Source organism: Nocardia sp. NPDC004415, assembly GCF_053602435.1.
Map to the genome: position 1 here is coordinate 55,720 of NZ_JBSGDP010000010.1, position 57,671 is coordinate 113,390.

Genomic DNA, 57,671 nt, shown 5'->3' on the forward strand with positions numbered 1-57,671 from the left:
GGTAGTCCGGCAGCAGGATGGTCGCGTCCTTGTTGACGTACTTGCTCAGGTGCGCGGCGTCGAAGTGGTCGCGGTGCAGGTGCGACACGTAGAGGTAGTCGACATCGCCGAGCGACTCCCAGTCGAGCTGCGAGTTGTCCGGGAACGGGAACCACGAGGCGAAATACGCGGGATTGACCCATGGATCGCACAGGATCGTCCCGGCCGTGGTTCGGATATGGAAGCCTGCGTGTCCGACGCTGGTGATCTGCACGAGCTGTTTCCTCCTACCAGTACCAGCCAACCAGGGTAGTGGCTAAATCGTTACGTCACCGATGCAGTAGCCCTCGGCGGTCGGAACGAGGGTGAATGTCCGATTTCTCGTCTCCCCCGTCGCGGTGGTCACGGGAACGTGAACCGCCAGGTAGTCGCCACGAACCTGCTCGGATCGTAGCTCTTCGGCGGCGTAGGAGGTGACATTGCCTACTTTGCCCGAGTCGCCTGTCAAGGGGGGTGCTGTGGGGTTGCCGGTGCCCGTGGGGTCCCAGGTCGCGGGATCGGCCTTGCAGGTCAGCGGGTGAGATGCTTCGATGTCGGCCGGATCGAGCGGTTTGCCGGTGGCGCGCGCGAGGTAGCGGCGCACGGTGTGGCGGGCGTCGGCGTCGTCGTAACCGGGCTCGACGCCCGCGGCGAACACCCGCCCGCAGGCGTAACCCGAGGCTACGGACTCACGGTCCACGGTCACCGTGGTGGTGCCCGACTGCCAGGTCACCGTGTCGGCGGTGGCGGTGCCGGGGTTGCTCAGGGCGGTCAGCACGCTCTGCGGGTCGGCGTACATCTCGGCGACGGTGCGCGGCGGGATCGTCCAGCACTTGGTCTGGAGTTCGGCGACGGTGCCGGTGCGCAGGTCGGCGGCCCAGCGGCGCACGGCGGTGACGGCCTCCGGCTCACCGGCGACCGCCCCGACCTGCGGCGCGTCGGCAGGCAGCGGTGCGGTGGTGGTGCCGTTCGGGGCCGGTTCCCCCGGCGCGATCGGCGCGGGGGCCGGTGCGGTGGTCGTCGTCGTGGTCTCGTCCTGGACCGGATCGCCTGGGATACCGGACACCGAATCGCATCCGGCGACCAGCGCCGCGGTGACGGTCAGCCCCGCGACCAGCGCGAAGGCGCGACGGGGGCGGGCCGGGACGGGCAGTTGAGCGCGTTGCACTGCGACGTTCCTCATTCCTAGGTCGTGGCACCCGCGTACCGAGCACGGGCGGTGACTGTCGGGGCGAGCGAACTCGCCGGGGGTAGGCCGGTGTGCGCGAACCGAATTCGGCACCCGAGGCATCGCCGCGATCCTACGGGGAGTTCCGGCGGCGGCGGCGACCTGCCGCGAGCGGCGATCGGCGACTACGCTAGCGGACTTGTGGAACCCGTCTACCGGTCGATCATCGGCCTGGCCCGAACCGTCTTCTTCCTCGAAGGTCTGAAGTTCACTGTCGAGGGCGCGGAGAACATCCCCGCGTCCGGCGGTGCCGTGGTGGCGATCAACCACACCGGCTACATGGACTTCACCTACGCGGGACTGCCCGCGCGCACACCTGGTCGCTACATCAGGTTCATGGCCAAGAAGGAGGTGTTCGACAACAGCATCTCCGGCCCGATCATGCGCGCCCTCAAGCACATCCCCGTCGACCGCACCGCCGGTGCCGACTCCTACGAATCGGCCGTGCAGTACCTGCGCGACGGCGAACTCGTCGGCGTGTATCCCGAAGCCACCATCAGCCGCAGCTTCGAGATCAAGGAATTCAAGTCCGGCGCGGCCCGGATGGCCCTGGAAGCCGACGTGCCAATCATCCCGATCGTCATCTGGGGCGCCCAGCGGGTGTGGACCAAGGGCTTCCCCAAGCGCCTCGGCCGCACCAACACCCCCATCTCCATCGCCGTCGGCGCCCCCATCCACCCCTACGAACCCGCCGCCGACCTCACCACCGAACTCCGCACCACCATGCAGTCCCTGCTCGCCCACCTGCAGGAGTCCTACGTCCACGAACCCGGCGCCTACTGGGTCCCCCGCCGCCTCGGCGGCACCGCCCCCACCCTCGAGGAAGCCACCGCCCTCGACAACGCCGAAGCCGCCGAACGCCAGGCCCGCAAGGCCGCGAAGAACCCCGACGCCTGATCCCACGCACTCAGTTCATGGTCAGCACCCAAGAGCCGTTGCAGCCTCGACGGGTGTTGAGGTTGGCGTCGTAGACCCAGTTGAAGACGATCGGAGGGTTGGTGCGGACGTTCCAGCGGCCCGAGGGGGACTTCACCACCTTTCCGCTGCGGGTGAGGACGCCGACGTCGTCGTGGCGGAAGGTCCAGGAACCCTTGCTGGTGGGGTAGTTGAGGCGCAGCCGGACGGTGTCGGAGCGGTGGTTCTGGACGACGAGGCAGGAGCCGGGGTTGGCGACGTCGATCGCGTAGTCGGCGAAGTCGCCGTCCTCCACGTTCTCGCCGCTGTCGGTGAATTCCACCGGATCGGTGAAATCGGCGTGGGCCGGGCCGGTGCCCAGGATGGTTACCGTGGTCACAGCGATCGCCGCCGCGATCGTTGTCAGAGTCTTCATGCGATTGCCTTCCGTGGTGGCCGGCAGGGGTCGCCGGACTGGGAAAACTCTGTGCCACAGACGTTTCCGCCTTCTTGTCGCAGGTTTAAGGCGCGGCTGGCGGACGCCGGATCTCACCGTCGGGCCGATCCGGTTGTGCGCACGGATTTCGTGTTTCCGGGGGGCACACGCTAATGTTTCTTCTCGCACGGCGAAGCCCCCGGCGATCCCGGACAGGACCTCGCGGTGCATGCGGATGTAGCGCAGCTGGTAGCGCATCACCTTGCCAAGGTGAGGGTCGCGAGTTCGAATCTCGTCATCCGCTCAGCGAGAAAAGCCCGGTCGACATCATGTCGCCGGGCTTTTCTGCTGTCCGATCGGCGGCAGGAACTGGCCGATCAGGGTGCGGCGCCACCAGACGCCTTCGCCGAACAGCTCGGCGGGGGAGCTGAAGTGGTACTCGTAGAGGCGGGCGCGCAGGTAGGTGGGCGGGGTGTCGGGGAACGGGCAGTGGCGCAGCAGGCGCAGGGTGTCGGGGTCGTTGCGCAGCAGGCGCCGGGCCAGCGGCAGCGCCCAGGAGCGCGCGTAGGACGGCGACAGCGCGGCGAACCACATCAGCCAGTCCAGCCGCAGGTGGTAGGGCGCCCACTGGCGGGGGCGGCGCTTCGGGTCGCCCGGTTTGCCCTTGAACTCGTATTCGCGCCAGACCGTGTCGGCGGTGAGGTGGGTGTCGGCGGTGCCCTCGAAGACGATCTCGTGTCGCACGCGGGTGATGTCACCGAAGGCGCCATAGGTGTTGACCAGGTGCAACGGCTCGAATGAGGCGTTCATGGCCTGCCGTGGCGAGAGCAGATTGACCAGCGGCCGGTAGCTGAGCACCAGGACCAGCGCGAGATAGGCGAACACCGCGACGGTGAACCAGGTGGGCGTGGCCGGGGCCGTTGAATGGGGTCCGGCGGCCACGGCGGTGCAGGCCAGTAGCAGCGTCACCCAGTTCAGCCAGGAGAAATTGCCCGACAGCACCAGCCACAGCTGTGTCACGACGATGATGCCCGCCGCCACGCTCGCGACCGGCTGCGGCGCGAACAGCCCGAACGGCACCACGAGCTGGGCCACGTGATTGGCCGCGGCCTCCACCCGGTGCAGCGGGCGGGGCAGATGGTGGAAGAACCAGCTCAGCGGGCCGGGCATCGGCTGGGTCTCGTGGTGGTAGTACAGGCAGGTCAGCTTGCGCCAGCACGGGTCGCCGCGCAGTTTGATCAGCCCGGCACCGAACTCCACCCGGAACAGCAGCCAGCGCGCGGCCAGCAGCACCAGCAGTGGTGGCGCCACGCTGTCATTGCCCAGGAAGATCGCCAGGAAACCGGCCTCGAGCAGCAGCGATTCCCAGCCGAACGCGTACCAGAGCTGGCCCACGTTCACGATCGACAGATACAGCGCCCACAGCGCGAACCACAGCAGCATCGATGCCCACAGCGGCACCAGATCCGCCAGCCCCAGCGCGACAGCCACCGCCAGCGCCGCCCCCGTCCAGGCGACGACGGCGAAGAAGCGATCGGAATAGTGCAGCTGGAAAAGACTCGGTGACCGCCGGAACGGGGTGCGCGCCAGATAGCGCGGGATCGGCAGCATGCCGCGCTCGCCGAGCAGCGCGCGGAACTGCCACGCCGCACCGACGAAGGCGACGACGTAGATCACCGCCAGGCCGCGCTGGAAGATCAGCCTGCCCAGCCAGTATTCGGATGCCGCGAACCACTCCATGACGGTGCTCCCTCGGCCTCCCTGACGGGCTACCCGATGCTCGCCCCGCGAAACGTCAGGACAGGTCGAGGCCCTTTCCGTCGGTCAGGGCGGCGCGCAGTTCCGGTTCGGTCCAATGGGTCGCGATCCCGGGCAGGACCGCCAGGTACCGGACGATCCGTTCGGTGTCCCAGCCGTGCGCGGCGCGCAGCCCGTCGGCGATCATGGCGAGATAGCGCGCGCTGGGACGTTGCGGCACAACGGTTTCCGGATGCCACGGCGCGGTGAAGGTGAGCACGGGAATCTCCTCGACGGTGCCCGCGTGCAGCACGGTCTCGTACCGGCCGGGCCCGAGCCGCACCGTGCCGTCGGCCAGCACCGGCGCCGGGTCGAAATCGGTGCCGGGCCGCCGGTACATCTCCTGGGCGAGCAGGTCGCCGAACTGGCCGACGGTGAGCAGGTAGCCGCGCGCCGCGACCCCGGTCGGCCAGCCCGTGGCGGGCCGGTCGGTGTAGAAGGCGACGCCCCCGGTCCAGACCGGGCTCTGCCAGGCGAAATACAGGCTCCCCGGCAGGGTGAGCGGGGCGATGGCCGCCGGTGGGGTGCGGTCGCGGAACCCTGGATAGTGGTGCGCGGTGGCCGGTGGGGTGCCGCCGAGGCGGTAGTAGTCGAACCGCGCGGTATGCGTGTTCGAGCCATACGCGGCGTACCAGACGTAGCGGGTCACTGCCTCACCTCCGGGCGCGGTGAATGCGTTCGTCACTCGATTCTCCGTCGAGCGACCGAGCAGTGCTACCGGCGGGGACGTAACGACGAACCCCCTTGTTCGCGATTCCACTGTGAGTCGGGATCTCAACCAGCGGAGATGATTTCATGCGAGCAACGATCATGATGGCGGCTGTGGTGGCACTGACCGGGGTGCTCGCCGCCTGCGGTCCCGAGCAGGGTTCGAGCGCGCCGAGCACCGTCGCCCAGCCCTCCGGCGCTCCGGGCACCGCCCAGCCGTCCAGCGCACCGGATTCAGGCTCACCCGGCTCCGCGACATCGGACAGCCCGGACCCGACGGTCGTACCGCCGGACAGCCCCGCGCCTGTCGACAGCCGCTTCACCCCCGTCGACGCGGGCAAGTATCGGCTCGACGACAGCTACTTCTTCCAGTCGCCCACCGGGAACATCAAGTGCGGCATCCTCGCCTACGCCCCCAACGGCGTCGGCTGCCAGCTCGCCCAGACGAACCACATCACGCCCAAGCTGCCGAACTGCACCGACGCCCCCAACCGCAAGGTCGCCGCGCACCTGTACGCGGGCAAGTCGGAACTGCTGTGCACCAGCCAGGGCATCTTCGTCGGCATCCCACAGGACGGCTCGGCAGCAGGCGGCGTGGTCCTGAACTACGGCGAATCCCTCACGGTCGACGGCTACACCTGCGCCTCGTCCTCCCAGGGCGTCCGCTGCACTGCCGGTGACCACGGATTCGCGATCTCGGTCGACGACCAACACACCTTCTGACGCCAAGGAAACGAATTCGCGGCACGGGCGGCCGAGGCTCCGGATCCGGAGCCGTACCGGTTGACAATCGGTGAGCATCGCGAGTCCATCAGCGGATTCCTCGGCATGATCGACCCCGAGACCGGCTACATCGAATGAATCGGCCCGCGTAGATGCGCCGGTTGAGGGGCAGCGGGTGACCGGCTGCCCCTCAACGTGTGGAACCTAGTGTGCCGTCGACTTGAAGCGGCGTAGGCGCAGGCTGTTGCTCACCACGAAGACCGAGCTGAACGCCATGGCGGCGCCGGCCAGCATCGGGTTGAGCAGGCCCGCCATGGCCAGGGGGATGGCGGCCACGTTGTAGGCGAAGGCCCAGAACAGATTGCCCTTGATGGTGGCCAGGGTGCGCCGCGACAGGCGGATGGCGTCGGCGGCGGCGCGCAGGTCGCCGCGGACCAGGGTGAGGTCGCTGGCCTCGATGGCGACGTCGGTGCCGGTGCCCATGGACAGGCCCAGGTCGGCCTGGGCCAGGGCGGCCGCGTCGTTGACGCCGTCACCGACCATGGCCACGACCTTGCCCTCAGCCTGTAGGCGCTTGACCGTGTCGACCTTGTCCTGCGGCAGCACCTCGGCGATCACCTCGTCGATGCCGACCTCGGCGCCGATGGTGCGGGCCGCGCGGGCATTGTCGCCGGTGAGGAGGATCGGGGTCAGGCCGAGCTCGCGGAACTGGGCGATGGCCTGCGCCGAGGTCGGTTTCACCGCGTCGGCGACGACGAGCACGCCGCGTGCCTTGCCGTCCCAGCCGATCGCGACCGCGGTGCGGCCCGCCGATTCGGCCTCCGCCATGGCGGCGGTGAGGGTGTCGTCGAGCGGCTGCGACCAGTCGGCCAGCAGCCGGGCCCGGCCGACGACCACCGCGTGCCCGTCCACCACACCCTGCACACCCAGGCCCTCGATATTGGCGAAGCCCTCGACGGCGGGCAGCGTGCCCACCTCGTCCTGCGCGCCCTTGGCGATCGCCTGCGCGATCGGGTGCTCCGACGAATGTTCCAGCGCCCCGGCCAGTTCCAGCACCCGCTCGCGCTGTTCGCCCACCGCGGGCAGCACGTCGAGCAGGGTCATCTTGCCGGTGGTGACGGTGCCGGTCTTGTCCAGCACGATGGTGTCGACCTCGCGGGTCGATTCCAGCACCTCGGGCCCCTTGATCAGGATGCCCAGTTGCGCGCCGCGCCCGGTGCCGACCATGAGCGCGGTCGGGGTGGCCAGGCCGAGGGCGCACGGGCAGGCGATGATGAGCACCGCGACGCCCGCGGTGAACGCGGCCGCCACGGAACCGCCGGTGCCCAGCCAGAAGCCGAGCGTGGCCACGGCCAGCGCGATGACGATCGGCACGAAGATCCCGGAGATCTTGTCGGCCAGCCGCTGTGCCTTGGCCTTGCCGGTCTGCGCGTCCTCGACCAGTTGCGCCATCTGCGCGAGCTGGGTGTCGGCGCCGATCCTGGTGGCGCGCACCACGAGCCGTCCGCCGACGTTCACCGTGGCACCGGTGACGGCATCGTCGACGCCGACCTCCACCGGCACCGACTCACCGGTCAGCATGGACGCGTCGACCGCCGAACTGCCCTCGGTGACCACACCGTCGGTGGCGATCTTCTCGCCCGGACGCACCACGAACTCGTCACCGACGGCCAACTGCTCCACCGGAATCCGCGTCTCCACGCCGCCGCGCAGCACCGCCACCTCCTTGGCGCCGAGCTCCAGCAGCGCCCGCAGCGCCGCCCCGGCCCGCCGCTTGGACCGGGCCTCGAAGTAGCGCCCGGCCAGGATGAACGTGGTGACGCCCGCGGCCGCTTCCAGGTAGATGCTGCCGGTGCCGTCCATCCGCGCGATGGTGAATTCGAACGGGTGGGTCATGCCGGGTGTGCCCGCGGTGCCCCAGAACAGCGCGTACAGCGACCAGCCGAACGCGGCGAGAGTGCCCATCGACACCAGCGTGTCCATGGTGGCGGTGCCGTGCTTCAGGTTGGTCCACGCCGCGCGGTGGAACGGCAGCGCGCCCCACACCACCACCGGCGCGGCCAGCGTCAGCGACAGCCACTGCCAGTTGGTGAACTGCAGGGCCGGGATCATCGCCATGGCGATCACCGGGACGGTGAGCACCAGCGAGACCAGCAGGCGGGTGCGCAGGGAGGCGGTCGGGTCGGGTTCGGTGACGTCGTCGGTGGGCTCGGCCTGCTTCGGCGCGGGCAGTGCCGCGGTGTAACCGGCCTGCTCGACGGTGGCGATCAGGTCGTCGGGGGAGACCTCGCCGGTGAAGTCGACGCGCGCCTTCTCGGTGGCGTAGTTGACCGTGGCGGTGACCCCGTCGAGCTTGTTGAGCTTCTTCTCGATCCGGTTGGCGCAGGAAGCGCAGGTCATGCCACCGATCACCAGTTCTACCTGGCCGGTGCCCGGTGGGTGTGTCACGGCGGTCATGGGGTGCTCCGATCGTTTCCTGATATCGATTCTTGCTGAACGATTGCTCGGGGGTGGTGCGGGGTCAGTGGCCGTGGCCGGGGGTGCCGTGGTCGTCGGGTGCGCTGGTCGGCGCGGTGTCCGGCTGGGCGACCCGCACGGTGAACTCGGCCGTGCGCACCACGCCCTCGTGCTGGAAGTCCAGGAACAGGCGGTAGTCGCCCGCGCTGGGCGCGTTCACCACGAAGTCGATGCCGGGACCGGCGGGGGTGACCCCGTCACCGGGCGCGCCCTCGGGATGAACGTGCAGGTAGGCCAGGTCGGCCGCGCGCAGCGCGACCAGGTGACCGTAGGCGCCGAGGTAGGGCTGCAGGTCGGTGACCGGCTTGCCGTCGCGGCTGACCGAGAGGGTGACCTTCGAGGCCGCGCCGGGGGCGACGGTGCCGTCGAGCGTCACCGTGTAGTCGCCCACCTGCGCGGTGGTGGCGGGGGCGGGCAGCGGCTTCACGTCGTAGTTGCCGGAGACCCGCAGATCCGCGCCCAGGGTCAGGTTCTGCCCGCCCGCCGGGGTGAAGTCGGCGAAGACGCGGTAGTCACCGGCCCGGCTCAGGTTCAGCGGGACCGACCAGGTTCCGGTCTGGTCGAGCACGGGATGTACATGCTGGAATCCGGCCATGTCGCGGCGGACCACGATGAGGTGCAGGTCCTTGTCGTGGCTGGTCTGGTAGCGGGTGACCGGGGCGCCGGTGGCGTCGAGGATGCGGAAAGCGGTCGGCGCCTTGGCCGCGGTCGTGGTGTCGGGCTGGTTCAGGGCCAGCGTGTAGCCCTGATCGGTGACGAGCAGGCCGCCCGGGATCTCGCCCTCGGTGGCCGAGGCGGCGTGCTCGTCGTGCCCGGCCGGTTCGGACGGTTCCGGCCCGATCAGGGAACCGGCGGCCAGCGCGATCCCGAAGACCGCAGCGAGACCGAGCGCGAATCCGGCGAACTTGGCTGGTGCGTTCATCGGGATGCTCCGTTCCGGTTCAGTCGGCGAGTTGGAAACCGGCCGCGGTGACGGCCTCGGTCAGGGCGGTGCGCTCGGGTGCGGTGCCCTCGATGGCCACCGCGCCGGTGGCCAGGTCGACCGCGACACCGGTGACACCCGGCAGGGCGCCGACCTTGTCGCGCACCTTGGTGGTGCAGCAACCGCAGGTCATGCCCGTGACGGTGACAGTGGTGGTGCTCATGTTCGTCTCCTCGCGTGTGCTGTCGATCATTACCATACCCCCCTAGGGTACTTTGTCAATTACCGGTGCCGGAGGGGGTACGCAGGGTGGCGGCGGCGATGCCCGCGCCGGCCAGGGCGAGCACGCCCGCGCCGAGGAAGGCGGCCGAATAGCCGTCGGTCAGTGCCGTGACATCGCCCAGTTCGCCCGCTCCGTAGCCGGCCGCCAGCGCCGTCATCGCGGCCAGGCCGAGCGCGGAGCCCACCTGGTAGCTGACGTTGACGATGCCCGAGGCCAGCCCGCCCTCCTCCGGACGCGCCGCCGAGATCGCGGTGCCGAGCGAGGGGATGAAGGCCAGCGACATGCCACCCGCGGCGACCAGCGAGGCGGGCAGGACATCGACCCAGAAGTTTCCGGTCGGCCGGACCAGTGACATGACGCCCAGGCCGAGGCCGAGCACGATCAAGCCGGTGACGATCATCGGCTTGGCGCCGAACCGCTGCATGGCCCTCGGCGCCAGCACCACCATGCCGAGCATGATCAGCGTGGTCATCGGCAGCAGCGCCGCGCCCGAGGGGAACGCGCTGTAGCCGAGCACCTGCTGCAGGTACAGATTGAGGAAGAACCACATCGGCACCCAGGCGGCGGCCAGCGCGAACTGCGCGAAGTTGGCGGCGGCGAGGTTCGGTGCGCGGAAGATGCCCAGCCGCATCAGGGGTTCGGCGCGGCGCGATTGCAGCACGACGAATCCGGCCAGCAGCGCGCCCGCCACGGCCAGCACGCCGAGGGTCTGCCCCGAGGCCCACCCGGCCTCCGGCGCCTGCACGATCGCATACACCGCGGCGGCCAAACCTGCTGTCACAGTGATGGAACCGGCGATATCGATGGACCCCTTACGGGCGGGGGCGGCGGGCATGAGCAGTGGCACCGCGATCAGCGCGAGCACGGCGATCGGCACATTGATGTAGAAAACCCAAGGCCAGCTGAGGTATTCGGTGATCACGCCACCGAGGAACACGCCGGCGGTACCGCCCGCGGGTGCGGCGGCGCCGTACACGGCCAGGGCCTTGGTGAGCTCACCGGGCGATCCGCCGAACAGCATCATGAGCAAGGTCAGCGCCGAGGGTGCGATGAGCGCGGCGCCCGCGCCTTGAATCGCGCGGCCCGCCAGCTCGATTCCCACCGAGCCCGCCGCCCCCGCCAGCACCGAGCCCGCGGCCAGCACCAGCCACCCGGCCCCGAACACCCGCCGGGCACCGAGCAGATCGGACAACCGGCCGCCGAGCAGCAGCAATCCGCCGAAGGCGACGACATAGGCGTTGAACACCCATGTCAGCGACTCGGGCGTGAAGCCGAGCTCGTCGCGCATCCGCGGCAGCGCGATCCCGATGATCGAGGTGTCCATGATGACCATGAACTGTGCGGCGGCGATCGCCGCCAGCGCCCACCACCTGCGGGTGGATTTCACTTGTGTGGTCACGACTTTCGTCCTTTCGAGCGATCGAGCGCGTCGCGGCTCGTGCTCGATACCATACCCCCCTAAGGTATCTATCCGTCAAGCATCGAATTCCCCTTGTCGGTGCCGCTCCGTAGGATCGGCGCTCAGGTGACGCGCAGAGGGAGGCGGGTTGTGGGGGAGTTCTTCGAGACGTTCGTGGTGACACCACTGCGAACGGGGTGGGGGTATGCCGATCGGCACTTCCAGCCACGTGGGCTGCTGGTCGGGCGCGACGAGGTGGTCGATCAGCTGGCGGCGACCAGGACCTGGGTCGGTCTGGGGATCAATGTCGCGGTGGGGATGAATATCGCGCAGTTCTCGTTCGCGGACATGTTCGGCGACGCGGTGATGCGAACGGCGCTGGCGGCCTTGCTGATCGGGCCGATCTGCGCGCTCGTCATGGGGGTTCTGCTGCTGGTCACCTACGCTGACCTGCGCCGATCGACCGCGCGGGACCTGGTACAGCCGCTGGCCGCGATGGGCACGTTCGCGGCCGTGCTAGGCGGTCTGGCGCTCACGCCGACCGTGTTCGGGTGGCTGGCGGAGATCTCGCGGGGGTCCACGGCGGTGAAGGTGGTGCTCACGCTGATGGCGTTGGTGGGGGTGCCGCTGGGCGCGCTGTTCGTGTCGGCGTATCTGGTGCGCGGCGGATTCCTCATCGCGACGTACGCCTTCCGCGCCTCCGACGGTCACCCGCTGCTCGGTCCGATCGCGATCACGCTGACCACCTGGGCGGTGGTGGTTGTCGAGCTCGGGGACGCGAACAGTGGCTTACCGCAAGGGATTCGGCTGGTACTCGTGTTGGGCGGTGCCGTGACCGCGACGGCGCTCGCCGTGACGGAGGGGTATCGGCTGCACCGCCTGCACGGGTTCACGCTGCGCTCGGGCAGCAGGCCCTGGTTCGCCGGCGCGCGGTGAACCAGGGCGACTGTCTCAGCTCGCGTGCAGGTGGCGGGCGGTGGGGGAGGTGGGCACGGACGCCGGGTCGGGGGCGGTGCCGAGCAGGCGGTCGGCGGTGTTGGTGGTGGTGACCGTGAACCAGTAGTGCTCGTTCTTGTAGTGGTGGTGGCGGTGATTGCGCCAGACCGCCCGGTAGGCAGCGTGTTTCGGCTTGTAGTCGGTGTGGATGAGGTAGTGGGTCCACTCGTAGAGGATGCCCAGGACGGTGACCGTGAGCAGGAAGGTCAGGCCCAGTTCGAGGCGGGGGAAGGCGAGCAGGGCGATCGCCGCCAGGGCGACGATGGTGAGGGTGAGGGACTTGGGCGGGATGAAGATCAGAGGCACGTCACGCGGGTCGGTGTGATGGGCGCGGTGTTTGCGGGCCAGCTCGCTGTCGAGGGTGAGCGGGCCCAGATGCCTGGGGCGCCAGTGCAGCACGGTGACATGGATGACCCACTCGACCAGCGGGAACGCGGCCAGGACCAGCAGCGGGACGAGAGCGTCGGTGAGCTGCCAGTCACCCAGGGCGAGTCGGGCGCCGAGCACGACCACCAGGCTGGTGGCGATCATCCAGGGGGAGGGGTGGCGCAGGAACTCGCGGGCCGCGTCCCGCAGCGACAGGCTGCGCCGGATCGGGCGTGTGGCGGGGGTGGTTTCGTGCGACGACATTGTCGGACGGTTACTCGTCATGATGTTTCCTCGGGTGGATCATGCCCCGTCGAGGGCATGGATGAGGGCGGTGGTCGCCGGTCCGAGCAGCGCTCGGGCGGAATCGGCGGCCCGTTCCGGCTCGCCCGCGCTGATCGCGGCGGCCAGGTCTCGATAGGCGTCCCCATTGCCCACCTCGGCGGACATGATCGGCGCCAGGGCGGCGAGCGCGGGCTCGTAGGCCGCGCGCAGCATGGAGTACATGAGCCGGAAGGCGATCGAGTCGGCGAGATCGAGCACGTGATCCCAGAATTCGAGGGCGATCCGCTGCTGGGCGAGTGCATCCGTCTCGGCAGCGAGCGCTTCCGCTGAGTCGTGCAGCAGGACGAGCTCGCCGTCGACTCGCGCCGCGTCGTCGCGCCGCGCCGAGGCGGGCGCCGATCCGGCGGTGGGTGACGCGGGCGCGGTGTCGTGGGCCCGGCGGACTCGGGTGGCGGCGAGTTCGGCGATCTTGGGTCCGTTGTGCAGGCGCGCTTCCAGAATGCTGCGGGCGACGGTGGGGTCGATGGTGTCGCCGCGCAGGAGCAGGCGGGGCAGTACCTCCAGGCCGGCGCTGCGCCGATAGTCGAGCACGGTGGTGGCCTCGCCCTGTCGCACCGAGACCAGTCCGGCCGCGGCGAGCCGTTGCAGCGCCTCGCGCACCGCGGGCCGGGAAACCCCCAGCGCCTCGGCCAGCTGCCGCTCGCTCGGCAGCGTGCTCCCCGCCGCCAGCTCCCCACCCAGCACCTCCCCGGCGATCTGCTCGAACACATCGCCGGAAACCGATCGCTTCACCACGGGAGTCCATGCCACTCCCTGATGATCCACCTCTACAGGTAAGAGGTCAAGTGGTCAGACCAGTTGATCAGCTGGGGTCGGACCCGCGGACGGCGGAGAGCCAGGTGAACGTGGCCGCGGCGACGGTGGTGGCGCCGACGAACCCGCCGATGCCGTCGTGCACGACATAGACCCAGAGCAGGCCCATGACGGGCGCGCCGACGGCGGACTGGGTATCGAGGAGGAGCCGGCGGCCGATGCCGAAGACCGGCGGGTCGGCGGGCCGCGAGGGGTTGTCGACGAGCTTGCCGGGCGGCTCGGTGGTGCGGACCCGGCCGGAAGGGTAGAAACGCTCGTCGCCGGAGGTGATCGCGGTGCCGGTGAGTTCGAGGTCGGTGGGGGTGAGCGTGCTCAGCGCGGGCGCGTAGAACACCGGCTGCCACACCATCCGGTCACCACTGGTGATCTCCAGCCACGATCGGCTCACCAGCCGATGCTGCTGGCGCACCCGCCTGCCCCGCACCGCCCCCGCCGCCACCAGCCCGGTCGGCAGCACTCCCAGCGCCAGCCCCAGCTGATAGGCCGTGAACACCAGAATCGCCACGGCCACCACGGCGAGCGCGCTGAGCTGATCGAGATCGGCGAACGGCACCCAGGCGGCCACCACCACCAGGGCCCCGCTCGTCACCAGCAGCGGATAACTCAGCGCGCCCACCGCGTTCACTTCAGGAAGCCGACCTTGGTGTAATCGGCCGACGCTAGCCCGAACGCGCCGTAGTTGGCGAGGTTCTCGCGCGCCGCGTAGGTGCCCGACGCCTGGAACAGCGGCAGCGAATAGCCCTCGGCGAAGATCATCTGATCGGCCTGGTTGGCCAGCTCGATCGCCTTTTCCGGGTCGAGTTCGGACATGGTGCGATCGATCAGCGCGTTGAGTTCGGGCGAACCGATGCGGGCCTTGTTGCCCTGCAGGTTGTTCGGGTCATAGGCGTAGATCTGCGGCAGTGCGGTCAGCGGCAGTACGCTACCGCCCCAGCTGAACTGGGCCAGCTCGAAATTGCCCGGATCGATCACGTCCTTGAAAAGCCCCGTGCCGGGCACGGTCTGGATGTTCAGCTTCACCCCGACCGCGGCCAGATTCTGCTGCACGATCTGCGCGGTCTGCACCCAGCCGTCCTGCTGGTACATCACATCGCGCAGTTCCAGTCTGCGCCCGTCCTTCTCGCGGACATCGCCGTTGAGCTTCCAGCCCAGGTCGTCGAGCATCTTCGCCGCGGCGTCGGGGTCGAAGGAGATGGGTGCCGAATTGTCCTGGTAGCCCTTCTGTCCCAGCACGAAGATGTGGTTGTTGAGCGTCTTCGGATCGTCGACCACACCGTTCTGCGCGGCGTTGACGATGCCCTGCCGGTCGATCGCCTTGGAGATGGCGATGCGCAGTTGCGGGTCCTCCAGCAGCGAACCGGGCGCGCCGTTGAACGTGATGTGCGACCAGCTCGGCTCCGGCGTGCGCCGCAGCACCACCCCGGGCGCCTGCTTGGCGGCGGTCACGTTCTCGATGCCGGACATGTAGGCGATGTCGAGTTCGTTGTTCTGGATGGCGGGCAGCCAGGCCGAACTGTCGAGCACGCTGTAGGTGATGGTGTCGAGTTTCGGCGTGGCACCCCACCAGGAGGGGTTGCGGCTCAAGGTGATCCGGCTCTGCGTCCGGTCGATGCCGCTGACCTGGAACGGACCGGCGCTCACCGCAAGCCCGGACCGATCGCGATCGTTGAACGCGGCCGCCGACTCGGTGGTCGCCTTGGGATACAGCGGGCTGAACTGCCCCTGCCACTCGGCATAGGGCTGGGCGAAGGTGACGATCGCCTGCCGGTCGTCGACCCCGCGCTCCACCTTCTCCACCCGCTCGAACCCACTGGTCGACGACACCAGGAAGGCCGGGTCGCGGCCGCTCAGCGCGGCGGCCTGCGAGCGCAGATCCTCCCAGGTGATCGGCGTCCCGTCCGACCACACCGCCTTCGGATTGATCGTGTAGGTCACCTGCTGCGGTTCGGTGCCGGTGAGCTGGATATCGGTGAAGTAGTCGTGATTGATGGCCAGCTCACCGGCCGCGTTGCTGGTGTAGGGCGAGGGCAGCACCGGCTCGATCACATCGCCGGTGCTGTCCGTCCCGCCGTCGATCTGCAGGTAGTTGAACGTCTCCGGGAACGAACTGAGCACCAGCCGCAGATTCCCGCCGTCACGCAGATCGGCCACATCGTGCGGATTGATGTCGTTGGTACTGCCGATCGTCGCGCTGCCGGGGGTGACATCGCTGTCCGTGGAACACCCCGACAGAATCAAGCCGATCGCCACGCACGGAATGGCGAACCTGGTGCCGAGCGAGCGAATTCGCATGGTTGGTCCTTCCTGTCCGCGCGTGGCGGAGCTACTACTTGATGAAGCCGATCTTGGTGTAGTCGGCCGAGCTGAGCCCGAAGGCGCCGAAGTTGGCCAGGTTCTCGCGCGCACCGACCGCGCCGGCGGACTGCACGATCGGCAGCGAGAAGCCGGACTCGAAGATGATCGTGTCGGCCTTGTTGGCCAGTTCGAGCGCCTTCTCCGGGTCGAGTTCGGCGACGATCTCCTTGATCAGGGCGTTGAGCTCGGGTGAGCCGATGCGGCCGAAGTTGCTCAGCTTGTTGGCCGGATCGTAGGCGTAGATCTGCGGCAGCGCGCCCAGCGGGAAAATGCTCTTGGACCAGGCGAATTGGGCGATATCGAAATTGCCGGGATCGATCACGCCGGTGAAGAAGTTGGAGCCGTTGGGCTCGATGAGCAGCTTCACGCCGATCGCGGCCAGATTCTGCTGGACGATCGTGGCGATGCGGACCTGCGTCTCGTTCTGGGGAATCGCGTCACGGATCTCGAGTACCCGGCCGTCCTTCTTCCGGAACTCGCCGTCGAGTTTCCAGCCGAGCTCGTCGAGCATCCGGCCCGCGGCCGCCGGGTCGAACGACACCGACTGCGCGTTGTCCTGGTAGCCGGTCTGGCCGACGAGGAACAGGTGGTTGTTCAGCGGCTTGGGCTCGGTGACCAGGCCGTTCTGCACGGCGGTGGCGATGGCCTGGCGGTCGATGCCCTTGGAGACCGCGATGCGCAGCTTCGGGTCGGCCATGATCGAACCGGGCGCGCCGTTGAAGGTGATGTGGGTGAAGCTGTTGGCCGGGGCGCGCCGGACCTGCACGCCGGGGGTGTTCAAGGCGATCTTGATGTCATCGACCGTGCTCAACGGCTCGACCGCGTCGAGTTCGTTGTTCTGCAGGGCGCTGAGCTGGGCGGACGCGTCGAGAATGCTGTAGGTGACATTGTCGAGCTTGGGGGTCTCACCCCACCATTTCGGGTTGCGGCTCAGGGTGATCCGCTGTTCGGGCCGGTTGATATCGGTGATCATGAACGGCCCCGCCGACAGCGGCATGTCGTTGCGGTAGAGATCCTCGAAGGCTTGCGGCGTCTGGTTGACCTGCTTCGGGTACAGCGGATTGAACAGGCCCTTCCACTCCGCGTAGTGCTCGGCGAAGGTGACGATCGCCTGCCGGTCGTCGACTCCGCGCTCGACCGTCCCGACGCTGCTGTACGCCTGCGTGGCCCGCACCTTGTAGGCCACGTCGCGACCGTTCAGCGCGTCGACCTGCGCGCGCAGGTCTTCCCAGGTGATCGGCGAGCCGTCGGACCACACCGCCTTCGGGTTGATCGTGTAGACGATCCGCTGCGGGTCGGTGCCGGTGAGCTCGATGGAGGTGTAGTAGTTGTTGTCCACCGCGAGGTTGCCCGCCGCGTCGGAGTTCAGGGTGCCCGGCAGCGTCCAGCCGACCACCTCGCTGACATAACCGTCGGCGTCGATGTGCGAGCTGTTGAACGTCGGGGGGAAGTTCGGGATGGCCAGGCGCAGATTGCCGCCCTCGGCGACCTCGTCGCGCTCTTTGGGATTGATATCGCTGGTCGCCCCGATATCACTGGGCGCGGTGTCGATCGTCGGGTCGGTGCCACAGCCACCCAGGGCCAGCGTCAGCGCGAGAAGGGGTATCGCGGCGCGGCGTAGGCGCCTGCCGGGGGTTGCGGTGGTCATTTCATGAATCCGATCTTCGTATAGTCGTACGACGCCAACCCGGGGGAACCCATGTTGGCGAGGGTGGCGCGGGCGCCGTAACTGCCGTCGGACTGGAACAGCGGCAGGGAGTGACCCTCCTCGAAGACCGCGCGGTCGACCTGGTTGGCCAGGTCGATCGATTTCGCGGGGTCGAGTTCGGTGAGGGTGCGTTCGATGAGGGCGTTGAGTTCGGGGGAGCCGATGCGGCCGTAGTTGCCCTGCAGGTCGTCGGGGTCGTAGTAGTAGATCTGGCGCAGGCTCGACAGGGGGAACGGGTCGCCCTGGAAGGTGAATTGGGTGGCGTCGAAATCGCCGGGCTGGATGACGTCGGTGAAATAGCCCGCGGCGGGCTTGGTGTCGATGGTCAGGCCGACGCCGATGGCGGCCAGGTTCTGCTGGATGATCTGGGCGATCTGCACCCAGGTGGGGTCGTTGTACATGACATCGCGGATGACGAGCTTGCGGCCGTCCTTCTCGCGGAGGTCACCGTTGCGGACCCAGCCGAGGGCGTCGAGTTCGCGGGCGGCGGCTTCGGGGTCGAAGCCGAGGCTGTTGTCCCGGTAGCCCTCCTGGCCCTGCAGGAAGACGTGGTTGTTCAGCGGTACGGGGTTCTCCACCAGGCCGTTCTGCATGGCGGTGACGATGCCCTGACGGTCGATCGCCTTCGAGATGGCCACGCGCACACCGGGATCGGCGAGGATGGAGCCGGGGGAGCCGTTGAAGGTGATGTGGCGCCAGCGGTTGCCGGGGGCGCGGCGCACCTGCAGGCCCTCGGTGCCACGCACCGATTTCACGTCGTCGATGGTGGACAGCAGGGCCAGGTCGAGTTCGTTGTTCTGCAGGGCCTGCACCCAGGCGGAGCGGTCGAGCACGCTGTAGGTGATGGTGTCGAGCTTCGGTGTGGCGCCCCACCAGGAGGGGTTGCGGCCCAGGGTGATCCGGCCCTGCGCGCGGTCGGTCGCGGTGACGGCGAACGGGCCGGCGGTGACCTGGATGGCGTCGACGAGGCTGGTGTTGAACGCCTCGGGCGTGCCGGTGACCGACTTGGGGTACAGCATGCTGTTGCCCGCGAACTGGCCGCGCCAGTCGGCGAACGGGGTGGTGAAGGTGAGGATCGCCTGGCGGTCGTCGACCCCGCGCTCGACCTTGTCGACGAACTCGAAGCCGTTGGTGATGGCGATCAGGTAGCGCTTGTCGCGCCCGCTCATGGCGTTGGCCTGGGAGGCGATGTCTTCCCAGCTGATCGGCGAGCCGTCGGACCAGACCGCCTTCGGGTTGATCGTGTAGGTCACCCGCATGGGGTCGGTGCTGGTGAGCTCGATATCGGTGAAGTAGTCGGTGTTCACGCTGAGCTTGCCCGCGGCGTCGATGTCGTAGGAGCGGGGCATGAGCGGGCGCAGGATGTCGGCGATCTCGGCCTCGTTGCCGTCGTTGGACAGCGTGTTCCAGTTGGCCGGATAGGAGGTGGTGGCCAGGCGCAGGTTGCCGCCCTCGCGCAGTTCCGCCACCCCGCGCGGGTTGACGTCACTGGTGGTGCCGATCGTGGCGGTGAGCCCCTCGGCGGACTCGTCGGCGCCCCCGCAGGCCGCCACGATCATGCCCGCGGCCACCACCACGGCGGCACAGCGCAACCGTGCGCCGCGTCCTGCGTGCATGCGACGGGTTCTCATGGCGCCTCCTGGGGAGATCGGCGTGGCTGGCTCAGGTGCTGACCACGGGTTCCGGTACGGCCGCGATCAGCGAGCGGGTGTACTCGTGCCGAGGATTCGCGAAGATCTCCTCGGCCGGGCCGGATTCGACGATTTTGCCGCGCAGCATCACCGCGATGTCGTGGGCCAGATTGCGCACCACCGACAGGTCGTGGGAGACGAACAGGTAGGACAGCCCGCGCTCGGCCTGCAGGTCACGCAGCAGATTCAGCACACCGGCCTGGATGGAGACGTCCAGCGAGGAGACCGGTTCGTCGAGCACGAGCAACTGCGGGTCCAGTGCGAGCGCGCGGGCGATGCTGATGCGCTGTTTCTGGCCGCCGGAGAAATCGGAGGGGTAGCGGTCGGCGTGTTCGGGACGCAGCCCGACCTGGCGCAGCAGTTCCGGCACCCGCTGGTCGACCTCCGCGCGCGAGCGACCGTCGATGCGCAGCGGCTCGGCCAGCACGTCGAAGATCGGCAGGCGCGGGTCGAGCGAGGAGCTGGGGTCCTGGAAGACGATCTGCATCTTGCGCCGGATCTCGCGCACGCGTGCCTTGGTGAGTGTGGCGACCTCGTTGCCGAGCACCTCGATGCTGCCCGACTGCGGCGCCGCCAGGTCCATGATCTGCGACAACGTGGTCGACTTGCCGGAACCGGACTCGCCGACCAGCGCCAGCGTGCGGCCCGCGCGCACCTCGAAACTGATGCCGTCCACGGCGCGGACCTCGCCGGTGCGGCGGCGCAGCAGCACCCCGGAGGTGAGCGGGAAGGTCTTCACCAGATCGGTGACCCGCAGCACCACCTCGGTCTCGGTGCGGTCGGGTGCGGCCGGTGCGGGGATCTCCTTGCGGTAGGCCGCGAACAGCTCGGTGGTGCCCACCTCGGCGGTGCGGATGCAGGCGACCGCGTGGCCGGGGGCCACCTTCTCCAGCGGCGGTTCGGCGGCGACGCAGTCGTCGACGCAGATCGGGCAGCGCGGCGCGAACGAGCAGCCGGGCGGCAGCGCGTGCATGGCGGGCGGGGTACCGAGGATGGGGATGAGCGGGGTGCGCGGCGGGCCGTCCATGCGCGGGATCGAGCCGAGCAGGCCCACGGTGTAGGGCATCCTCGGCGCGCGGAACAGCTCGTCGACCGGGGCGGTCTCCACCACCTTGCCCGCGTACATCACCGCCACCCGGTCGGCAACGGTGGCCGCGATGCCCATGTCGTGGGTGATCATGATGACCCCGGCGCCGGTGATGTCACGCGCCTTGCGCAGCAGCGCCAGGATCTGGGCCTGCACGGTGACGTCGAGCGCGGTGGTCGGCTCGTCGCAGATGATCAGCGCCGGATCGTTGGCGATGGCCATGGCGATCACCACGCGCTGGCGCATGCCGCCGGAGAACTCGTGCGGGAAGGAGCGCGCGCGCAGCCGCGCATCGGGGATGCCGACCAGGTCGAGCAGCTCGATCGCGCGCTCACCAGCCTGTTTGCGGGTCATCTCGCCGTGCGCGAGCAGCGCCTCGGCCACCTGATCGCCCACCCGGTAGACCGGGGTGAGCGCGGAGAGCGGGTCCTGGAAGACCATGCTGATCGCGGACCCGCGCAGCTTCGACATCTGCTTGTCGCCCAGGCCGAGCAGCTCGCGCCCGCGCAACCGGATCGACCCCTGGACGCGGGCCTGCTCGGGCAGCAGCCCGATCACCGCCAGCGACGACACCGATTTGCCCGAGCCGGACTCGCCCACGATCGCGAGGACCTCACCGTCGGCGACGGTGTAGTTCACCCCGCGCACGGCCTCCACGCGGCCTTCCTCACCGGGGAAGGACACCCGCAGATCGGTCACCTCGAGCAGGGGCGCGGTCGACGTACTCATCGCTTCTCGGCTTTCTTCAGCTCGACCCTGGCCTGGTCCTTGCGCTCGTCCTTGTCCTTGCGCCACTTGCGCGCGCCCCGGGCGCCGGGATCGAACGCGTCACGCAGACCGTCGCCGACGAGGTTGGCGCACAGCACGATCGTGATCAGCAGACCACCGGCGAACAGGAACAGCCACGGGTAGGTGATCGCCGACTTGGTGCCCGCTGCGATCAGCGAACCCAGCGACACATCCGGCGGCTGCACACCGAAACCGAGGAAGCTCAGGCCGGTTTCGGCGCCGATCGCCGCGCCGACGGCGAGGGTGGTGTCGATGATCAGGATCGAGGCGATGTTGGGGACGATGTGGCTGAGGATGATCGTGTGCGTCGGCGCGCCCATATACCGTGCGGCGCGGACGAATTCGCGGTCGCGCAGGCTCAGCGTGAGACCGCGCACGATGCGCGCGGCGATCATCCAGCCGAACACGCTCAGCAGCACGATCAGGATCAGGATCGAGCCGGAACCCTTGGTGCGCGGGGCGAACAGCGCGATGATGATGAAGCTGGGCACCACCAGCAGCAGGTCGACGAACCACATGATGGCCCGGTCGGTCCAGCCGCCGAGCAGGCCCGCCACCGCACCGGCCGTGGCGGCGATGACGCTGGAGAACAGCGCCACGCAGAAGCCGATGATCAGCGATTTCTGCAGCCCGCGCAGGGTCTGGGCCAGCACGTCCTGGCCGATCTGGGTGGTGCCGAAGGGATGTTCGAGGCTGGGTGGTTTCAGCAGCGCGGTGTAGTCCATCTGCTGGTAGTCCCACGGCAGCAGCGGCGGCAGCGCGAAGCTGGCCACGAACAACACCACCAGGATCACCGCGCCCGCCACGGCGGGCTTGTTGCGCAGGAACCGGCGCCAGACGAGTTTGCGGCGCCCCGCCGCGGCATTCTCCGGCGCGCCGACAGCGATCAGTTCGGTTTCGGTCACGACACACGCACCCTGGGGTCGAGCAGAGCGAGGACGATATCGGAGAGCAGGCCCGAGACCAGCACCACCAGGCCCGCGAAGGCCGTCACCGTGACCACCACGTAGAGGTCCTGGGCGTTGATCGAGTCGACCAGCCATTCGCCGACGCCGTGCCAGCCGAAGATCTTCTCCACGAAGGTGGCGCCGGTGATCAGCCCGCCCAGGCTGTAGGCGAACAGGGTGGCCATCGGGATGAGCGCGGTGCGCAGGCCGTGTTTGTACAGCGCGCGATTGCGGGTCAGACCCTTGGCGCGGGCGGTGCGGATGAAATCGCTCTGCAGCACGTCGAGCATGGCGTTGCGCTGGTAGCGGCTGTATCCGGCCATGCCGTAGAGGGCCAGCGCCAGCGTCGGCAGCACGAGATGCTGTGCGCGGTCGACGAATTGGTTCCACAGGCCGTTGATCTGGGTGGCCGAGGTCTCGCCGGTGTAGAGGAAGAACTGGGTTCCGGTGGCCGTGTTGAACTGCAGCGCACCGTATTTCAGCAGTGTCGCGAGCAGGAAGACCGGGGTGGAGATGATCAGCAGGGAGAGCACCGTCGAGAAATAATCGCTGAACTTGTATTGCCGGATGGCGCCCGCCGCGCCGATCAGCACCCCGAGCACGGTGCCGATCACCGAACCCAGGATCAGCAGCCGCAGACTCACCGCGACCCGCCTGCCCAGCTCCTCGCTCACCGGCTGCCCGGCCAGCGTGGTCCCGAAATCCCCTTGCACCACGCCGCCGAGCCAGGTGAGATAGCGCTGGGGGATCGGCTCGTCCAGATGCAGCTGCTCGGCCTTGGCGTCGATCACCGACTGCGGCGGCCGCGGATTGCGCTGCTCGAGGCTGTCGAGCGGGTTGAAGGTGAGTGACGCGAGGCTGAACGTCAGGAACGAGGCCAGCAACAGGAGCACGACGTAGTTCAGCGCGCGCCGCAACAGGAAGCCGGTCATCAGTCCCCTCTGGATCGGGTATTCAGGCCATGATCATAAGGACAACTACGCAATCGCCGCGTGGCGACGTGCGGCAGGATGGAACGGATGACGCCCCTGCACCCGAAACCGAAGCTGGTGGCCACCGACGTCGACGGCACCCTGATCGATGCCGCCGACAAGGTCTCGCCGCGCACGAAAGCCGCCGTCGGCGCGCTCGTTTCCGACGGCACCACCTTCGTGCTGGCCACCGGCAGGCCGCCGCGCTGGATCGATCCGGTGGTCGCCGAACTCGGGTACGCCCCGCTCGCGGTCTGCGGCAACGGGGCCGTCATCTACGACAGCGCCACCGACCGCGTGCTCTCCTCGCACACCCTCGACGTGGCGACCCTGGCCTGGCTGGCCGACCTCGCCGAACGCGCGCTACCCGGGTGCGGGCTGGCCACCGAGCGGGTCGGGGCCAGCGCGCACGACGCGGTGACCCCGCAGTTCGTCAGCTCCCCGACCTACGAGCACGCTTGGCTCAACCCCGACGACACGGTGGTCTCGCACGCCGAGGTGATCGACACGCCCGCCATCAAGATGCTGGTCCGGCTCAGCTCGGCGCGGTCCTCGGACATGCGCGCCGCCCTCGCGCCGCTGGTCGGCGACCGCGCCGAGATCACCTACTCCACCGAGCACGGGCTGATCGAACTCTCGGTGCCCGGGGTGACCAAGGCGTCCGGGCTGGCCGAGGTCGCGCGGCGGATCGGGGTGGACGAGCACGGCATCGTCGCCTTCGGGGACATGCCCAACGACGTGCCGATGCTGACCATGGCCGGGCACGGCGTCGCCATGGGCAACGCGCACCCCGAGGCGCGGGCCGCCGCCGACGAGGTCACCGGCAGCAATGTCGACCACGGTGTCGCGATGGTGCTCGAACGCTGGTGGTCCTGAACGCGTAACGGCCGGTGCCCTCGCTCGCGAGAGGCACCGGCCGTTCTTCGCCGTGGCCGGGTGTCAGCCGGTCGTGGCGGGTTCCGGGGCTACCGGGGGTTGTTCCGGTGCCGGTTCGGGTTCGCCGGTGCTCGCCTGCGGCTCGGCCGGGACCTGCGGGGCGGCCGGGTCGGTGTTCGGCTGCGGTTCGGCGGGGGCAGGCGCGACCGGGGAGGTCGTCGTCGGCGGGACCACCGAGGCGGGCGGTTGCGGCTTGGCGCCGTTCATCTCGGACTTGTAGGTCTCGTCGTAGGTCTTCCAGAAGGTGGTGACGATGCCGGTGAGCTCGTTGAGCACCAGCGAACCGTTCTGGAAATCGGTGCGCAGACCATCGGGGACCAGGTAGGAACTGCCGGTCGGCAGGCCGAGCACGCCGGAGTCGGCGCCCAGGCTCAGGTAGCGGTCCAGGATCGCGCCGACCACCTCGAAGACCTGGCCGTTCTCGCCGGAGTAGACGAAACCGTTGGCGAACTTCGCGTACTGCCTGCCCTGCGAACCCGCGAGCAGATCCGAGGTCGGTGCGCCCAGCGGACCGTTCACACCGCCCCTGGACACCCAGTGCTGGGCGATCGCGTTGGTCGAGGACAGGCCGAGCAGCTTGTCGACCAGCCTGCCGAGTTCGGCCATATTGCCCTGCGGGGCGGCCTGCACCTGCTGGTCGGGCTCGGGGGCGCGGGCCTCCTGGCTCGGCGGGCGATACGGCGTCGCGGGCGAGCTGTAGGTGGTGTTGCCCGCCGCGATCGCGCGGATGCGATCCATCAGCGCGTAGGCCGCGTCGCCGGGGCAGTCGGTGTTGCCGACATCGCGGTGCGCGAACACCACCGGCAGATCGACCTCCTCACCCAGGGCATACGGGGTGAACTCGGTGCCCTCGGAGTACATGGTGGTGTAGCCCTTGGGGTTGAGCCCGGCCAGCTTGGCCCGCCAGCCGATGAACCGGCCGATCGCGGTGATCGACTCGTTGCTCGGCGACTCGCTCTCGTAGTTGCCCATCAGCGCGACACCGGCGGTGTTCTCGTTGAAGCCGCCCGCGTGCGCGCCCTGCACGTCGCGATCCAGGCCACCGTAGCGGCCCTCGAAGATCTGGCCGTACTGGTCGACCAGGGCGTTGTAGCCGATGTCGCACCAGCCGAGGGTTTCGGCGTGGTAGGCGTAGATCGCGCGGACGATGCCCGCCGACTCGGCGCGGCTGTAGTCGTTGCGGCCCGCGGTGTGGTGCACGGTCAGCCCGCCCAGACCGTCGTCGTAGGTGGGTTCCTGGCAGCGGATCGACTCGTCGGCACCCCACTGCGCGCGGGTGATCACCTTGGGTCCACCGTTGGGCAGCGCGGCGGCGACATCGTTGAGCGCGGCGTCGATGGCGGCGCGCCCCGGGTTGATCAGCACGGCCTTGAGCGCGGCCTCGGTGAGGTGCGCGGGGTCGTGGTCCGGGCCCGCGGTGGGCTTGCGGGTCACCAGCATCTGCACCGCGGTGGTCTCGCCGACGTAGATCGGCTCGGTGCCGGTCGGGGCGTCGGCGGGGGTCTGATCGGTGGCCCTGGTGTCGATCGGATCGGCGTTGTACCAGGGGCCCCAGTTCCCGTCCTGCTGCCTGGCGCGCAGCTTGGTGGTGGTGTTCGCCAGGTCGCGCGCGGTGACGGCGACCATGCTGAACGGGGTGTCCTGGGTGATCTCCTTGACCTGCGCGCCGACCTCGTCGACCAGCTCCGGACCGACCGCACCCGGCGAGAGGGCCGGGGTGTCGGGGGTGGTGCCGGGTTCCAGGTTCGCCGGGTCGGCGATGAACTTCATGCCGGACGGGCGGTGCTGGGAGACGGGGTTGCTCGCGGGGCCGCCCGCGCCGGGCTCTGACTGCGGTGCGCCGGGTGCTGACGGTGCGTCGGCGGCCGGGCTCTGCGAGGTCGAGGTCGTCGCCGGGGCCTGCGCGGCGGCAGGTGGCTGCGCGTTGGGCGCGGCCTCGGGTGCGGCTGCCGGGGGTGCCGGGGCCGGGGCCGGGGCGGGCGGGGGCGGGGCTATCGGGGCCGTCGGGACCGCGGTGCTCGGCACCGGGGGACGGGCATTGGGTGCGGCCTCGGGGGCGGGCGCCTGCGTGGTGGGGGTCGGCTGCGCCTTGCTCGGGATCGGCGGCAGCGGGATCTCGGTCGGCAGCGCCACGCCCGGCGGGACCGGCAATCCCGGCGGGACCGGGATCGAGGTGGGCAGCGGGAGCATCTGCAGGTCGGAGAGGTGGAGATCGGGCAGGTCGAGGCCGGTCAGCTCGCGCAGCGGGACGGTGATGTCCTGGGCGGAGGTCAGCGCGACCTCGGCGAGCTGGGCCGGGACGGCGGTGACCTCGGCATCGTTCGCACTGCGGTAGTCGGTCGAATCGCTCAGTGCGAACGCGCCGATCGGTGCGGCGACCGCGAGCGTGGTGACTACCGGGAGCACATAGGAACGTTTCGGCTTTCGGTATCGCACGTGCGACTCCAATCAGGGTCGAACCTTGCCTGTGGCGGCTGGCGCCTGGTGTTCCGCTGGCATGTGATGCTTGCTTCCTATCGCCTCACACACCACACTAGTTAACATACGTCACACATCTAAACCTCAACTTGAGGATTATGTGATTGCTCGAATGTAGCCCTCGGATCCCGCTCGGCGACGACGACATGCCGACGCGAGCTCCGCCGGTCGAACCCCGAAACCGTGGGAGCGCACTATGAGAGCGGATACCTTCATCAACCGGAATACCCGTGGAACCCGGCGCCGCAGCGTGCCGGTACTGCGGACCGTGCCCCTCCCGCTGCTGGCCGGCGGGACCGCGCTGGCGCTGGCCGGGGCGATGGGACTGTGGCAGATCCTGCCCGGGGAGGTTACGCCGACTGTCGGCGCTGGTCACGGGCGAGGTATGAGTCAGGTCGGCGCGTTCGAGAATGCGCAAGAGGGGTGGACGGCCGAGGAGATCCTCGCGCACTACTACCCGGGCGCCGAACTCGGACAGATCGGGCAGACCACCATCGGCGTCCGGCTGCAGGCCCAGGACGACGCCACCCTCGACACCTACGCCGCCGCGGGCGCGCAGGTCGCCGGCCGCACCATCGGCCCCGGCGAGGCCGCCCACCTCACCCCGCTGCCCGACGGCGGCGCGAATGTGGTGGTGACCGCGGGCTGCGACGGCGAAGTGCTCTGGCAGGCCGCCACCGACGACCCGTTCGTCTACCCGGTGCACGCCGGTGTCGGCAGGCCCGCCGAGGAACACCTGACGCTGTGCAACGGCACCGGCTATCGCGGCGCGCTCGGCGTGGCGCTCGAGGACGGGGCGTACCGCACGGTGAACCAGGTCGACCTCGACGACTACCTCGCGGGCCTGCTACCGGCGGAGATGCAGGCCAACTGGGCCGATCAGGGCGCCTTCGAGGCGCTGCGCGCCCAGGCCGTGGCCGCCCGCTCCTACGCCCTCGCCGAGGACCGCTACGCCTACGCGCAGACCTGCGACACCACCGACTGCCAGGTCTATCCCGGCACGGTCCTCGAGGACGCGCGCACCACCGAGGCCGTCGCCGCCACCACCGGCACGGTGCTGCTCCGCGACGGACTCATCCTCCGCTCGGAGTACTCGGCAGCCCCCGACGGCGGCCGACCCGCCGACATCCAGACCTTCGAAGTGGGCCCGGCGCCCGACGATCTCATCGAGACCGCGCCGATCCCCCCGGCCCCGGTCGACCCGACGCTGCCGTCGTCACCGTCGACGCCGACGCTGCCCGATCCGACCGTCGAGGCGCTGGCCGGTGAGAGTGTCATCGACACCGCATACCGGCGCATCGGCGGGCCAGACAGTGCCGTCGGCGCACCCATCGGCCCGGAAATGCTGCTGCCCCAACGGGCGGGCACGTATCGGATGTACACGAACGGCGTCATCATCGCGACGCCCACCCTCGGCGCCCAGGTGGTCGACTTCTCGACCCTGCTCGCCCTGGTCCCGGACGCGGGTGACCAGCTGCCGTCGTCGGGTTCGGGTCAGCGCCCACGGCTGACCATGCCGGAAGGTGCTGTGCCCAACGGCGCGTCGCCGGGGAACTCGCCGGGTGCGTTGGCGCCCGAGGGTGGGGCTACGCCTGAGCCCGGTGAGCTCGGGCCGGGTGCGACGGGGCCGGGTGCGGTGCAACCCGACCAGTCGGCGCCGCGTGGAGTCGCGCCCGCCGAGACCGCACCGGGCGACGTGCCACCTGCCGAGACCGCACCGGGTGATGTGCCGCCCGCCGATGGCGGCCCCGAGGTGGTCGCGCCGGAGGGCAGCGCCCCCGGCGAAGTCGTGCCGGAGACCGGCGCGCCGGAAGGTGTCTTCTGAGTGCAGTCCCCTCCAGTGCGGGTCCTCGACGCGGTATGCGCCGCTGACGGGCGAGGGTCGGTCGGATCGACCGGTGCGATCAGTCGAGGGACGTGTCGTCCAGGCCGATTGACAGCGTGCGGAGCAGACCGGCGAGCTGGTCGCGCGCCTCGGGATCGAGCGCGGCCAGCAGGCGTTCCTCGTTGGCGAAGTGCAGGGGCAGCAGACGGTCGACGAGGGCGCGGCCTTCGTCGGTGAGCTGCACGTAGACCGCCCGGCGGTCCTCCGCACACGGGTTGCGCCGGACCAGGTTCTTGGCCTCCAAGCGGTCGATGCGATTGGTGATCGCTCCCGAGGTGACCATGGCGGCGCGGTTGAGGGCGCCCGCGGTGAGCCCCTTGTCGCCGCCGGAGCGGCGCAGCGTGGCCAGCACGTCGAACTCCCAGAACTCCAGGCCGTGACCAGCGAAGAAGCGCTTGAGTTCCTGATCGAGGATGCGCGAGAGCCGGGTGATCCGGCCGATCACGGCCATCGGTGCGGTATCCACATCGGGCCGTTCGACATCCCAGTGCGCGGTGATCAGATCGATGGCGTCCCGCATCGCAATTACCTCTCCATTGAATATCTCAACATTCATCTACTTGACGCTGAGCTAGTTCGGCGAGTAGATATTTCAACGTTGAGATTATCAATCAGGAGTGAACATGACGACCGCACCCCGCTCCACCGGTACCGCGAGCACCCTCGCGCTCACCGCCCTCACCCCCATCGTGTGGGGCTCCACCTATGCCGTCACCACCGAATTCCTCCCGCCGGACCGGCCGCTGTTCACCGCCCTGCTGCGTGCCCTGCCCGCCGGCCTCGTCCTGCTCGCGCTGACCAGAGTGCTCCCGCGCGGCCGCTGGCTCGGTCGCGTGGCGATCCTCGGCACGCTCAATATCGGCGTGTTCTTCCCGCTGCTGTTCCTGGCGGCCTATCGCCTGCCCGGCGGCGTGGCGGGCGTGCTCACCGCGGTGGCGCCGATGTTCGCGCTCGGATTCGCGGCGGTCCTGCTGGCCGAGGTGCCGACGCGCCGCAAGGTGATCGCGGGGCTGATCGGCGTGTTCGGCGTGGCGCTCGTCGTCCTGCGCGGCAATGCCGAACTCGACATGCTCGGCGTGCTGGCCGGACTGGCGGGCGCGGGCGCCATGGCGGCGGGCACCGTGCTGACCCAGAGGTGGGGTCGTCCCGAGGGTGTCGGCCCGCTGGCGATGACCGGCTGGCAGCTCACCGCCGGTGGCCTGTTCATCCTGCCGCTGGCGGTGCTCGTCGAGGGCGCCCCGCCCGCCATCGACGCGCAGGCGGCCGGTGGCTACCTCTACATCGGCGTGATCGGCACCGCGCTGGCCTACTGGCTGTGGTTCCGCGGGATCTCGCGGGTGTCGGCGACCTCGGTGGCCTTCCTCGGGCTGCTCAGCCCGGTCTCGGCCGCCGTGATCGGCTGGATCGCGCTGGGGCAGGCGCTCACCGCGGTGCAGATCCTCGGGCTGGGGATCGCGCTGGTGGGCACGGTGCTCGGCCAGATCCCGGCGAAAACCGCTGCACCCGGCACTGTTTCACGTGAATCGGACACCGTTCGGCCCGAACCGCCTGCCGCGCCGAAGGTTCCGGCGCTCGCCGGGCGCTGAGACGTCGTCAGCCGCGCATCGCCTGCATCAACTGGTCCTCGGTGAGGGCCGGAACCGGCAGGGGGTGCGCGGCTTTCGCGCGCAGGCCGTCCAGGATGAGGGCCAGATTGCGGCGCCACAGGTCGGGGGCGACGTGTCCGGTCGCGGCGACCACGCTGGTGTGCGACCAGGTGATGAAGGCGATGTCCTCCAGGGTCCAGTCCGCGCGCAGGGCGCCCGCCTCCTGCGCACGGGTGACGATCCGGCGCATCAGCGCGTGGCCGTGTTCGCGGGCGCGGGCCAGCGCCTCGCTCGGCGGGTGGCGCAGGGCGAGTTCGCCGAGCACACGATCACCGGCCTGCAGTGCGCAGATGCCCTCGACGAGCACCGTGAACGATTCCCAGGGGTCGGCGATCTCTAGTGCCTGTTCGGCGATGCGGGTGCCCGCCTCGACGCGGTCGGCTACGGCGGCGGCGATGAGATCGTCGCGGGTGGGGAAGCGGTTGTAGAGGGTGCCGATGGCGACGCCGGCGCGGGCGGCGATGTCCTTGAGCGGGGCGTCGAGGCCGCGTTCGTCGAAGAGTTCGCGCGCGGCGGTGACCAGCGCGTCGCGGTTGCGCTGGGCGTCGCTGCGCAACGGCTTGTCCTCGGGCATTCGCCGATCCTACAAATCAGCGCCGCGATTTATCTTGAGCATAGGTTCAACTCAGTGCTACCTTGCGGATAACTTGAACCAACACTCAACTTAGTGAGGTAGTCATGAGCACGCTCGCGATCTTCGGATACGGACCCGGTCTCGGCGCCGGAACAGCACGGGAGTTCGGGCGCGACGGTTATCGGGTCGCGGTGATCGGCCGGGACGCGGTGGCGGGGGCCGAGCGCGCGGCCGCCCTGCGCGCCGAGGGCATCGAGGCCGAGCCGTTCACGGCCGATATCACCGAGCCCGCGCAGCTCAGCGAGGTCGTCGCGCGAGTGCAGGACAAGCTGGGGCCGATCGATGTCGCTGTACACGCGGCGGCGGCGCACATGTCGGTGCGCAGCGAGTCGACCCGTGCCGTCGACCGGGCCGCGCTGGAGCTGCCGCTGGCGCTCAAGGTGTACTCCTCGATCCAGCTCAGCCGGGAACTGCTGCCCGGGATGATCGAGCGTGGCAGCGGCGCGCTGCTGTACTCCTCCGGCGCCTCCGAACGTCATCTGCAGCCCTACCTGGCCAATGTCGGCGTGGCGTTGGGCGCGCAGCGGGCGTTCGTGCGGCAGCTGGCCGCCGAGGTCGAGGGCACCGGGGTGTATGTCGGGTTGCTCGCGATCGGCGCGCTGATCCAGGACAGTGCCGCGCAGCGCGAGGTCGACGCCCATCCCGAGCTGATCCCCGAGGGCCTGGTGCTGCCGCGCATCGGCAATGCCGAACTCGGCGCCCGGTACCGGCGGATGGTCACCGAACGCGACGCGGTGGAGGTCGAGATCGGGTTCTGAGAATCGGGGTTGACCTTGACGTAGCGTCAACTTGCAGACTGGTCTCACCGACGGGAAAGGAGCTGGTCATGGCGGGTGAATGGGCCATCCAGGACCTCGCGAAAGCCGCGGGCACCACCAGCCGCACGCTGCGCCACTACGGGCAGCTCGGCCTGCTGGAACCGAGCCGGATCGGCGCCAACGGCTACCGCTACTACGACCAGAACTCCCTGGTTCGCCTGCAGCGCATCCTGCTGCTGCGCGAACTCGGCCTCGGCCTGCCGGTGATCGCCGAGGTCCTCGCCGGTGAACAGGACACCGCCGACGCGCTGCGCACCCACCTGGAACTGCTTCGGCAGCAACAGGACCGGATCGCGCGGCAGATCGACTCGGTGTCGACCACGTTGCACAAGACAGAAAGAGGTGAACCCCTCATGGCCGCAGAGGTTTTCGACGGCTTCGACCACACTCGGTACAAGGACGAGGTGATCGAGCGCTGGGGCAAGGACGCCTACGACAGCGGCGACCGCTGGTGGAGCGCGCTGACCGAAGCCGACCGCGCGTCCTTCCTGCAGACCCAGCGCGACATCGCCGCCGACTTCGGAAAGGCCGCCGCCGCAGCCCTTCCCGTCGACAGCGACACCGTCCAGTCCATCGTCACCCGCCACGTCGCCTGGCTCGGCACAGGCACCCAGGGCCGCCCGGTCACCGACGAATACCTGCTCGGCCTCGGCGAGATGTACGTAGCCGACCCGCGTTTCCGCAAGAACTACGATGTCCACGGCGAAGGCACGGCCGACTACATCCTGGAAGCCTTCCGCGCCTACGTCGCGGGGAAGTCGTCCGAGTGAACCGGCGATAAGCTCACCCAGCGGGGAGTATCCGCCCGCATTCGAAGGGGGAGCATGGTGCTGCTCGGGATCGGCGGGGCGCTGCTGCTGCGCAGGCAGGCCGCCGGTCTGACGATGGTGATCATCGGCGCCGGGCTCGCCTTCTTCGCCTGGGTCGGCATCGCGGTAGCCAGCGGCGGCAATGGCCTGATCGCGATCGCGGTGATGGCCGCGCTGGTTTCGCTGGCGGTCTTGATCATGGCCGTCCTGCCGAGCACGCAACGCTGGATCGATGACGGCCGGAATGCGCCGAATGGTCCGAATCGTGCTCGATCGGCGGTCGCGCCGTATAACTGACGGCGGCGGTGTTCGAGTACGGGGGCAGGTGTGGAGCAGCAGGCGGACGGGCGGTCGCGGCGGGCGGTGACGGCGCTGGTGGGCGGGTGGCTGGGGGTGCTGGTCGGGGTGGCCGGGCTGGTCGTCGCGGGGGCGGCGGTGGTGCTGCTGGTGCTCGGGCGGTCGATCGAACTCGACTACACGGGGGCGGGGATCGTGGGCGGGCTCGGGGCGGTGTACCTGCTGGGGGCGGTGCTGTTGCTGCGGCGGCGGATGCTCGGGCGGCGGATGCTGATCGGGGTGTCGGGGGCGATGAGCGCGGCGACCTTGCTGGTCGTGGTGCTCAACGGGGCGGGGCACGGGTGGCGGCTGGGGGTGCTGGACTGGTGGCTCGGGCTGAACGTGGTGATCCTGGTGCTCAGCCTGATCGAGCCGACGCGGCGATGGACCGTCACGCGGTGACGCGGCACGGGATACGGTCTTGATCGTGCGGGAGACGAACACGAGAACCGGTGAGGTCGCGGCGACCGTCGCGGTGAGCCTCGCGGCGCTGGCTGCCATCGCCAATCTGATCGGCGCGGCGGTGCTGGCGCGCGCGTTCGTGCGCGACGCCGAACTGCTCGACGACTCGCTGGCCCTGTTCACCCTGCTCGGCGCGCTCGCGGCGGCCTTCGTCTTCGGATACGGCGGGCTGCTGCTGGCCCGGCGCGAGGAAACCGGCCGCTGGCTGGTGATCGTGGCCGCCGGAACCCAGCTCGCGCTGGGTGTGCTGGCGCTGCTGGCCACGCTGGTGGACTACGACGCCGAATACGGCATCCACTGGTTCGCGCCCGAGCCGCTGCTTTCCTCGATTGCGCTCGGCTTCGGCGGGGTACCCGGAGCGGTGACGGCGATCGTGAACCACAGCTGGGCCGCGTCGGCGTCGGCGGTCGCGCTCGGTGTGCTCGCCGGGCTGCCCGCATTGCTGCCGTGGACGGCGGACTACACGCTCGCTCGCCCGCACCCGTCGGTCGAACCGACCGTATAGTTTCGCCCAGGTCGGACTTTCGAGGAGGGGGACACCATGGGGTATCCGTACGGCCCGCAGCAGGGCTACGACCCGTACGCGGGACAGGGTTACGCGCAACCGCAACCGGGCTACGGCGCTCAGCCCTATATGGCGCCCGGTCCCCAATACGGTTACGGCGCACCGGCTTACGGTGCCGCGCCGTATGGTGCCATGCCCGGTTACGGGCAGCCGCGCGCCGGCGGCGGCACCGCGATCACCGCGGCCCTGCTGGCCCTGGTGCTGTCGATGTTCGGCGGGGTGGGGTTGCTGGTGACCATGGCGGCCATGTCCGAGATCGACGGCGCCGCCTCGGACGCGATGGCGGTCCCGCTCATCCTCGGCGGCGGCGCCTGCCTGCTGTGGTTCCTCGGCTCGATCCTGCTGTTCCGCCGCAAAGCCGCGGGCCGGGTGATCCTGATCATCCTGTCCACCCTGGCCCTGGCCGGCGTCGGCATCTCCACTTTGATCACCCTCGACAGCGGCGCCGACCCCGGCCCCGCCCTCGTCGGCTCCGTCATCGGCGGCGGCCTCGCCCTGCTCATCCTCTGCCTCGCCGCCGCGGGCTCCACCGGCCGCTGGATCCGCGAAGGCCGGCACACCCAGCCCCCGTACCCGTACTACTGACCGTCGTTACGGCCGTATAGTTCGCAAGTCTGGGTTGGGGCCGTCCGGGTTCGGTGGGCAACCGGCCGGGTACGCCCCGCTGCCCCCGCCCCAGCCCTACCGCTGAGGCGGTGGCGTCGGTCCAGGTCGTGGGGAGGTCGGTGACTCCGCCGGGACAAAGTTCGGTCTTCCGATACGCTGGGCTCCCGTGACCGCCGCATCGCCTTCTTCCTCCCCGGCCAACCAGTACGACCTGATCGTGGTCGGGTCCGGTTTCTTCGGACTGACCGTCGCCGAGCGTGCCGCGAACCTGCTGGGTAAGCGGGTGCTGGTGCTCGACCGCCGCTACCACCTGGGCGGTAACGCCTACTCCGAACCGGAGCCCGAGACCGGTATCGAGATCCACAAGTACGGTGCGCACCTGTTCCACACCTCGAACAAGAAGGTGTGGGATTACGTCACCCAGTTCACCGAGTTCACGAACTATCAGCACCGGGTGTTCGCGCTGCACAAGGGGCAGGCCTACCAGTTCCCGATGGGGCTGGGCCTGATCTCCCAGTTCTTCGGCCGCTACTTCACCCCGGACGAGGCCAAGGCGCTGATCGCCGAGCAGGCCGCCGAGGTGCAGACCGCCGACGCGCAGAACCTCGAGGAGAAGGCGATCTCGCTGATCGGGCGCCCGCTCTACGAGGCGTTCGTGCGCGACTACACCGCCAAGCAGTGGCAGACCGACCCCAAGGAACTGCCCGCGGGCAACATCACCCGCCTGCCGGTGCGCTACACCTTCGACAACCGCTACTTCAACGACACCTACGAGGGCCTGCCCAAGCACGGGTACACGAAGTGGCTGGAGAACATGGCCGCCTCCGAGCTCATCGAGGTGCGCGTGAACACCGACTGGTTCGACGTGCGTGACGAGATCCGCGCCGCCAGCCCGGACGCGCCGGTCGTCTACACCGGCCCGCTGGACCATTACTTCGACTACGCCGAAGGCGAACTGGGCTGGCGCACCATCGATTTCGAGACCGAAGTGCTCGAGACCGGTGACTTCCAGGGCACCTCGGTGATGAACTACAACGACGCCGACGCGCCCTACACCCGCATCATCGAGCCGCGCCACTTCCACCCCGAGCGCGACTACCCGGCCGACAAGACGGTCATCATGCGCGAGTACTCCCGCTTCGCCAAGACCGGCGACGAGCCGTACTACCCGATCAACACCCCCGAGGACCGCACCAAGCTGCTGGCCTACCGCGAGCTCGCCAAGCAGGAGACCGCCGAGCACAAGGTGCTCTTCGGCGGTCGTCTCGGCACCTACCAGTACCTGGACATGCACATGGCGATCGGTTCGGCGCTGAGCATGTTCGAGAACGTGCTGCGGCCGCACCTGGAGTCCGGCGCGACCCTGGTGGACCAGGCGTGAGCGGGCAGGGTCAGGAGGCGGCCCCGACCGCACCTCAGCAGGAACCGGAGCTGAACGGGCAGGCCGAAACCGCGTCGGCGAGCACCCGTACCCGACGCAAGTCGACGCGCGCGAGCGGGCAGGAAACCCCCGCCGCCGCACCGAGTGCGCGCCCGCGCCGAAAGACCGCGAGTGAGAACGGCCGGAGCCAGGCGGCGCGGCCCGCCGAGACGCGCGCCAAGGCGCTGTTGCAGCGGATCATCCTGCCGCGGCCCGGTGAACCGCTGGACGTGCGGACCCTCTACCTGGAGGAATCCACCACCAACGCGCGTCGCGCACACGCTACGAGCCGGACCGCGCTCTCGATCGGCGCGGAGTCGGAGGTGTCGTTCTGCACCTACTTCAACGCGCTGCCCGCGAGCTACTGGCGTCGCTGGAGTGTGCTGAACTCGGTGGTGCTGCGGCTGGAACTGGACGGGCACGGGCGCGTCGACGTCTACCGCTCCAAGGCCGACGGTTCGCGAATCCACGTGCAGGGCAAGGAATTCGCCGTCGAGCAGGGCGCGGATTCGGTGTTCGTGGAGTTCGAGACCGATCTGGGCCCGTTCGAGGACGGCGGCTGGATCTGGTTCGACATCACCACCGACACCGCCGTGACGCTGCTGGCCGGTGGCTACTACGCCGCGCAGGAGGCGCCGGGCACCGGCACCATCGCGGTCGGCATGCCCACCTTCAACCGGCCCACCGACCTGGTGAAGACGCTGGCCGCGCTGGGTTCGGACCCGCTGGTGCTCGACAATATCGCCGGTGTGATCGTGGCCGATCAGGGCAACCGCAAGGTCGTCGACGAGCCCGGCTTCACCGAGGCCGCCGCGGCCCTGGGTGACCGGCTGAGCATCCACGACCAGCCCAACCTCGGCGGGTCCGGCGGCTACAGCCGGGTCATGTACGAGGCGTTGAAGACCGACGCCGAGTTCATCGTCTACATGGACGACGACATCGAGATCGAGCCCGACTCGATCCTGCGCGCACTCGCGTTCTCCCGCTTCGCCAAGTCGCCGCTGCTGGTCGGCGGGCAGATGCTGAACCTGCAGGAGCGCTCGCACCTGCACAGCATGGGCGAGGTCGTCGACCGCGGGATCTTCATGTGGTCCTCGGCGCCCAACGTCGAGTACGACCACGACTTCTCGAAGTACCCGCTCAAGGACCGCGACAACTCCAAGCTGCTGCACCGGCGCATCGACGTCGACTTCAACGGCTGGTGGACGTGTGTGATCCCGCGCCAGGTGGCCGAGCAGATCGGTCAGCCGCTGCCGCTGTTCCTCAAGTGGGACGACGTCGAATACGGCCTGCGCGCCCGCGAGGCCGGGTACCCGACCATCACCCTGCCGGGCGCGGCGGTGTGGCACATGGCCTGGTCGGACAAGGACGACGCGATCGACTGGCAGGCATACTTCCACCTGCGCAACCGCCTGGTCGTGGCCTCGCTGCACCTGCCCGGTGACGGCAAGCCGATGATCGTGAACACCGTCAAGGCCACCCTCAAGCACCTGCTGTGCCTGGAGTACTCCACGGTCGCCATCCAGAACGAGGCGATCCGCGACTTCCTGGCCGGGCCGGAGGGCCTGTTCGACCTGCTGCCGAGCGCGCTGGGCAAGATCCACGCGATGCGCAAGGAGTACCCGGACGCGGTGGTGCTGCCGTCCTCGACCGAGCTGCCGCTGGCCAACCGGCACGGTGTCGGCGCGACCGGCGAGCCGGGCAACCCGATCGCCAAGGTCGCGCGCCTGGCCAAGGGCGTGGTGCACAACTTCCGCAAGGCCGACCCGGCCGCGCACGCGACCCCGCAGCTCAACGTGCCGACGCTGGACGCGCGCTGGTTCCTGCTCTCGCAGGTCGACGGCGTCACCGTGACCACCGCCGACGGCCGCGGCGTGGTCTACCGCAAGCGCGACCCGCGCAAGGCCGCCGAACTGCTCAAGGAAGCCCTGCGCCTGCGCAAGGAGCTCACCGCCCGTTTCCCGGAGATGCAGCAGCGCTACCGGGCCGCGCACGCCGAACTCACCAGCACGGCCGCGTGGGAGAAGATCTTCCAGACAGGAACCGAGAAGTGAACGCGATCAACCCCGAAACGCCCGAGCTCGAGCTGATCGAGGAAGGCTGCGGCGGCGAGTGCGCCTGCGCGTGCGGCGACGACGAGTACATCGAGGTGCCGCTCGAGGTCGGCATCATCAACACCGTGCAGAACACCATCGGCACCAGCCCGGCCGTCGTCTCGGCCGCGCGCGGCATGTCGCACTTCGGTGAGCACGCGCTGGGCTGGGTCGGTATCGCCGCGGCGGGGTGGCTGGTCGACAAGCCGCGCCGTCGGCAGTGGGCCGGTGTCGCGGTCGGCGCGGTCGGCGCGCACGCCGCGTCGATCGTGATCAAGCGGATCGTCCGGCGCCCGCGTCCGGACAGTCCCGCGGTGCAGGTCAACGTGTCGACGCCGAGCAAATTGAGCTTCCCGTCCTCGCACGCGACCTCGACAACGGCGGCGGCTGTGTTGCTCGGCAGGCTGACCGGGCTACCCTTGCCTGCGGTGCTCGTGCCGCCGATGCTGCTGTCCCGGGTCGTGCTCGGCGTGCATTACCCTTCCGACGTGCTCGCCGGTTCCGCCTTGGGGGCCGCGTCGGCAGCCGCCGTGCTAGCCGCCGAAAAGAGACTCCGACCTTGACCGCAACTGAAAGAACCTTGGCTGAGATGAGCGAAGAACCGTCCGCCGCCGTCCTGGACGAGGCTGTCGTGAAGGGCCCGCCGAAGACCCTGGTCGGCGGCGTCATCAAGGCCATCCGCCCACGTCAGTGGGTCAAGAACGTGCTCGTGCTCGCCGCGCCGCTGGCCGTGGGACCCGAGGCGATCAGCGATGGTGGCGTGCTGGTGCACGTCGCGATCGCGTTCGTGGTGTTCTGCATGGCGGCCTCGGGCATCTACCTGGTCAACGACTCCCTCGACGTCGAGGCCGACCGGGCGCACCCGACCAAGCGGTTCCGGCCGATCGCGGCGGGCGTCGTTCCTGTCAACCTGGCTTACGCGCTGGCGGCGGTGCTGCTGGTCGGTTCGATCGCCGGTTCGTTCCTGGCGTCCTGGCATCTGGCCGTGGTGATGGCGATCTACATCGGCATCCAGCTGGCCTACTGCCTCGGCCTCAAGCACCAGGCCGTGCTCGACATCTGCATCGTGTCCTCGGGCTTCCTGCTGCGCGCGGTCGCCGGTGGCGCTGCCGCCGATATCGCGCTGTCGCAGTGGTTCCTGCTGATCATGGCGTTCGGTTCGCTGTTCATGGCGGCGGGCAAGCGCTACGCCGAACTGCAGATCGCGCTGGAGACCGGCGCCAAGATCCGCAAGTCGCTGCAGTACTACACGCCCACCTACCTGCGCTTCATCTGGACGCTGGCCGCCACCGCCGTGGTGATCTTCTACGGCCTCTGGGCGTTCCAGCAGGACGAGCTGCGCGACACCCAGTGGTACTCGATCTCCATGATCCCGTTTACCATCGCAATCCTGCGTTACGCGGTCGACGTCGACGGTGGCGAGGCCGGTGAACCCGAAGAGATCGCGCTGGGGGACCGCATCCTGCAGTTCCTCGCTATTGCCTGGATCGGAGCGGTAGGTGTCGCTGTCTATCTCACCTGACGAGATCGTGGTAGCGGAGCGGGAATCAACCGAATACGAGCGGCTACGCGACGACGAGTCGGCGCGTCCGGCCGCGCGTTTCACAGTCCTGTCCCGCGCCACCTTCGTCGGTGGGATCGTGCTGACCACGGTGATCTTCGCGGTCGGGGCCTGGAACCGGCGCTGGATCGCCGATGACGGCCTGATCGTCCTGCGCACCGTGCGCAACCTGCTCGCGGGCAACGGCCCGGTGTTCAATATGGACGAGCGGGTCGAGACCAACACCAGCACCGCCTGGACCTACGTGGTCTGGTTCTTCAGCTGGCTGACCCAGGCGCGCCTCGAGTACGTGGTGCTCGGCGTCGCGCTGACGGTCTCGCTGCTGGCCATCGTGTTCGCCATGCTCGGTACCGCGCGGCTGTGGGGTGGCACCTCCACCCAGCTGCTGCTGCCCGCGGGCGTGCTCGTCTACATCGCGCTGCCGCCCGCGCGCGACTACGCCACCTCCGGGCTGGAGAGCGGGCTGGTGATCTGCTGGGTCGGGCTGCTGTGGTGGCTGATGATCCGGTGGAGCCAGGCCGCGGTGGTGCGGGTGCCGAGCCTGCTCGGGCTGGTCTTCCTGGCCGGGCTCGCGCCGCTGGTGCGGCCGGAGGCCACGCTGATCGGCGTGCTCGCGCTGGGCATGATCTTCCTGGCCCCGATGCCGGAGTTCCGGTTCGGCCCGACCGCGCTGCGCGCACTGATCGTGTTCGTCGCCGGGATCGTGCCGGTGGCGTATCAGATCTGGCGGATGGGCTACTACGGCCTGCCCTACCCGAACACCGCAGTCGCCAAGGACGCCGGCGGTGCCAAGTGGGGCCAGGGCCTGACCTACCTGTGGGACCTGGTCGGGCCGTACTACCTGTGGATTCCGCTGCTGGTGCTGCTCGTCGCGGGCATCGTGGCCGGAATCGCGCGCGGGTTCGCGCTGCCGAAGCTCTCGGTGCGCGGCGTGCGCGCGTGGCTGCGCTCGCCGAGTGCGGTCGTGGTGATGGTGCTGAGCAGCGGTCTGCTGCTGACCGTCTACGCGGTGCGCGTCGGCGGTGACTTCATGCACGGCCGGATGCTGCTCACCCAGCTGTTCCTGCTGCTGCTGCCGGTGGCCGTGGTGCCGCTGCGGCTGCCGCGCAACGGCTCGCGCAAGGACTGGTCGTTCGTGGCGCTGCTGATCGCGCTGCTCGGCGCGGTGGGCTGGTCGCTGTTCGCGGCCAACACCACCGCCATCAAGACCGGCACCAAGATCAGTTCCTCGGGCATCGTCGACGAGCGCGTCTACTACGTGCTCAACACCGGCCACGACCATCCGATCCTGGCCGAGGACTACCTGGACTACGCGCGCATGCGCGCGATGGTCACCGATATCGCGGCCAACCCCAACGGCGGCCTGCTGCTCAACTCGCCCTCGTTCACCTTCTGGTACCTGGACCCGCCGCCGCAGCCGATCCCCGAGGGCGGTGCCGGGCACACGGTCTACTTCCTGAACCTGGGCATGACCAGCATGAACGTCCCGCTGGACGTGCGCGTGATCGATCCGATGGGCCTGGCCTACCCGCTGGCCGCGCATTCGGACCGGCTCGCCGACGGGCGCATCGGCCACGACAAGAGCCTCTACCCGGACTGGGTGGTGGTCGATTCGGGCATGGTCGACATCCATCCGTGGATGCCCTGGTACATGGACGAGAAGTGGGTCACCCAGGCCCGCGCGGCGATGAGCTGCCCGCAGACCCAGGCGCTGCTGATCTCCACCCGCGAACCGCTGACCTTCGACCGGTTCAAGCACAATCTGCGCCACGCGCTGAGCTTCGCGAAGTACCGGATCGATCGGGTGCCCAAGTACGAGATCCAGCGATGCGGATTGGTCGATCCGCATCCGCAGCCGCCGCGCTGAGGCTAGTCTCTCCTGCGGCTGGCCAGGCAAAACGAGTGGTATTCGCCGCTAAATCACTTTTCGGTAACGCCAGGCTATCGATGTAGCGATATGGTCAACGAGAACTCCACCGTCGGCGCACTGGTGTGCCGGATGACAGTCGGCGGCATTTGCAACCGTGGTTCCGCGCGAACCGCACGAGGAAAGGCCCAAAACAGAATGCGTGGCGGACGTCTGAGAGCCAGGGGAGCCGGCTGGCTCAAGAAGTCGGTGCTGGTGTCGCTGGCTGTGGTGCTGCCGCTGGGGGCGTCGGTGGCCGGTACCACCGGCACCGCGTCGGCGGCGTTCGACCCCAGTGGATTCGACTTCTGGGTCGATTCCGAGATGGGGCCGATCAAGTCGCGGATCTTCCGCGCGGCCGACGGCAACACCGGCCGCGTGGTGTACGCGCTCGACGGTATGCGCGCCCGCGACGACCTCAGCGGCTGGGAGATCGACACCAATGTGGCCCGCGCGCTGACCGCGGCCAACATCAATGTCGTCATGCCGGTCGGCGGCCAGTCCAGCTTCTACGCCGACTGGAACGCCCCGAGCAACTTCTTCGGCATCGACGCCGGTTCGGGCGGCAGCTCGACCGGTTCGGCGGCCACCGGCTCCGCGATGACCGGGTCGTCGATCGCGCCCGCCCAGGTCGCGGGCAAGAAGAACACCTACAAGTGGGAAAGCTTCCTCACCAACAACCTGCGCAACGCGCTGTCGAGCAGGCTGGGCTTCAACCCCAACAACAACGGTGTGTTCGGTCTGTCGATGGGCGGCTCGGCCGCGCTGACGCTGGCCGCCTACCACCCCGACCAGTTCAGCTTCGCCGGTTCGTTCTCCGGCTACCTGAACATCTCCGCGCCCGGCATGCGTGAGGCCATGCGCGCGGCCATGATCTCCGCCGGTGGCTTCAACATCGACGCGATGGCGCCGCCGTGGGGCCCGCAGTGGCTGCGGATGGACCCGTTCGTCTTCGCCCCGCGCCTGGTGGCCAACGGCACCCGCGTGTGGGTCTCGGCGGCCAGCGGTATCCCCGGCCCCGGTGACGTGTCCAACCCGATGGAGATCGTCCAGGGTGTGCCGCTCGAGCTGCTCGCCATGGTGAACAGCCGCGCCTTCCAGGTGCGCATGGCCACCCTCGGCGGCGGCAACGCCAACTTCGACTTCCCGATCACCGGCGTGCACAACTGGCGCAACTGGGAGACCGAGGTCAACCGCATGATCCCGGACCTCTCGGCCAATATCGGCTAGTCCACCCCGCTCGACGGAAAACCGCCCGGTGCCTTGCGCATCGGGCGGTTTTCTTCGTTTACGTCACGATCCGAGCGAAAGCTGGTGACGAATCATGAGCGGCAGGTCACCGCGAGTTGTGCTCGGGGTCACTTTCCAGCAACATGTAGGCATTCGTTCAGCGATTGATACACAGTGAGCATGCGTCGAGGTTGAATCGTCCGTTTTGCCCTGGATTGATCCATTTCGACGCCCGATGAGGGAACCGACCGTGTAGCTCGGGGTTTGCGCTGACGGTCAGCCGAGAAAGGTCTAGTCGAATGCGAACACTGCGCCGCAAGGATCGGTCCGTGCAGGTCCCCCGGGGATCGTGGGTGCGGCGCCTGGCCGCCGGCGTCTCGATGGCACTGCTGGTTCCCGTGGTGACGGCCGTCGGCGGCGCCACCGCCCCGGCCTCGGCCGGTTTCAACGGCGCGGCCTTCGACTTCTGGGTCGATTCCGGGATGGGGCCGATCAAGTCGCGCGTGCTGCGCGCCGCCGACGGCAACACCCAGCGCGTGGTCTACGTCCTCGACGGCATGCGCGCGCCGGAGACGCTCAACGGCTGGGAGATCGAAACCGATATCCCCAACGCGCTCGCCGCGGCCAATATCAACGTGGTGATGCCGGTCGGTGGCATGTCCAGCTTCTACGCCGACTGGAACTCCCCGAGTGAATTCTTCGGCATTCCCGGAAACGGCGCGCCGAACTCCGGTTCCGGCGCGGCCAACGCGCTGTCCGGCGGTCCCGGCAAGAGCTACCGGTACCAGTGGGAATCCTTCCTCACCGGCGACCTGCGCAACGCCCTGGCCGACCGCCTCGGCTTCAACCGCTTCCGCAACGGCGTGTTCGGCCTGTCGATGGGCGGCTCGGCCGCGCTGACCCTGGCCGCCTACCACCCCGACCAGTTCAGCTTCGCCGGTGCCTTCTCCGGCTACCTCAACATCTCCGCGCCCGGAATGCGCGAGGCCATCCGCATCGCCATGCTCGACGCGGGCGGCTACAACGTCGACTCGATGGCGCCGCCGTGGGGCCCGCAGTGGCTGCGGATGGACCCGTTCGTCTTCGCGCCCAACCTCGTCGCCAACAACACCCGGCTCTGGATCGCGGCGGCCTCGGGCCTGCCGTCGGGCACCGACGGCCCGCACATGGGCACCGTCAACGGCATGGCCCTCGAGGCCCTCGCCCTGGCCAACACCCGCGCCTTCGAAGTCCGCATGGCCACCCTCGGCGCCCGCAACGCCGTCTACTCGTTCCCGCCCTTCGGCATCCACGCCTGGAACAACTGGAACGACGAAGCCCTGCGGATGATCCCGGACCTGTCGGCCAATATCGGCTGAATTGTCGGCGGCTGGCGCCGCGGGGTTTTCGGCCCCTTGGGCCTCGCCGCCGAAGAGCGATACTCCGCCTGCGGCGTTACGTCTCGCCCTTCGGCGACGAGGCGGCCGAAAACCCGTCCTCTTGCGTCTAATTCGTGACTGGAATACGCTCCAGCGAGCGTAAGTGTGACCAGATCGTTGTTTCGGCTGGCTTGTCGGGAACCAGTCGAAGATCAAGTCCTGTCTGGCATGCCACAACAGCAGAAAGAGAGCGGAATTCACATGCGTTTCGGCAAGGCCGTCGCGCCGAAGGGTGATCTGGGCGCGTCCCGGGCAGCAGCACCTCGTGGTTGGCGTAATCGAATTCTAGCTGTCGGCGCAGCAGCCCTGGTGCTGCCGATCGCCGCAGGGGCGGCCCCGACCGCGTTCGCCGCCCCGGCGCCTTCCGCGCCCGCGCTGCGAGCCCCGGCCGGTGGCTACGAAGAACTGATGGTGCCCTCGAAGATGGGCCCGGTGAAGGTCCAGGTGCAGTGGGCGCGCAACGGTGGCAACGCCGCGCTCTACCTGCTCGACGGCCTGCGCGCCCGCGACGACAAGAACGCCTGGTCGTTCGAGACCAACGCGATGCAGCAGTTCTCCAACGACAACGTCACCCTGGTGATGCCGGTCGGTGGCCAGTCGTCCTGGTACGCCGACTGGACCTCGGCCTCCAACACCAACGGCCAGAAGACCACCTACAAGTGGGAGACCTTCCTGACCGAGGAGCTGCCCGCCTTCCTCGAGGGCTACGGCGTCTCCCGCACCAACAACGCGGTGCTCGGCCTGTCGATGAGCGGCCCGGCCGCGCTGCGCCTGGCCGCGCTGCACCGTGACCAGTTCAAGCACGCGTCCTCGCTCTCGGGCCCGCTGAACTGGGGTGCCCCCGGCATGCGTGAGGCCATCCGCGTGATGATGCTCGACGCGGGCCGCTTCAACGTCGACTCCATGGCCGCTCCGTGGAGCCCGGCGTGGCTGCGGATGGACCCGATGGTCTTCGCGCCCGAGCTGCGTGGCCTGCCGATGTTCATCTCCTCGGCCAACGGCCTGCCCGGTCAGCACGACCGCCCGGCCGGCCTGGGCGGGGTGTACAACACCGCCAACGCCATGGGCATCGAGGCCATCTCGTTCGTGAGCACGCTGGCCTTCCAGCAGCGGCTCAAGACCCTGGGCATCAGCGCCGTGTTCGACTTCCCCGCCAACGGCACCCACTCGTGGAAGTACTGGGAAGACGAGCTGTGGAAGGCGCGTCCGCACATCCTGGGCGCGCTGGGCGCCTGACAGTTTTCGTCCAGCAACTCCGAGCAGACCGGCTCACCCGCAGGGTGGGCCGGTCTTTTCGTTGTCATCGGCCTTCGCGTGTCGTCCCGGTTATCGCCGCGCACTGCGGTACAACCGAGGATGAGGCTGTCCCGTGGGTGGGGATGAGGAGGGTCGCGCATGTCGAAACATCGTGTCCGAGCGCCCATGCGGCGGATCCTCGGAATCGCGGCAACGACCGTGGCGCTGCTGGCGCCCGTCGTCGCCGTGCCCGCCCAGGCGCAGGCCCAGCCGGTGACCTCGGCGGTGCAGCGGGTGGAGTGGCTCTCGGATCGGCGGGTGTCGATGTGGGTGTACTCCGCGGCGATGAACACCCCGATCCAGGTGCAGATGCTGCTGGCCAGGGACTGGCACGCGCGTCCGGACGCGAAATTCCCCATGCTGTTGATGCTCGACGGCCTGCGCGCCCAGGACGACGAGAACGGCTGGACCAAAGACGCTGACGCCGAGGGCTTCTACGCCGACAAGAACGTGAATGTGGTGCTGCCGGTGGGTGGCCAGTCGAGCTGGTATTCCGACTGGCTCGCCCCTGACAACGGCCACACCTACAAGTGGGAGACATTTCTCACCAAGGAACTGCCGCCCATCCTCGAACGCGACTGGCGCACCACCGATGTGCGTGGCGTACAAGGACTTTCGATGGGTGGCACGGCCGCGATGAATCTGGCCGGGCGCAATCCCGGGCTGATGAAATACGTGGCCTCCTACTCCGGGCTGCTCACCACCACGACGCTCGGTATGCCGCAGGCGATCACCTTCGCCAACAAGGACGCGGGCGGCTTCGACGCCGCGGCCATGTGGGGCCCGCCCGGCGGTCCGGAGTGGGCCGCGCACGACCCCTATCTGCTGGCCGAGAAGCTGCGCGGGGTGAGCATGTACGTCTCCAGCGGCAGCGGGCTGGCCGGTACGCACGACCAGCTCAGCGAGATGCCGCTGCTGAGCGAGAACTGGGCGGGCACCGGGCTGGAGATCCTGGCCCGGCTGTCCACCGAGAACTTCGTGACCAAGCTGGAGAAGCTGTCGATCCCGGTGCAGGCCAACTACCGGCCCTCCGGCACGCACACCTGGCCGTACTGGGACTTCGAGATGCGCCAGTCCTGGAGCCAGGCCGCGGCGGCGCTCGGCACCGACCCGAACGGGGCCAACTGTGGTCTCGGCGGGGCGATCGCCGGGCTGGCGCAGGCGGCGAACTGGCTGGGCGGCTGCCTGAGCGCGGAGTATCCGGCGGCCGCGGGCGTGGCGCAGGACTTCCAGCACGGGCGGGTGTTCCACTCCGCGGCCACCGGAACGCACGCGGTGGCCGGCCGGATCGGCGGCACCTACGCGGGTGTCGGCGGGGCGGCCTCGCCGCTGGGTCTGCCCACCGGTGACGAGGTGGGTCTGCCCGACGGACGCGGCCGCATGCAGACCTTCGAGGGCGGCTCGATCTACTGGACCCCGGAGACCGGCGCCCAGGTGATGCGGGGCGCGTTCCTCGAGGAATGGGGCAAGCAGGGCTACGAGCGCGGTCCGGCCGGGTATCCGGTCGCCGCCGAGGCGGCCACCCCCAGCCGTGACGGCGCGGTGCAGGCCTTCGAACACGGGCCGATGTTCTACAGCGCGCCCACCGGCGCCCACCGCGTGCAGGGCTTCGTGCTCGACAAGTACGCCCAGCTCGGCTTCGAGAACAGCCCGCTCGGGTTCCCGGTCGCCGAGGAGGCGCCGCTGAAGGACCTCGGCCGCTACAGCCGGTTCGAGGGCGGCAACATCTACTGGAGCCCGCTCTCGGGTGCCTGGTCGGTGCGCAACGGCGCGCTGATGGAGGAGTGGGGCAAGCAGGGTTTCGAGAACGGCAGGCTGGGTTTCCCGGTGAGTGACGAGTTCGCCGTGCCGGGCGGCATCCAGCAGAACTTCCAGACCGGGTTCATCGTCGTGCGAGACGGCAAATCCGAAGTTCACGGGGTGTGAGCCCGGGCTGAGAACTCTCTGAACTTCGCCGCCTGGCACCCGAACAGGGGCGATGTCCGGCTAGCCTGGTCTGCGACCGCTTCCCTGACGAACGATCGAGGAAAGACATCTTCATGCATCGGATCCCTGGCAAGGTAGCCGGATCGGTCGCGGCGCTGGCCGCAGTCGCTCTGTTGTCCGCCTGTGGCGGCAACGACTCGACCGCCTCGCAGACGCCCACCCTCTCCAGCAGCGCGAGCGCCCCCGCGGCGTCCACGCAGGCCCCGGCCCCGTCGGCCGACGAGCACGGCGAACACGCGCCCAGCTCCTCCGCCGCGCCGGAGACCAGCGCCCCCGAGCAGCCGCAGACCGCGCCCGAGGCGACCACCCCCGCGACGCCGGTCACCGCCAAGGACCAGGCCTTCCTCGATGAGCTGAGCAAGAACGGCATCACCCCGGCCAGCCCGGACATCGCGCTGACCGCGGCCAACTACATCTGCTCCAGCCGTGCCACCGGCGCCTCCGACGCCGACATCGCCCCGTTCGTCGCGGCGATCGCCGGGTCCGACGCCAACTTCGACGAATCCAAGATGGATGTCGACAAGGCTTCCCAGGTCTATATCGCGGCCGCGACCTCGACCTACTGCTAGTGACGCCCCGGAATCGACAGACCCGCAGGTTCTGGCCTGCGGGGTGCTTCACGCTGCTGGCGCTGCTGGTCCTGGCGATCATCGTCGTCCTGCTGCTGTGGTACCTGCTGGCCGGGCGGCTGGAGAAGCCGCCGCCGACCCCGCCCACCCCGCCGCCGCCCAGCTCGCAGTCGGCGGACTGCCCGGACGTCATGTTCCTGTCGATCCCGGGCACCTGGGAGTCGTCCAGTACCGACGACCCGTACAACCCGCAGGCCAACCCGATCTCGCTGATGCTGAGCGTGTCGGGCCCGCTGCGCGCGCAGTTCCCCGACGACCGGCTCGAGGTCTACACCGTGCCGTACGTGGCACAGTTCTCGAACCCGATCGCCTTCCCGCCCGACGGCCAGGCCTCCTACAACGTCAGCCGGACCGAGGGCACCGCGCGGGCCACCGATGTGCTCTCGCAGCGGCATCGGGAATGCCCGTTGACGAACTTCGTCATCGCGGGCTTCTCGCAGGGCGCGGTGATCGCCGGTGACATCGCCGCCCAGATCGGCGCGGGCAACGGCCCGATCCCGGCCGACCGGGTGCTCGGCGTGACCGTCATCGCCGACGGCCGCCGCACCGCCGACACCGGCCCGGGCCAGCCGACCGAGATCGGTGACCCGCCGCCCACCGGCGAGGGCGCGGAGGTGGCGCTCAAAGGCGTCAACGTGCCGGGTATCAGCATGACCGGCCCGCGACCCGGCGGTTTCGGTGAACTGGCCCCGAAGGTGAACTCCATCTGCGCGCCCGGCGACATGATCTGCGACGCCCCGCGCGAGGCCCTCAACCCGGCCAACGCGCTGGGCAGCCTGGCGGCACTGATCCGCTCGGCGGGCAACCCGGTGCACGCCCTCTACGCCACCAACACCGTCGACGGCAACGGCACCACGGCGACCCAGTGGACGGTGAACTGGGCGGCGGGCCTCATCGAAGCCGCGCCGCATCCGCCGCATTCCTGAGTCACCCGGGACGGAGTTGTCACAGTCACAGCGGGTGCATGATTGCCATGGATCATGCCTCGCTGTGACATCCGCACTCCGTTTCGCCCACACGCTGTAAAGTGCGCTGGTGATTGCGCCCGAGTCCATCGCACAGCCAGGAGCGAAGAGTTCATGACCGAAGCTGCCGCACCCGTCGGTGAGTCGACCGCGCTGGGTACGCCGCTGCGTCCGTTCCGCTTCGGAGCGGCGGGAGAGGGCAACAAGCAGGAGGGCGGCGCGCGCAAGTTCGTCCAGACCGCGCAGGAGGCCGAGGAGTACGGGTACGACACCTTCTTCGTGCCCGATCACCTGGGCGACCAGATCGGCCCGATCGCCGCGCTCGGCGCGCTCACCCAGGCCACCAGCAAGATCCGCCTCGGCACCTCGGTGCTGGCCAACGGCTTCCGGCATCCGGTCGTGCTCGCCAAGGATCTCGCCACCCTCGACGTGCTGTCGAAGGGCAGGCTCGAGGTCGGGGTGGGCGCGGGCTGGATCAAGGAGGAGTTCGACAACGCGGGCATCCCGTTCGAGCGCCCCGGCGTCCGGCTGGAGAAGCTCGACGAGTCGCTGACCATCCTGGACACGCTGCTGCGCGGCCAGGAATGCAATTTCGAGGGCAAGCACTACCAGGTGCGCGGCATCAAGGGCACCCCGCGCCCGCGCCAGGGCCCGCGCCCGCCGCTGTGCACCGGTGGTGGCGGCCCGAAGATGCTGGCGCTGGCGGCCAAGCACGCCGACATCGTCTCGATCGTCCCGCAGACCACCAAGAACGGGAAGGGTCTGCTCTCGGGCATCACGCTGGAGAAGACGATCGAGAAGGTCGAGATCGTCAAGGCCGCTGCCGGTGACCGGTTCGCCGATATCGAGCTGAACTGGGCCATCACCGCCATCGTCATCACCGACGACCGGGAGAAGACCGCGGAGATGGCGCTCAACGCGATCGCCCGCGGCCTGCACCCGAATCTCGAGGTCGACGTGGAGCTTTCCGTCGAGGAGATCTTGAATTCGCCCTACGTAGCGATCGGTACGTTCGAGGAAATCGCCGAACAGATCAAACGTGTGCGCCAACTCACTTCGATGTCGTATGTCGGCATCTTCCCCACCCAGATGGATGCTTTCGCGCCTGTCATTCCGCTGCTGCGGGAGGACTGAGCGGGGGTTCTCTGTAACATGACTCTGGTTTGAGAACATCTAGCCGATAGCGGTCACCGCGCAGACCGCTCGAAAATCCGCAGGCTGTCGGGATGCACACGCACGGCGTGCACCTGTGGCCGGTGGCGATAGCGAGTCGAGGCCGCACAGGTGTCAACGCCCAGCGCGTTGGAACGATTCACCGGTGCTCGGTCCTCGGAGGAGAAGAAGGAATGGAAGAGACTTTCGACGACTACCTGGACGAGACCGGGAACATTGTCATTCCCGAGGGTCGGACCCTGGTCGATCACGTCGAGAAGCACACCCGTAACGACGCGAATACGCTCGCGTACCGCTACATCGACTACTCGCGGGAGCGCGACGGCGAGGTACACGAGCTGACCTGGCAGGAGTTCGGAGTTCGGCTGCGCGCGGTGGCCGCTCGCCTGCAGCAGGTGACCAACCCGGGTGACCGGGTCGCGATCCTGGCACCGCAGGGTCTGGACTACGTGATCTCCTTCTTCGCGGCGATCTACGCGGGCACCATCTCGGTCCCGCTGTTCGACCCCGACGAACCGGGCCACACCGACCGGCTGCACGCCGTGCTCGGCGACTGTGAGCCCTCGGCGATCCTCACCGCGACCTCCTCGGCCGCGGGCGTGCGCCAGTTCTTCCGCTCGCTGCCCGCCGCGCAGCGCCCGCGCATCATCGCCGTCGACGCGATCCCGGACACCCTCGGTGACTCCTGGATCCGCCCCGACACCGCGATCGACGACATCGCCTACCTGCAGTACACCTCGGGTTCCACCCGGGTCCCGGCCGGTGTGGAGATCACCCACCGCGCGGTCGGCACCAACCTGCTGCAGATGATCAACTCGCTGAACATGAACGAGAACTCGCGCGGTGTCACCTGGCTGCCGCTGTTCCACGACATGGGCCTGCTGACGGTGATCCTGCCCGCGGTCGGCGGCAAGTTCATCACCATCATGTCGCCGAGCGCGTTCGTGCGCCGTCCCTCGCGCTGGATCAACGAGCTGGCCGCGGTCTCCGACGGGGCGGGCACCTTCGCCGCCGCGCCGAACTTCGCGTTCGAGCACGCCGCCGCGCGCGGTGTGCCGAAGGCGGGCGAGTCGCTGGATCTGTCGAACGTCATCGGTCTGATCAACGGCTCGGAGCCGGTGACGGTGTCCTCGATGAAGAAGTTCAACGAGGCCTTCGCCCCGTACGGCCTGCCCAAGACCGCCATCAAGCCCTGCTACGGCATGGCGGAGGCGACGCTGTTCGTCTCGGCGACCAAGGCCGAGGACGAGGCCAAGTACATCTACGTCGACCGCGACGAGCTCAACAAGGGCCGGATGGTCCGCGTGGAGCAGTCCGCCGAGAACGCCATCGCGCAGGTCTCCTGCGGGTACGTCGGCCTGTCGCAGTGGGCCGCGATCATCGACCCCGAGTCGGTGGAGGGCCCCGACGGCGGCCGCGAGCTGGCCGACGGGCAGGTCGGCGAGATCTGGCTGCACGGCAACAACATGGGCATCGGCTACTGGGGTCGCCCCGACGAGTCGAGCAAGACCTTCCGCAACCGGGTCACCGAGCGGCAGCCGGGTGGGCACACCGAGGGCACCGCCGCCGACGCGGACTGGATGCGCACCGGCGACTTCGGCGTCTACTTCGACGGCGAGCTCTACATCACCGGTCGCGTCAAGGACCTGGTGATCGTCGACGGCCGCAACCACTACCCGCAGGACCTGGAGTTCTCCGCCCAGGAGGCCTCCACCGCGCTGCGCCCCGGTTTCGTCGCCGCCTTCGCGGTGCCGGCCAACCAGCTGCCCGCCGAGGTCTTCGCGGCCGACAGTCACGCCGGCCTGAAGTTCGACGCCGACGACGCGTCCGAGCAGCTGGTGATCGTGGCCGAGCGGGGTCCCGGCGCGGGCAAGGCCGACCCGGCCCCGATCGCCGACGCGGTGCGCGCGGCGGTCTCCCAGCGCCACGGCGTCACCGCGCGTGACATCCTGCTGGTTCCCGCGGGTTCCATCCCGCGTACCTCCAGCGGCAAGATCGCCCGGCGCGCCTGCAAGGCCGCCTACCTCGAGGGAACGCTGCGCGGTGGTTACACCCAGCAGGCTTTCCCCGATGCACCAGAAGAGTAATCGGCCGACCGGTTCGGTGATGACGCCCGGCATGTCGAGCATGCCGGGCGTCAATCCACGGCGCGCCCTGTACGCAGACAGGTAGCTTGAGGAATTGATGGAACACAACGAGGCCTCCCCAGATCGCGCCGATCGACCCAGCACCACAGCTGCCGAGAGCGCAACGACTGCGTCCCCGGGCGACCATTCGGTCGCCGAGGTGCGTGATTGGCTGCGCAAATGGGTCGCCGACGCGACCGGACAGTCGGTCGAGGCGATCACCGTCGACCGGCCGATGGAGGAGTTCGGGCTGGCCTCGCGCGATGCCCTCGCCCTCGGCGGTGACATCGAGGACTTCACCGGTGTCTCGCTCGCCCCGACGGTGATCTACCAGCATCCGACGATCGGGTCGCTGGCCGAGATCATCGTCAACGGTGAGCCCGAGCCCGCCGTCGAGAACGACGAGGACTACACCGCCGCCTTCACCCCCAGCGAAGCGCACGACATCGCGATCGTCGGTCTGTCGACGCGGCTGCCGGGCGCGGGCGACACCCCCGAGTCGACCTGGGAGTTCCTGATCGGTCGCGGCGACGCGATCCGCGAGCTGCCCGAGGGCCGCTGGGCCGAGTTCCTGAGCGACCCCACCGTGGCCGCGGCCGTCGCCGAAGGCAAGACCAGGGGTGGCTACCTCGACCAGGAGGTCGTCAAGGGCTTCGACGCCGAGTTCTTCGCGACCTCGCCGATCGAGGTCGAGCGGATGGACCCGCAGCAGCGCCTGATGATGGAGCTCACCTGGGAGGCGCTCGAGCACGCGCGCATCCCGGCCAGCGACCTCAAGGGCGCGCCGGTGGGCATGTTCATCGGTTCCTCGTCCAGCGATTTCGCGATGATCGCCGCGCTGGCGCTCGGTGAGGCCGACCCGGACATCCCGGCCTCGGCCGAGGGCTACGCGATCATGGGCAGCTCCAACGGCATCATCGCCAACCGGGTGTCCTACTTCTACGACTTCCGTGGCCCGTCGGTCACCGTGGACACCGCCTGCTCGTCGACCCTGGTCGCCGTGCACCAGGCGGTGCGCGCGCTGCGCGACGGCGACGCCGACGTGGCGCTGGCCGGCGGCGTGAACATGCTGCTGATGCCGTTCCCGACGCTCGGCTTCGCGCCCGGCACCTCCGCCGACGGCCGCATCAAGGCGTTCTCCTCCGACGCCGACGGCATGGTGCGCTCCGAGGGCGCCGGCCTGGTCGTGCTCAAGCGCCTGGCCGACGCCGAACGCGACGGCGACCACATCTATGCCGTGGTCAAGGGCTCGGCGGTCAACAACGACGGTCGCTCCAACGGTCTGCTCGCCCCCAACCCGGACGCCCAGGCCGACGTACTGCGCCGCGCCTACCGCGACGCCGGCATCGTCCCCACCACCGTCGACTACATCGAGGCGCACGGCACCGGCACGCCCATCGGCGACCCCATCGAAGCCGAGGCGCTGGCGCGTGTGGTCGGCCGTGGCCGCGACGCGGACAAGCCCGCCCTGCTCGGCTCGGTCAAGACCAACTTCGGCCATCTGGAATCCGGCGCCGGTGTCCCCGCCCTCGCCAAGGTGCTGCTGGCGTTCCAGCACAACGTGATTCCGCCGAACATCAACTACGCGGGCCCCAGCCCCTACATCCCGTTCGCGCAGGCCAACCTCTCGGTCGTCGACGAGCCGACCGAGTTCCCGCGCTACAGCGGCGTGGCGACCGTCGGCATCTCCGGTTTCGGTTTCGGTGGCACCAACGCGCACGTGGTCCTGCAGGAATACGTGCCCACTCCGGCCGTGGTCGAAGACGTCACCCCCACGCAGGTCGCCGCCGAGGAGATCGAGGGCGAGGAGACCACCGATGTGGTCGCCGAGGCCGTCGCGATCACCGAGGCCGCCGCCGAGCCGGTGCGGCCGGTGCCGGAGTGGGACGGCGATCGCGCCGAACCGCTGCCGGTGATCCTGGCCGTGTCCGCCTACCTGCCCTCGCGCCGCAAGCGCGCCGCCGCCGAGCTGGCCGACTGGCTGGAGGGCCCCGGCAAGGACGTGCCGCTGGCCGATGTGGCGCGGGCGCTGGCCAAGCGCAGCCATCACCGTTCGCGCGGTGTGGTGCTGGCCAAGACGCACGAAGAAGCCGTCACCGGCCTGCGCGCCATCGCCGAGGGCAAGCCGGGCGCGGGCGTGTTCACCGCCGATTCCCCGGCCGCCGCGGCGCCGGTGTGGGTGATGTGTGGCTTCGGCGCGCAGCATCGCAAGATGTCCAAGCAGCTCTACAACGAGAACTCGATCTTCCGCCGGACCGTCGACGAGGTCGACGAGCTGGTGCAGGACGAGGCGGGCTACTCGATCCGCGAGATGTTCCTCGACGACGAGCAGGACTACGACGTCGGCACCTGCCAGGTCGGTATCTTCACCACCCAGCTCGGCCTGGCCGCGCTGCTGCGCGCGCACGGCGCCGAGCCCGCCGCGGTGGTCGGGCATTCGATGGGTGAGGTCGCCGGTGCCTACATCGCGGGCGGTCTGAGCCTCGAGGACGCGGTGCGCGTGATCTGCGCCCGCTCGCGCCTGATGGGCGAGGGCGAGCAGATGCTCAGCGACGACGACGTGCGCAATATGGCGCTGGTCGAACTCAGCGCCCACGATGTGGCCCAGCTGCTGCCGCGTTTCCCCGATGTGGAGGTCGGGGTGTACGCCGCGCCGACCAACACCGTGATCGGCGGTCCGCGCGAGCAGGTCGAGCAGATCGTGGCCGAGGTCGAGGCGTCCGGCAAGTTCGCCCGCATCCTGCCCACCCGCGGCGCGGGCCACACCTCGCAGATGGACCCGCTGCTGGGCGAGTTGGCCGCCGAACTGGCCGGCATCGAACCCACCCGCCTGAAGACCGGTCTGTACTCGACCGTGCACGAGGGCCTGTTCTTCAAGGCCGGTTCCGAGCCGGTGCACGACGAGCCCTACTGGGTCAAGAACATGCGCGGGTCGGTGTACTTCACCCACGCGATCAAGGCCGCCGTCGACTCCGGGCACACCACCTTCCTGGAGCTGGCGCCCAACTCTGTCGCGCTGATGCAGGTCCTCGGCACCACCTTCGCCGCGGGCGTGCACGACGCGCAGCTCATCCCCACGCTCAAGCGCAAGGAAGACGAGGCCGCCGGTGTCATCGGCGCGCTCGCCCAGCTCTATGTGCACGGCCACGCGGTGGACCTGAGTTCGCTGCTGCCGCAGGGCGATTACGCCGAGGTGCCGCGGACCGCGTTCCTGCGCAAGCAGTACTGGCCCAAGGCCTCCTTCGCCGCGACCGGCGGCGACAGCCGGGTGCCCGGCGCGCACGTTGCCATGCCCGACGGGCGCCACGCCTGGGAGGTGCAGGCGGGCTCGGTCACCGACCTGACGGCGCTGGTGCGGGCCGCCGCCGCGCAGGTGCTCTCCGACGTCGCCGTCACGGTCTCGCATCCGCACGCCGCGCTGCCGACCACCGGCACGCTGACCACCACCCTCACCCCGCACCTCGGCGGTGCGTCGGTGCAGGTGCACGCCAAGACGCCGATCGGCTTCACGCTGCTGTTCGACGCCGTGGTCACCTCCGGTGCGCCACTGCCCGAACCCGTTGTGGCCCCGGCACTCCCGGCCGTCACCGAGCCGGAGCCGACCGCCGCCGAGATCGCCGTGGCCACCAGCGACCGCTGGCGCCCCGACAGCGGCGAGACCGTCGAGCAGCGGCTGTGCGTGATCGTCGCGGAGTCCATGGGTTACGCCGTCGAGGATCTCCCGATGGAGATCCCGCTGATGGAACTCGGCCTGGACTCGCTCATGGCGATGCGCATCAAGAACCGCGTCGAATACGAGTTCGACATCCCGCAGCTGCAGATCTCCGCGGTCCGCGACGCCAGCCTCAACGAGGTGTCGAAGGTGCTGCGCTACGCCATCGAGCATCGCGACGAGGTCGCGGCGATGTCGGAGAAGCAGGCCGCCGCGCGTGCCGCCGGTGAGGATGTGGAGCTGGGCGTCGACGCGAACTTCGTCGAGGCCGCGCGCGCGGCGATCGCCGCCGGTGATGATCCGCTGGCAGCGGCCAAAGCCGCCGGTGCGGAGCTGCCGTCGGAAACCGCTGGTACCGAAGCGGTTCCGGCTGATGCCGAGTCGCAGGCCGCGGTCGACGCGTCGGCGACCGTCGCCGCGCAGGGGAGTGCCGAGGCCGACAGCGCAGCGCAGCCGTCGGTCGCGACCGAGGCGCTGCCGGACGTCGACTACTCGGCCCCGGCCGGGGACGAGGACAACGTTCCGCCACGTGACGCTGCCGAGCGCCTGGCCTATGCCACCTGGGCTGTCGTCACGGGAACCTCGCCGGGCGGCATCTTCAACACCCTGCCGATCCTGGAGGAGGAGGTCGCCGAGAGGATGGCGGCCCGCCTCACCGAGCGGGTCAAGGCCGAGGTGACCGTCGACGACGTGCTCGATTGCGAGACCATCGAGCAGCTCTCCGAGGTCGTGCGCAGCCTGCAGGACAGCGGCGCCGACGTGGACGGTTTCATCCGTCCGCTGCGGGCACGGACCGAAGGTTCCACCGCCGCACCGGTTTTCGTGTTCCACCCCGCCGGAGGCAACACCCTCGTCTACGAGCCGCTGCTCAAGCGTCTGCCCGCCGACACCCCGATGTACGGCTTCGAGCGGGTCGAGGGCTCCATCGAGGAGCGGGCCCGTCAGTACCTGCCGGAGCTGCGCAAGATCCAGGGCGATGGCCCGTACGTGCTGTACGGCTGGTCGCTCGGTGCGGTGCTGGCCCTGCAGGTGGGTCAGATGCTGCGCGAAGAGGGTGCCGACGTGCGCCACATCGGCCTGATCGACCTGGCGATGACCGTCGAGCCGGAGGACAACACCCTCGAGGGCCGCATCGCACGCCTGGAGCGGTACCAGGCCTTCGCCAAGAAGACCTACAACGTGCCCTCCGAACTGGATCGTGAGCAGATCGAGGAACTGGCGGCCGCGACCGACGCCGAGCAGTTCGCGATGATCAGCGATCTGATCAAGCTCTCGGGAGCCAAGATCCCCGGCGGCGTGCTCGAGCATCAGCGGCACTCCTACCTGGAGAACCGCGCACTGGAGCAGAAGGACCCCAGCCGCTACGACGGCGACGTGGTCCTCTACCTGGCCGATCGCTACCACGACGGCGCGATCGAGCTCGAGCCGCGCTACGCGGATCGCCGCCCCAACGGTGGCTGGGATGAGTACATCCCGAACCTCGAGGTGGTCCACATCCCGGGCGACCACCTCCAGATCGTCGACGAACCGCGGATCGGCCAGATCGGTGCCGACCTCGCCGCCAAGCTGGCCGCGATTTCCGCAAAGGGAGAGAAGTGAGCACCACCGCCGAGAAGCTGGCCGATCTACACGAGCGGCTGGAGCTCGCCAAAGAGCCCGCGGGCCAGAAGGGGATCGAGAAGCGGGCGCGCAAGGGCATTCCCAGCGCCCGCGACCGGATCAACCAGCTGCTCGACCCGGGTACCTTCGTCGAGATCGGTGCGCTGGTGCGCAAGCCGGGCGATCCGACCGCGCTCTACGGTGACGGTGTCGTGGTCGGTCACGGCCTGGTGGAAGGCCGTCCGGTGGCGGTGTTCTCGCACGACCAGACCGTCTACGGCGGTTCGGTCGGTGAGGCGTTCGGGCGCAAGCTGTGCGGCATCATGCAGTACGCCGCCAAGGTCGGTATCCCGCTGGTCGGCATCAACGATTCCGGTGGCGCGCGCGTG

At 69.1% G+C, this 57,671-nt stretch carries 48 protein-coding genes and 1 tRNA gene (2 of these 49 only partly in view); 28 read left to right on the forward strand and 21 right to left on the reverse strand.

Going from position 1 to position 57,671, the window contains the following annotated elements; genetic code table 11:
• Together ACWEMY_RS07365 and ACWEMY_RS07370 are read right to left on the reverse strand one after the other, a co-directional pair.
• Positions 1–253 carry the 5' end (the start) of a Rieske 2Fe-2S domain-containing protein gene (locus ACWEMY_RS07365; protein ID WP_452389271.1) on the reverse strand. It extends 1,283 nt beyond the left edge of the window, so only the first 253 of its 1,536 coding nucleotides appear in the window; it begins with the start codon at positions 251–253; the stop codon falls past the left edge of the window.
• Between the two features lie 42 nt (positions 254–295).
• The gene (locus ACWEMY_RS07370; protein ID WP_452389272.1) at positions 296–1,186 is read right to left on the reverse strand and encodes a hypothetical protein; all 891 of its coding nucleotides are present in this window, start codon (positions 1,184–1,186) and stop codon (positions 296–298) included.
• Between the two features lie 201 nt (positions 1,187–1,387).
• Between ACWEMY_RS07370 and ACWEMY_RS07375 the strand changes: the two genes are divergently transcribed.
• Positions 1,388–2,143, forward strand: coding sequence for a lysophospholipid acyltransferase family protein (locus ACWEMY_RS07375; RefSeq protein ID WP_452389273.1), 756 nt, complete (start codon positions 1,388–1,390; stop codon positions 2,141–2,143).
• 10 nt (positions 2,144–2,153) lie between these two features.
• On the opposite strand, the gene ACWEMY_RS07380 is transcribed toward ACWEMY_RS07375, so the two are convergent.
• Positions 2,154–2,576, reverse strand: coding sequence for a hypothetical protein (locus tag ACWEMY_RS07380; RefSeq protein ID WP_452389274.1), 423 nt, complete (start codon positions 2,574–2,576; stop codon positions 2,154–2,156).
• 231 nt (positions 2,577–2,807) lie between these two features.
• Here ACWEMY_RS07380 and ACWEMY_RS07385 point away from each other — a divergent pair.
• A tRNA-Gly gene (locus tag ACWEMY_RS07385) sits at positions 2,808–2,880 on the forward strand.
• Between the two features lie 23 nt (positions 2,881–2,903).
• Here ACWEMY_RS07385 and ACWEMY_RS07390 read toward each other — a convergent pair.
• Positions 2,904–4,316: a lipase maturation factor family protein gene (locus ACWEMY_RS07390; protein ID WP_452389275.1), complete on the reverse strand. Its 1,413-nt coding sequence runs from the start codon at positions 4,314–4,316 to the stop codon at positions 2,904–2,906.
• A 55-nt stretch (positions 4,317–4,371) separates the two neighbouring features.
• Complete coding sequence (locus tag ACWEMY_RS07395) at positions 4,372–5,058, reverse strand: histone deacetylase (protein ID WP_452389276.1); 687 nt, start codon at positions 5,056–5,058, stop codon at positions 4,372–4,374.
• Between the two features lie 110 nt (positions 5,059–5,168).
• On the opposite strand from ACWEMY_RS07395, the gene ACWEMY_RS07400 reads away from it, so the two are divergent.
• The gene (locus ACWEMY_RS07400; protein WP_452389277.1) at positions 5,169–5,804 is read left to right on the forward strand and encodes a DUF6636 domain-containing protein; all 636 of its coding nucleotides are present in this window, start codon (positions 5,169–5,171) and stop codon (positions 5,802–5,804) included.
• Between the two features lie 204 nt (positions 5,805–6,008).
• Here the strand turns inward: ACWEMY_RS07400 and ACWEMY_RS07405 are convergent, their stop codons facing one another.
• The 4 genes from ACWEMY_RS07405 to ACWEMY_RS07420 all read right to left on the reverse strand — a co-directional run bounded on the left by ACWEMY_RS07405 (position 6,009) and on the right by ACWEMY_RS07420 (position 10,925).
• On the reverse strand, positions 6,009–8,261 hold the full coding sequence (locus ACWEMY_RS07405; protein ID WP_452389278.1) for a heavy metal translocating P-type ATPase: 2,253 nt from the start codon (positions 8,259–8,261) through the stop codon (positions 6,009–6,011).
• A gap of 64 nt (positions 8,262–8,325) precedes the next feature.
• Positions 8,326–9,243 carry a hypothetical protein gene (locus ACWEMY_RS07410; RefSeq protein ID WP_452389279.1) on the reverse strand — a complete coding sequence of 306 codons (918 nt, stop codon included), beginning with the start codon at positions 9,241–9,243 and terminating at the stop codon, positions 8,326–8,328.
• Positions 9,244–9,262: 19 nt separating this feature from the next.
• Positions 9,263–9,466, reverse strand: a complete 204-nt coding sequence (locus tag ACWEMY_RS07415; RefSeq protein ID WP_375932389.1) for a heavy-metal-associated domain-containing protein — start codon at positions 9,464–9,466, stop codon at positions 9,263–9,265.
• A gap of 55 nt (positions 9,467–9,521) precedes the next feature.
• Entirely contained in the window at positions 9,522–10,925 is a 1,404-nt protein-coding gene (locus tag ACWEMY_RS07420; protein ID WP_452389280.1) for an MFS transporter, read from the reverse strand.
• Between the two features lie 255 nt (positions 10,926–11,180).
• Here ACWEMY_RS07420 and ACWEMY_RS07425 point away from each other — a divergent pair, with 255 nt between their 5' ends.
• A complete protein-coding gene (locus ACWEMY_RS07425; protein ID WP_452389281.1) occupies positions 11,181–11,861 on the forward strand; it encodes a hypothetical protein in 681 nt (226 codons plus the stop codon).
• Positions 11,862–11,876: 15 nt separating this feature from the next.
• Here ACWEMY_RS07425 and ACWEMY_RS07430 read toward each other — a convergent pair whose 3' ends face one another.
• From ACWEMY_RS07430 to ACWEMY_RS07470, 9 genes are read right to left on the reverse strand one after another with little or no spacing between them, the layout of a single operon-like run.
• Positions 11,877–12,551, reverse strand: a complete 675-nt coding sequence (locus ACWEMY_RS07430; RefSeq protein ID WP_452389282.1) for a sterol desaturase family protein — start codon at positions 12,549–12,551, stop codon at positions 11,877–11,879.
• A gap of 39 nt (positions 12,552–12,590) precedes the next feature.
• Entirely contained in the window at positions 12,591–13,382 is a 792-nt protein-coding gene (locus ACWEMY_RS07435) for a FadR/GntR family transcriptional regulator (protein ID WP_452389283.1), read from the reverse strand.
• 52 nt (positions 13,383–13,434) lie between these two features.
• On the reverse strand, positions 13,435–14,070 hold the full coding sequence (locus tag ACWEMY_RS07440; protein ID WP_452389284.1) for a hypothetical protein: 636 nt from the start codon (positions 14,068–14,070) through the stop codon (positions 13,435–13,437).
• Positions 14,067–15,737 carry an ABC transporter family substrate-binding protein gene (locus ACWEMY_RS07445; protein ID WP_452389285.1) on the reverse strand — a complete coding sequence of 557 codons (1,671 nt, stop codon included), beginning with the start codon at positions 15,735–15,737 and terminating at the stop codon, positions 14,067–14,069. Before ACWEMY_RS07445 ends, ACWEMY_RS07440 begins: the two co-directional genes overlap by 4 nt.
• A gap of 34 nt (positions 15,738–15,771) precedes the next feature.
• A complete protein-coding gene (locus ACWEMY_RS07450) occupies positions 15,772–17,448 on the reverse strand; it encodes an ABC transporter family substrate-binding protein (RefSeq protein WP_452389286.1) in 1,677 nt (558 codons plus the stop codon).
• Positions 17,445–19,139, reverse strand: a complete 1,695-nt coding sequence (locus ACWEMY_RS07455) for an ABC transporter family substrate-binding protein (RefSeq protein ID WP_452389287.1) — start codon at positions 19,137–19,139, stop codon at positions 17,445–17,447. Before ACWEMY_RS07455 ends, ACWEMY_RS07450 begins: the two co-directional genes overlap by 4 nt.
• Positions 19,140–19,170: 31 nt before the next feature.
• The gene (locus tag ACWEMY_RS07460; RefSeq protein WP_452389288.1) at positions 19,171–21,015 is read right to left on the reverse strand and encodes an ABC transporter ATP-binding protein; all 1,845 of its coding nucleotides are present in this window, start codon (positions 21,013–21,015) and stop codon (positions 19,171–19,173) included.
• Complete coding sequence (locus ACWEMY_RS07465) at positions 21,012–21,980, reverse strand: ABC transporter permease (RefSeq protein ID WP_452389289.1); 969 nt, start codon at positions 21,978–21,980, stop codon at positions 21,012–21,014. Before ACWEMY_RS07465 ends, ACWEMY_RS07460 begins: the two co-directional genes overlap by 4 nt.
• Positions 21,977–22,954, reverse strand: coding sequence for an ABC transporter permease (locus ACWEMY_RS07470; RefSeq protein ID WP_375932416.1), 978 nt, complete (start codon positions 22,952–22,954; stop codon positions 21,977–21,979). Before ACWEMY_RS07470 ends, ACWEMY_RS07465 begins: the two co-directional genes overlap by 4 nt.
• Positions 22,955–23,041: 87 nt before the next feature.
• Here ACWEMY_RS07470 and ACWEMY_RS07475 point away from each other — a divergent pair, with 87 nt between their 5' ends.
• A complete protein-coding gene (locus ACWEMY_RS07475; RefSeq protein ID WP_375932419.1) occupies positions 23,042–23,869 on the forward strand; it encodes an HAD family hydrolase in 828 nt (275 codons plus the stop codon).
• A gap of 63 nt (positions 23,870–23,932) precedes the next feature.
• On the opposite strand, the gene ACWEMY_RS07480 is transcribed toward ACWEMY_RS07475, so the two are convergent.
• Complete coding sequence (locus ACWEMY_RS07480) at positions 23,933–26,335, reverse strand: N-acetylmuramoyl-L-alanine amidase (RefSeq protein ID WP_452389290.1); 2,403 nt, start codon at positions 26,333–26,335, stop codon at positions 23,933–23,935.
• Positions 26,336–26,603: 268 nt separating this feature from the next.
• On the opposite strand from ACWEMY_RS07480, the gene ACWEMY_RS07485 reads away from it, so the two are divergent.
• Positions 26,604–28,232, forward strand: coding sequence for a SpoIID/LytB domain-containing protein (locus tag ACWEMY_RS07485; RefSeq protein WP_452389291.1), 1,629 nt, complete (start codon positions 26,604–26,606; stop codon positions 28,230–28,232).
• A gap of 79 nt (positions 28,233–28,311) precedes the next feature.
• Here ACWEMY_RS07485 and ACWEMY_RS07490 read toward each other — a convergent pair whose 3' ends face one another.
• A complete protein-coding gene (locus ACWEMY_RS07490) occupies positions 28,312–28,812 on the reverse strand; it encodes a MarR family winged helix-turn-helix transcriptional regulator (RefSeq protein WP_375932428.1) in 501 nt (166 codons plus the stop codon).
• Between the two features lie 103 nt (positions 28,813–28,915).
• Between ACWEMY_RS07490 and ACWEMY_RS07495 the strand changes: the two genes are divergently transcribed.
• Entirely contained in the window at positions 28,916–29,878 is a 963-nt protein-coding gene (locus tag ACWEMY_RS07495) for an EamA family transporter (protein WP_452389292.1), read from the forward strand.
• Between the two features lie 7 nt (positions 29,879–29,885).
• On the opposite strand, the gene ACWEMY_RS07500 is transcribed toward ACWEMY_RS07495, so the two are convergent.
• Positions 29,886–30,512, reverse strand: a complete 627-nt coding sequence (locus tag ACWEMY_RS07500; RefSeq protein WP_452389293.1) for a TetR/AcrR family transcriptional regulator — start codon at positions 30,510–30,512, stop codon at positions 29,886–29,888.
• Positions 30,513–30,616: 104 nt separating this feature from the next.
• Between ACWEMY_RS07500 and ACWEMY_RS07505 the strand changes: the two genes are divergently transcribed.
• The 21 genes from ACWEMY_RS07505 to ACWEMY_RS07605 form a co-directional block, all read left to right on the forward strand.
• A complete protein-coding gene (locus ACWEMY_RS07505) occupies positions 30,617–31,330 on the forward strand; it encodes an SDR family NAD(P)-dependent oxidoreductase (protein ID WP_452389294.1) in 714 nt (237 codons plus the stop codon).
• A gap of 68 nt (positions 31,331–31,398) precedes the next feature.
• Positions 31,399–32,160: a MerR family transcriptional regulator gene (locus tag ACWEMY_RS07510; protein ID WP_452389295.1), complete on the forward strand. Its 762-nt coding sequence runs from the start codon at positions 31,399–31,401 to the stop codon at positions 32,158–32,160.
• Between the two features lie 54 nt (positions 32,161–32,214).
• Positions 32,215–32,496: a hypothetical protein gene (locus ACWEMY_RS07515; RefSeq protein WP_452389296.1), complete on the forward strand. Its 282-nt coding sequence runs from the start codon at positions 32,215–32,217 to the stop codon at positions 32,494–32,496.
• Between the two features lie 30 nt (positions 32,497–32,526).
• Positions 32,527–32,937 carry a hypothetical protein gene (locus ACWEMY_RS07520; protein ID WP_452389297.1) on the forward strand — a complete coding sequence of 137 codons (411 nt, stop codon included), beginning with the start codon at positions 32,527–32,529 and terminating at the stop codon, positions 32,935–32,937.
• Between the two features lie 25 nt (positions 32,938–32,962).
• Positions 32,963–33,502: a hypothetical protein gene (locus tag ACWEMY_RS07525; protein ID WP_452389298.1), complete on the forward strand. Its 540-nt coding sequence runs from the start codon at positions 32,963–32,965 to the stop codon at positions 33,500–33,502.
• A 36-nt stretch (positions 33,503–33,538) separates the two neighbouring features.
• Entirely contained in the window at positions 33,539–34,147 is a 609-nt protein-coding gene (locus ACWEMY_RS07530; RefSeq protein WP_452389299.1) for a hypothetical protein, read from the forward strand.
• A gap of 187 nt (positions 34,148–34,334) precedes the next feature.
• Positions 34,335–35,549, forward strand: a complete 1,215-nt coding sequence (glf, locus tag ACWEMY_RS07535) for a UDP-galactopyranose mutase (protein WP_452389300.1) — start codon at positions 34,335–34,337, stop codon at positions 35,547–35,549.
• Positions 35,550–35,773: 224 nt separating this feature from the next.
• Complete coding sequence (locus ACWEMY_RS07540) at positions 35,774–37,642, forward strand: glycosyltransferase (protein WP_452389312.1); 1,869 nt, start codon at positions 35,774–35,776, stop codon at positions 37,640–37,642.
• 89 nt (positions 37,643–37,731) lie between these two features.
• Positions 37,732–38,244, forward strand: a complete 513-nt coding sequence (locus tag ACWEMY_RS07545; protein ID WP_278261178.1) for a phosphatase PAP2 family protein — start codon at positions 37,732–37,734, stop codon at positions 38,242–38,244.
• A 26-nt stretch (positions 38,245–38,270) separates the two neighbouring features.
• Positions 38,271–39,203 (forward strand): decaprenyl-phosphate phosphoribosyltransferase, encoded by a 933-nt coding sequence (locus ACWEMY_RS07550; RefSeq protein ID WP_278260783.1) that lies wholly within the window; start codon positions 38,271–38,273, stop codon positions 39,201–39,203.
• Positions 39,204–39,210: 7 nt separating this feature from the next.
• Positions 39,211–41,109 carry a flagellar motor control protein ZomB gene (gene zomB, locus ACWEMY_RS07555; protein WP_452389313.1) on the forward strand — a complete coding sequence of 633 codons (1,899 nt, stop codon included), beginning with the start codon at positions 39,211–39,213 and terminating at the stop codon, positions 41,107–41,109.
• Between the two features lie 198 nt (positions 41,110–41,307).
• A complete protein-coding gene (locus ACWEMY_RS07560) occupies positions 41,308–42,378 on the forward strand; it encodes an alpha/beta hydrolase (RefSeq protein WP_375932465.1) in 1,071 nt (356 codons plus the stop codon).
• 299 nt (positions 42,379–42,677) lie between these two features.
• Positions 42,678–43,736: an alpha/beta hydrolase gene (locus tag ACWEMY_RS07565; protein WP_375932468.1), complete on the forward strand. Its 1,059-nt coding sequence runs from the start codon at positions 42,678–42,680 to the stop codon at positions 43,734–43,736.
• A gap of 261 nt (positions 43,737–43,997) precedes the next feature.
• A complete protein-coding gene (locus ACWEMY_RS07570; protein WP_452389301.1) occupies positions 43,998–45,032 on the forward strand; it encodes an alpha/beta hydrolase in 1,035 nt (344 codons plus the stop codon).
• 159 nt (positions 45,033–45,191) lie between these two features.
• On the forward strand, positions 45,192–47,018 hold the full coding sequence (locus tag ACWEMY_RS07575) for an alpha/beta hydrolase-fold protein (RefSeq protein WP_452389302.1): 1,827 nt from the start codon (positions 45,192–45,194) through the stop codon (positions 47,016–47,018).
• Positions 47,019–47,131: 113 nt separating this feature from the next.
• Entirely contained in the window at positions 47,132–47,647 is a 516-nt protein-coding gene (locus ACWEMY_RS07580; RefSeq protein WP_375932477.1) for a DUF732 domain-containing protein, read from the forward strand.
• Positions 47,647–48,633: a cutinase family protein gene (locus ACWEMY_RS07585; protein ID WP_452389303.1), complete on the forward strand. Its 987-nt coding sequence runs from the start codon at positions 47,647–47,649 to the stop codon at positions 48,631–48,633. The genes ACWEMY_RS07580 and ACWEMY_RS07585 overlap by 1 nt, the downstream gene beginning before the upstream one ends.
• A gap of 153 nt (positions 48,634–48,786) precedes the next feature.
• Entirely contained in the window at positions 48,787–49,806 is a 1,020-nt protein-coding gene (locus tag ACWEMY_RS07590; RefSeq protein ID WP_452389304.1) for an LLM class F420-dependent oxidoreductase, read from the forward strand.
• A gap of 212 nt (positions 49,807–50,018) precedes the next feature.
• Positions 50,019–51,932 carry a long-chain-fatty-acid--AMP ligase FadD32 gene (gene fadD32 / locus ACWEMY_RS07595; RefSeq protein ID WP_375932486.1) on the forward strand — a complete coding sequence of 638 codons (1,914 nt, stop codon included), beginning with the start codon at positions 50,019–50,021 and terminating at the stop codon, positions 51,930–51,932.
• Positions 51,933–52,029: 97 nt separating this feature from the next.
• Positions 52,030–57,282 (forward strand): polyketide synthase Pks13, encoded by a 5,253-nt coding sequence (gene pks13, locus ACWEMY_RS07600; protein WP_452389305.1) that lies wholly within the window; start codon positions 52,030–52,032, stop codon positions 57,280–57,282.
• Positions 57,279–57,671, forward strand: partial view of an acyl-CoA carboxylase subunit beta gene (locus ACWEMY_RS07605; protein ID WP_375932492.1) — the 5' end (the start) only. 1,152 nt of this gene lie beyond the right edge of the window; only the first 393 of its 1,545 coding nucleotides appear in the window; it begins with the start codon at positions 57,279–57,281; the stop codon falls past the right edge of the window. Before pks13 ends, ACWEMY_RS07605 begins: the two co-directional genes overlap by 4 nt.

Bases quoted from the DNA above. Each gene is read 5' to 3' on its own strand.
- ACWEMY_RS07390 (WP_452389275.1), bottom strand. From the start codon at position 4,316: ATGGAGTGGTTCGCGGCATCCGAATACTGGCTGGGCAGGCTGATCTTC.
- ACWEMY_RS07570 (WP_452389301.1), top strand. From the start codon at position 43,998: ATGCGTTTCGGCAAGGCCGTCGCGCCGAAGGGTGATCTGGGCGCGTCC.
- ACWEMY_RS07580 (WP_375932477.1), top strand. From the start codon at position 47,132: ATGCATCGGATCCCTGGCAAGGTAGCCGGATCGGTCGCGGCGCTGGCC.
- ACWEMY_RS07550 (WP_278260783.1), top strand. From the start codon at position 38,271: ATGAGCGAAGAACCGTCCGCCGCCGTCCTGGACGAGGCTGTCGTGAAG.
- ACWEMY_RS07510 (WP_452389295.1), top strand. From the start codon at position 31,399: ATGGCGGGTGAATGGGCCATCCAGGACCTCGCGAAAGCCGCGGGCACC.
- ACWEMY_RS07495 (WP_452389292.1), top strand. From the start codon at position 28,916: ATGACGACCGCACCCCGCTCCACCGGTACCGCGAGCACCCTCGCGCTC.
- pks13 (WP_452389305.1), top strand. From the start codon at position 52,030: ATGGAACACAACGAGGCCTCCCCAGATCGCGCCGATCGACCCAGCACC.
- ACWEMY_RS07475 (WP_375932419.1), top strand. From the start codon at position 23,042: ATGACGCCCCTGCACCCGAAACCGAAGCTGGTGGCCACCGACGTCGAC.
- ACWEMY_RS07470 (WP_375932416.1), bottom strand. From the start codon at position 22,954: ATGACCGGCTTCCTGTTGCGGCGCGCGCTGAACTACGTCGTGCTCCTG.
- ACWEMY_RS07485 (WP_452389291.1), top strand. From the start codon at position 26,604: ATGAGAGCGGATACCTTCATCAACCGGAATACCCGTGGAACCCGGCGC.
- ACWEMY_RS07575 (WP_452389302.1), top strand. From the start codon at position 45,192: ATGTCGAAACATCGTGTCCGAGCGCCCATGCGGCGGATCCTCGGAATC.
- ACWEMY_RS07530 (WP_452389299.1), top strand. From the start codon at position 33,539: ATGGGGTATCCGTACGGCCCGCAGCAGGGCTACGACCCGTACGCGGGA.
- ACWEMY_RS07380 (WP_452389274.1), bottom strand. From the start codon at position 2,576: ATGAAGACTCTGACAACGATCGCGGCGGCGATCGCTGTGACCACGGTA.
- ACWEMY_RS07430 (WP_452389282.1), bottom strand. From the start codon at position 12,551: ATGTCGTCGCACGAAACCACCCCCGCCACACGCCCGATCCGGCGCAGC.
- ACWEMY_RS07450 (WP_452389286.1), bottom strand. From the start codon at position 17,448: ATGACCACCGCAACCCCCGGCAGGCGCCTACGCCGCGCCGCGATACCC.
- fadD32 (WP_375932486.1), top strand. From the start codon at position 50,019: ATGGAAGAGACTTTCGACGACTACCTGGACGAGACCGGGAACATTGTC.
- ACWEMY_RS07505 (WP_452389294.1), top strand. From the start codon at position 30,617: ATGAGCACGCTCGCGATCTTCGGATACGGACCCGGTCTCGGCGCCGGA.
- ACWEMY_RS07490 (WP_375932428.1), bottom strand. From the start codon at position 28,812: ATGCGGGACGCCATCGATCTGATCACCGCGCACTGGGATGTCGAACGG.
- ACWEMY_RS07565 (WP_375932468.1), top strand. From the start codon at position 42,678: ATGCGAACACTGCGCCGCAAGGATCGGTCCGTGCAGGTCCCCCGGGGA.
- ACWEMY_RS07560 (WP_375932465.1), top strand. From the start codon at position 41,308: ATGCGTGGCGGACGTCTGAGAGCCAGGGGAGCCGGCTGGCTCAAGAAG.
- ACWEMY_RS07515 (WP_452389296.1), top strand. From the start codon at position 32,215: ATGGTGCTGCTCGGGATCGGCGGGGCGCTGCTGCTGCGCAGGCAGGCC.
- ACWEMY_RS07500 (WP_452389293.1), bottom strand. From the start codon at position 30,512: ATGCCCGAGGACAAGCCGTTGCGCAGCGACGCCCAGCGCAACCGCGAC.
- ACWEMY_RS07445 (WP_452389285.1), bottom strand. From the start codon at position 15,737: ATGCGAATTCGCTCGCTCGGCACCAGGTTCGCCATTCCGTGCGTGGCG.
- ACWEMY_RS07400 (WP_452389277.1), top strand. From the start codon at position 5,169: ATGCGAGCAACGATCATGATGGCGGCTGTGGTGGCACTGACCGGGGTG.
- ACWEMY_RS07455 (WP_452389287.1), bottom strand. From the start codon at position 19,139: ATGAGAACCCGTCGCATGCACGCAGGACGCGGCGCACGGTTGCGCTGT.
- ACWEMY_RS07410 (WP_452389279.1), bottom strand. From the start codon at position 9,243: ATGAACGCACCAGCCAAGTTCGCCGGATTCGCGCTCGGTCTCGCTGCG.
- ACWEMY_RS07415 (WP_375932389.1), bottom strand. From the start codon at position 9,466: ATGAGCACCACCACTGTCACCGTCACGGGCATGACCTGCGGTTGCTGC.
- ACWEMY_RS07590 (WP_452389304.1), top strand. From the start codon at position 48,787: ATGACCGAAGCTGCCGCACCCGTCGGTGAGTCGACCGCGCTGGGTACG.
- ACWEMY_RS07460 (WP_452389288.1), bottom strand. From the start codon at position 21,015: ATGAGTACGTCGACCGCGCCCCTGCTCGAGGTGACCGATCTGCGGGTG.
- ACWEMY_RS07405 (WP_452389278.1), bottom strand. From the start codon at position 8,261: ATGACCGCCGTGACACACCCACCGGGCACCGGCCAGGTAGAACTGGTG.